Origin of the sequence: Pseudomonas sp. NPDC087358 (assembly GCF_044900785.1) — a bacterium.
Lineage (GTDB): Bacteria > Pseudomonadota > Gammaproteobacteria > Pseudomonadales > Pseudomonadaceae > Aquipseudomonas.
This window is the reverse complement of sequence record NZ_JBJDOA010000003.1, coordinates 351,593-409,263: the sequence shown is the minus strand read 5'-3', so window position 1 is coordinate 409,263 and position 57,671 is coordinate 351,593. Positions and strand designations below refer to the sequence as shown.

49 protein-coding genes and 1 pseudogene (2 of these 50 running past the window's edge) are annotated in these 57,671 nt (G+C 62.1%); 20 read left to right on the top strand and 30 right to left on the bottom strand.

Translation table 11 applies throughout. From position 1 onward, the window contains the following. The 4 genes from ACI2KS_RS08615 to ACI2KS_RS08600 form a co-directional block, all read left to right on the top strand. Positions 1–709, top strand: the 3' portion of a protein-coding gene (locus tag ACI2KS_RS08615; protein WP_404619071.1) for an amidohydrolase family protein. The gene continues 215 nt to the left of window position 1, outside the view; only the last 709 of its 924 coding nucleotides appear in the window; the start codon falls outside the window, past its left edge; it ends in the stop codon at positions 707–709. A gap of 66 nt (positions 710–775) precedes the next feature. Further along, complete coding sequence (locus ACI2KS_RS08610; protein WP_404619069.1) at positions 776–2,110, top strand: MFS transporter; 1,335 nt, start codon at positions 776–778, stop codon at positions 2,108–2,110. Positions 2,111–2,317: 207 nt separating this feature from the next. Further along, a complete protein-coding gene (locus ACI2KS_RS08605; RefSeq protein ID WP_404619067.1) occupies positions 2,318–3,682 on the top strand; it encodes an iron-containing redox enzyme family protein in 1,365 nt (454 codons plus the stop codon). Beyond that, complete coding sequence (locus ACI2KS_RS08600; protein WP_404619065.1) at positions 3,679–4,665, top strand: methyltransferase; 987 nt, start codon at positions 3,679–3,681, stop codon at positions 4,663–4,665. Before ACI2KS_RS08605 ends, ACI2KS_RS08600 begins: the two co-directional genes overlap by 4 nt. Positions 4,666–5,070: 405 nt before the next feature. On the opposite strand, the gene ACI2KS_RS08595 is transcribed toward ACI2KS_RS08600, so the two are convergent. Further along, positions 5,071–5,964 carry a manganese catalase family protein gene (locus ACI2KS_RS08595; RefSeq protein ID WP_404619063.1) on the bottom strand — a complete coding sequence of 298 codons (894 nt, stop codon included), beginning with the start codon at positions 5,962–5,964 and terminating at the stop codon, positions 5,071–5,073. Between the two features lie 385 nt (positions 5,965–6,349). Here ACI2KS_RS08595 and ACI2KS_RS08590 point away from each other — a divergent pair, with 385 nt between their 5' ends. After that, a complete protein-coding gene (locus ACI2KS_RS08590; protein ID WP_404619061.1) occupies positions 6,350–6,565 on the top strand; it encodes a hypothetical protein in 216 nt (71 codons plus the stop codon). A 78-nt stretch (positions 6,566–6,643) separates the two neighbouring features. On the opposite strand, the gene ACI2KS_RS08585 is transcribed toward ACI2KS_RS08590, so the two are convergent. Then, positions 6,644–9,007: a DNA polymerase II gene (locus ACI2KS_RS08585; protein WP_404619059.1), complete on the bottom strand. Its 2,364-nt coding sequence runs from the start codon at positions 9,005–9,007 to the stop codon at positions 6,644–6,646. Between the two features lie 186 nt (positions 9,008–9,193). Between ACI2KS_RS08585 and ACI2KS_RS08580 the strand changes: the two genes are divergently transcribed. Beyond that, the gene (locus ACI2KS_RS08580) at positions 9,194–10,432 is read left to right on the top strand and encodes a M20/M25/M40 family metallo-hydrolase (RefSeq protein WP_404619057.1); all 1,239 of its coding nucleotides are present in this window, start codon (positions 9,194–9,196) and stop codon (positions 10,430–10,432) included. Between the two features lie 81 nt (positions 10,433–10,513). Here ACI2KS_RS08580 and ACI2KS_RS08575 read toward each other — a convergent pair whose 3' ends face one another. Then, positions 10,514–11,713, bottom strand: coding sequence for an aspartate aminotransferase family protein (locus ACI2KS_RS08575; RefSeq protein WP_404619055.1), 1,200 nt, complete (start codon positions 11,711–11,713; stop codon positions 10,514–10,516). A gap of 98 nt (positions 11,714–11,811) precedes the next feature. Here ACI2KS_RS08575 and ACI2KS_RS08570 point away from each other — a divergent pair, with 98 nt between their 5' ends. From ACI2KS_RS08570 to ACI2KS_RS08560, 3 genes are all read left to right on the top strand, one after another. Further along, positions 11,812–12,714: a LysR family transcriptional regulator gene (locus ACI2KS_RS08570; RefSeq protein ID WP_404619053.1), complete on the top strand. Its 903-nt coding sequence runs from the start codon at positions 11,812–11,814 to the stop codon at positions 12,712–12,714. 192 nt (positions 12,715–12,906) lie between these two features. After that, a complete protein-coding gene (locus ACI2KS_RS08565; protein WP_404619052.1) occupies positions 12,907–13,923 on the top strand; it encodes a zinc-dependent alcohol dehydrogenase family protein in 1,017 nt (338 codons plus the stop codon). Between the two features lie 315 nt (positions 13,924–14,238). Next, positions 14,239–15,162 (top strand): hypothetical protein, encoded by a 924-nt coding sequence (locus ACI2KS_RS08560; protein WP_404619050.1) that lies wholly within the window; start codon positions 14,239–14,241, stop codon positions 15,160–15,162. On the opposite strand, the gene ACI2KS_RS08555 is transcribed toward ACI2KS_RS08560, so the two are convergent. The 3 genes from ACI2KS_RS08555 to ACI2KS_RS08545 form a co-directional block, all read right to left on the bottom strand. Next, the gene (locus ACI2KS_RS08555; RefSeq protein ID WP_404619048.1) at positions 15,163–15,480 is read right to left on the bottom strand and encodes a class I SAM-dependent methyltransferase; all 318 of its coding nucleotides are present in this window, start codon (positions 15,478–15,480) and stop codon (positions 15,163–15,165) included. 310 nt (positions 15,481–15,790) lie between these two features. Continuing rightward, positions 15,791–16,228 carry a DoxX family protein gene (locus ACI2KS_RS08550; protein WP_404619046.1) on the bottom strand — a complete coding sequence of 146 codons (438 nt, stop codon included), beginning with the start codon at positions 16,226–16,228 and terminating at the stop codon, positions 15,791–15,793. Positions 16,229–16,326: 98 nt separating this feature from the next. Continuing rightward, on the bottom strand, positions 16,327–17,748 hold the full coding sequence (locus ACI2KS_RS08545) for a transglycosylase SLT domain-containing protein (protein WP_404619044.1): 1,422 nt from the start codon (positions 17,746–17,748) through the stop codon (positions 16,327–16,329). Between the two features lie 184 nt (positions 17,749–17,932). Here ACI2KS_RS08545 and ACI2KS_RS08540 point away from each other — a divergent pair, with 184 nt between their 5' ends. The 3 genes from ACI2KS_RS08540 (at position 17,933) to ACI2KS_RS08530 (ending at position 20,864) form a co-directional block, all read left to right on the top strand. Then, a complete protein-coding gene (locus ACI2KS_RS08540; protein ID WP_404619042.1) occupies positions 17,933–18,754 on the top strand; it encodes a TatD family hydrolase in 822 nt (273 codons plus the stop codon). Positions 18,755–18,984: 230 nt separating this feature from the next. Then, complete coding sequence (locus tag ACI2KS_RS08535) at positions 18,985–20,469, top strand: methyl-accepting chemotaxis protein (RefSeq protein ID WP_404619040.1); 1,485 nt, start codon at positions 18,985–18,987, stop codon at positions 20,467–20,469. A 173-nt stretch (positions 20,470–20,642) separates the two neighbouring features. Then, positions 20,643–20,864: a hypothetical protein gene (locus tag ACI2KS_RS08530; protein WP_404619038.1), complete on the top strand. Its 222-nt coding sequence runs from the start codon at positions 20,643–20,645 to the stop codon at positions 20,862–20,864. A 65-nt stretch (positions 20,865–20,929) separates the two neighbouring features. On the opposite strand, the gene ACI2KS_RS08525 is transcribed toward ACI2KS_RS08530, so the two are convergent. The 6 genes from ACI2KS_RS08525 to ACI2KS_RS08500 all read right to left on the bottom strand — a co-directional run bounded on the left by ACI2KS_RS08525 (position 20,930) and on the right by ACI2KS_RS08500 (position 27,050). After that, positions 20,930–21,724 (bottom strand): acyl-CoA thioesterase, encoded by a 795-nt coding sequence (locus ACI2KS_RS08525; protein WP_404619036.1) that lies wholly within the window; start codon positions 21,722–21,724, stop codon positions 20,930–20,932. Between the two features lie 109 nt (positions 21,725–21,833). Next, the gene (locus tag ACI2KS_RS08520; RefSeq protein ID WP_404619494.1) at positions 21,834–22,604 is read right to left on the bottom strand and encodes a CHAD domain-containing protein; all 771 of its coding nucleotides are present in this window, start codon (positions 22,602–22,604) and stop codon (positions 21,834–21,836) included. Between the two features lie 27 nt (positions 22,605–22,631). Further along, complete coding sequence (locus tag ACI2KS_RS08515; protein ID WP_404619035.1) at positions 22,632–24,632, bottom strand: DUF3488 and DUF4129 domain-containing transglutaminase family protein; 2,001 nt, start codon at positions 24,630–24,632, stop codon at positions 22,632–22,634. A gap of 13 nt (positions 24,633–24,645) precedes the next feature. After that, positions 24,646–25,602, bottom strand: a complete 957-nt coding sequence (locus ACI2KS_RS08510) for a DUF58 domain-containing protein (protein ID WP_404619033.1) — start codon at positions 25,600–25,602, stop codon at positions 24,646–24,648. Further along, complete coding sequence (locus ACI2KS_RS08505; RefSeq protein WP_404619031.1) at positions 25,599–26,516, bottom strand: AAA family ATPase; 918 nt, start codon at positions 26,514–26,516, stop codon at positions 25,599–25,601. The genes ACI2KS_RS08510 and ACI2KS_RS08505 overlap by 4 nt, the downstream gene beginning before the upstream one ends. A gap of 255 nt (positions 26,517–26,771) precedes the next feature. Further along, the gene (locus ACI2KS_RS08500; RefSeq protein WP_404619029.1) at positions 26,772–27,050 is read right to left on the bottom strand and encodes a hypothetical protein; all 279 of its coding nucleotides are present in this window, start codon (positions 27,048–27,050) and stop codon (positions 26,772–26,774) included. A 176-nt stretch (positions 27,051–27,226) separates the two neighbouring features. Here ACI2KS_RS08500 and ACI2KS_RS08495 point away from each other — a divergent pair, with 176 nt between their 5' ends. Then, positions 27,227–28,285, top strand: a complete 1,059-nt coding sequence (locus ACI2KS_RS08495; protein WP_404619027.1) for a patatin-like phospholipase family protein — start codon at positions 27,227–27,229, stop codon at positions 28,283–28,285. 288 nt (positions 28,286–28,573) lie between these two features. Here ACI2KS_RS08495 and ACI2KS_RS08490 read toward each other — a convergent pair whose 3' ends face one another. The 6 genes from ACI2KS_RS08490 to kdpF all read right to left on the bottom strand — a co-directional run bounded on the left by ACI2KS_RS08490 (position 28,574) and on the right by kdpF (position 36,718). After that, a complete protein-coding gene (locus ACI2KS_RS08490; protein WP_404619025.1) occupies positions 28,574–29,263 on the bottom strand; it encodes a response regulator in 690 nt (229 codons plus the stop codon). Between the two features lie 61 nt (positions 29,264–29,324). Further along, positions 29,325–31,982 (bottom strand): DUF4118 domain-containing protein, encoded by a 2,658-nt coding sequence (locus ACI2KS_RS08485; RefSeq protein ID WP_404619023.1) that lies wholly within the window; start codon positions 31,980–31,982, stop codon positions 29,325–29,327. A gap of 211 nt (positions 31,983–32,193) precedes the next feature. Next, positions 32,194–32,760, bottom strand: a complete 567-nt coding sequence (gene kdpC, locus ACI2KS_RS08480; RefSeq protein WP_404619021.1) for a potassium-transporting ATPase subunit KdpC — start codon at positions 32,758–32,760, stop codon at positions 32,194–32,196. A 69-nt stretch (positions 32,761–32,829) separates the two neighbouring features. Next, positions 32,830–34,911, bottom strand: coding sequence for a potassium-transporting ATPase subunit KdpB (gene kdpB, locus ACI2KS_RS08475; RefSeq protein ID WP_404619019.1), 2,082 nt, complete (start codon positions 34,909–34,911; stop codon positions 32,830–32,832). An 11-nt stretch (positions 34,912–34,922) separates the two neighbouring features. Continuing rightward, positions 34,923–36,617 carry a potassium-transporting ATPase subunit KdpA gene (kdpA, locus tag ACI2KS_RS08470; protein WP_404619017.1) on the bottom strand — a complete coding sequence of 565 codons (1,695 nt, stop codon included), beginning with the start codon at positions 36,615–36,617 and terminating at the stop codon, positions 34,923–34,925. Positions 36,618–36,622: 5 nt separating this feature from the next. After that, complete coding sequence (kdpF, locus tag ACI2KS_RS08465) at positions 36,623–36,718, bottom strand: K(+)-transporting ATPase subunit F (protein ID WP_037009437.1); 96 nt, start codon at positions 36,716–36,718, stop codon at positions 36,623–36,625. A gap of 2,143 nt (positions 36,719–38,861) precedes the next feature. Between kdpF and ACI2KS_RS08460 the strand changes: the two genes are divergently transcribed. The 3 genes from ACI2KS_RS08460 (at position 38,862) to xopAW (ending at position 41,806) form a co-directional block, all read left to right on the top strand. Next, positions 38,862–39,614: a response regulator gene (locus tag ACI2KS_RS08460; protein WP_404619015.1), complete on the top strand. Its 753-nt coding sequence runs from the start codon at positions 38,862–38,864 to the stop codon at positions 39,612–39,614. Beyond that, positions 39,611–40,699, top strand: coding sequence for a sensor histidine kinase (locus ACI2KS_RS08455; protein WP_404619013.1), 1,089 nt, complete (start codon positions 39,611–39,613; stop codon positions 40,697–40,699). Before ACI2KS_RS08460 ends, ACI2KS_RS08455 begins: the two co-directional genes overlap by 4 nt. Positions 40,700–40,906: 207 nt before the next feature. After that, complete coding sequence (xopAW, locus tag ACI2KS_RS08450) at positions 40,907–41,806, top strand: XopAW family type III secretion system calcium-binding effector (protein ID WP_404619011.1); 900 nt, start codon at positions 40,907–40,909, stop codon at positions 41,804–41,806. Between the two features lie 55 nt (positions 41,807–41,861). Here the strand turns inward: xopAW and ACI2KS_RS08445 are convergent, their stop codons facing one another. From ACI2KS_RS08445 to ACI2KS_RS08410, 8 genes are all read right to left on the bottom strand, one after another. After that, positions 41,862–42,914 carry an AI-2E family transporter gene (locus tag ACI2KS_RS08445; RefSeq protein WP_404619009.1) on the bottom strand — a complete coding sequence of 351 codons (1,053 nt, stop codon included), beginning with the start codon at positions 42,912–42,914 and terminating at the stop codon, positions 41,862–41,864. 96 nt (positions 42,915–43,010) lie between these two features. Next, entirely contained in the window at positions 43,011–43,829 is an 819-nt protein-coding gene (locus ACI2KS_RS08440) for a DUF4892 domain-containing protein (protein ID WP_404619007.1), read from the bottom strand. 150 nt (positions 43,830–43,979) lie between these two features. Beyond that, positions 43,980–44,834 carry an alpha/beta fold hydrolase gene (locus tag ACI2KS_RS08435; protein WP_404619005.1) on the bottom strand — a complete coding sequence of 285 codons (855 nt, stop codon included), beginning with the start codon at positions 44,832–44,834 and terminating at the stop codon, positions 43,980–43,982. Next, positions 44,831–45,664, bottom strand: coding sequence for an alpha/beta fold hydrolase (locus tag ACI2KS_RS08430; RefSeq protein ID WP_404619003.1), 834 nt, complete (start codon positions 45,662–45,664; stop codon positions 44,831–44,833). The genes ACI2KS_RS08435 and ACI2KS_RS08430 overlap by 4 nt, the downstream gene beginning before the upstream one ends. 124 nt (positions 45,665–45,788) lie before the next feature. Then, on the bottom strand, positions 45,789–46,232 hold the full coding sequence (locus ACI2KS_RS08425) for a hotdog fold thioesterase (RefSeq protein WP_404619001.1): 444 nt from the start codon (positions 46,230–46,232) through the stop codon (positions 45,789–45,791). A 187-nt stretch (positions 46,233–46,419) separates the two neighbouring features. Further along, on the bottom strand, positions 46,420–46,878 hold the full coding sequence (sixA, locus tag ACI2KS_RS08420) for a phosphohistidine phosphatase SixA (RefSeq protein WP_404618999.1): 459 nt from the start codon (positions 46,876–46,878) through the stop codon (positions 46,420–46,422). Beyond that, a complete protein-coding gene (locus tag ACI2KS_RS08415; RefSeq protein ID WP_404618997.1) occupies positions 46,875–47,219 on the bottom strand; it encodes a DUF4389 domain-containing protein in 345 nt (114 codons plus the stop codon). Before ACI2KS_RS08415 ends, sixA begins: the two co-directional genes overlap by 4 nt. A 40-nt stretch (positions 47,220–47,259) precedes the next feature. Then, positions 47,260–48,285: an NAD(P)H-dependent glycerol-3-phosphate dehydrogenase gene (locus ACI2KS_RS08410; protein ID WP_404618995.1), complete on the bottom strand. Its 1,026-nt coding sequence runs from the start codon at positions 48,283–48,285 to the stop codon at positions 47,260–47,262. A 292-nt stretch (positions 48,286–48,577) separates the two neighbouring features. Here ACI2KS_RS08410 and ACI2KS_RS08405 point away from each other — a divergent pair, with 292 nt between their 5' ends. From ACI2KS_RS08405 to fabB, 3 genes are all read left to right on the top strand, one after another. Next, the gene (locus tag ACI2KS_RS08405) at positions 48,578–50,503 is read left to right on the top strand and encodes a response regulator (protein WP_404618993.1); all 1,926 of its coding nucleotides are present in this window, start codon (positions 48,578–48,580) and stop codon (positions 50,501–50,503) included. 212 nt (positions 50,504–50,715) lie between these two features. Beyond that, a complete protein-coding gene (gene fabA / locus ACI2KS_RS08400; protein ID WP_404618992.1) occupies positions 50,716–51,231 on the top strand; it encodes a 3-hydroxyacyl-[acyl-carrier-protein] dehydratase FabA in 516 nt (171 codons plus the stop codon). 10 nt (positions 51,232–51,241) lie between these two features. Beyond that, positions 51,242–52,462 carry a beta-ketoacyl-ACP synthase I gene (fabB, locus tag ACI2KS_RS08395; RefSeq protein WP_404618990.1) on the top strand — a complete coding sequence of 407 codons (1,221 nt, stop codon included), beginning with the start codon at positions 51,242–51,244 and terminating at the stop codon, positions 52,460–52,462. A 171-nt stretch (positions 52,463–52,633) separates the two neighbouring features. On the opposite strand, the gene ACI2KS_RS08390 is transcribed toward fabB, so the two are convergent. Next, positions 52,634–53,416 carry a methyl-accepting chemotaxis protein gene (locus tag ACI2KS_RS08390; protein ID WP_404619492.1) on the bottom strand — a complete coding sequence of 261 codons (783 nt, stop codon included), beginning with the start codon at positions 53,414–53,416 and terminating at the stop codon, positions 52,634–52,636. Positions 53,417–53,491: 75 nt separating this feature from the next. Continuing rightward, a pseudogene (locus ACI2KS_RS08385) lies at positions 53,492–54,244 on the bottom strand (MCP four helix bundle domain-containing protein); the annotation flags it as partial. Positions 54,245–54,462: 218 nt separating this feature from the next. Here ACI2KS_RS08385 and ACI2KS_RS08380 point away from each other — a divergent pair. Beyond that, complete coding sequence (locus ACI2KS_RS08380) at positions 54,463–55,335, top strand: pirin family protein (protein ID WP_404618989.1); 873 nt, start codon at positions 54,463–54,465, stop codon at positions 55,333–55,335. 123 nt (positions 55,336–55,458) lie between these two features. Here ACI2KS_RS08380 and ACI2KS_RS08375 read toward each other — a convergent pair whose 3' ends face one another. Next, positions 55,459–56,184: a dienelactone hydrolase family protein gene (locus ACI2KS_RS08375; RefSeq protein ID WP_404618988.1), complete on the bottom strand. Its 726-nt coding sequence runs from the start codon at positions 56,182–56,184 to the stop codon at positions 55,459–55,461. A 78-nt stretch (positions 56,185–56,262) separates the two neighbouring features. After that, positions 56,263–57,671: the 3' portion of a molecular chaperone HtpG gene (htpG, locus tag ACI2KS_RS08370; protein ID WP_404618987.1), read on the bottom strand. Its footprint extends 496 nt past the window's final position; the window shows 1,409 of its 1,905 coding nt (coding positions 497–1,905); its start codon lies off the right edge, out of view — the gene reads right to left on this strand; its stop codon occupies positions 56,263–56,265.

The window sequence follows — 57,671 nt, the reverse complement described above, 5'->3', positions numbered from 1 at the left end:
CGAAGCCGAGCGCGCACGCACCGAGCAGGTCGAGGAAACCCACTGGTTGCACCAGCTTCAGCAGCGCAGCGGATTGCCCACGGTCTTTGTTCCTCACGCAAGCTTCACCCAGCCTGACCTCATCGAGGTACTGAGCGCCCACACAGCGTTCGCCCAGGTGCGCGGCATCCGCTCCAAGCCCGTTACTGCCAGCGCGCCGGGTCTGTCGGTGCGTGGTCAAGCGGGGTCGATGCAGGACCCTGCCTGGCTCGAAGGCCTGGCGCAGCTGGAAAACTTCGGGCTGTCGTGGGATCTGCGAGTGCCTTTCTGGCATCTGGAGGAGGCGGCCGAGGTCGCCAGGCAATTTCCCGGCATCCCGATCATCCTCAATCACACCGGCCTGCCGCTGGATCGCTCACCGGCGGGGCTGGCCGTGTGGCGCAAGGGCATGCAAGCGCTGGCGGACGCGCCCAACGTCTACGTCAAGTTGTCCGAGCTGGGGCTTCGCGGCGGATATTGGGATCCGGTTTCCAATCGGCAGGTGCTGCGCGAGGCGCTGGCGATCTTTGGCAGTGATCGCGCCGTGTTTGCCAGCAACCTTCCGGTTTGTCGGTTGAGCGCCAGCTTCCAGAGCATCGTTGCGGCGGTACTGGAGGCGCTGTGCGACTTCGATCAGCAGGCCATCGACAACGTCTTTGCGCATAACGCACGCAGGTTCTATCGAATGTGACGCTCGCGGCAATGGCCTGCTTCAAGGCAACCCACGCTCAATAACTCCAATAAAAAAGGTCCAGACATGAACACCACGCAAAGTGCCTCGCCTACGGCGGGGACGGTGGCAGGTGCTGCCAGTTTCGATGACACACTGTTCCGCAAGATCGCCTGGCGGCTATTGCCGATTCTGATGCTGGGGTATCTGGCGGCGTCCATCGACCGGGTCAACATCGGTTTCGCCAAACTGCACATGGCGCAGGAGCTGGGCTTCAGCGATGCGATCTACGGCTTTGGCGCGGGGGTGTTTTTCCTCGGCTATTTCCTTTTCGAAGTGCCCAGCAGCGTGATTCTGCACCGCGTCGGCGCGCGCCTGTGGATCGCCCGGATCATGGCCACCTGGGGCATCATTTCGGCCTTGACCATGTTCGTCAGCTCGCCCTGGCAGTTTTATCTGGTGCGTTTTGCCCTGGGCGTGGCCGAGGCTGGCTTCATTCCCGGTGTCATCTATTACCTGACCTTGTGGTTCCCGTCCCAGCGCCGTGGTCGCATCATGGGGGTCTTCTACATCGCATTGGCACTGGCCGGGTTCATCGGCGGGCCTATCTCCGGCTTGATTCTGCAAACCATGCAGGGTGTCGGGGGCCTGGCAGCGTGGAAGTGGCTGTTCATCATCGAGGCCATTCCCACCGTATTGATCGCGATACTGGTGCTGACCAAGCTCGACAACAACGTGCAGTCGGCCAAGTGGCTGGCGCCGGAAGAACGCCAGCATGTGAAAAGCCTGATCGATGCCGAGTCGCAGCAAAAGAGCCATATGCCGCTGCGCGTGCTGTTCGGCAACCGTCTGGTTCAGGTCATGAGCCTGATCTTCTTCTGCGACATTTTCGCCATGTACGGCCTGGGCTTCTGGATGCCGACGCTGATCAACAACATGGGTGTGCACAACGATCTGAGCATTGGTCTGATGTCGGCGTTGCCCAGTCTGTTTGCAGTGATCAGCATGATCCTGGTCAGCCGTCACTCTGACCGCACCGGCGAACGGCGTCTGCACCTGATCCTGCTTTACGCACTTGGCGCACTGGGCCTGGGCCTGTCGATCGTCTGGCAGCACGACCCGGTGCTCGGCATTCTGGCGCTGTGCATCGCCAACATGGGCATCCTGGCCATTCCCGCGCTGTTCTGGAACCTGCCGACTGCCATCCTCGGCGGTGCCGCTGCGGCGGCCGGCATTGCGCTGATCAACTCGTTCGCCAACCTGGCAGGCTTTCTGGGGCCTTACCTGGTGGGCTACGTCAAACAGTTCAGTGGCAACACCGAAGCCGCGGTCTGGCTGATGGTCATTGTGCTGATCGCCGGCGGCCTGCTGATCCTGACGGTGCCGGCGAAGCTGGTAAACAAGGCGCCGACCACCGACTGACCAACGATGACCGTGGACTGTGCCGGGCAGTCCACGGTTACCCTGCATCAGCCTGACCGGCGTTTTTGCGCACCCCGGTCACGCATGCCTGTCTGACGCGCCACATGGCCAGTTATGTGTCGGCCATCGTCTGCCTTTCAAATCTTTTGAATCATCTTGCAAGGGCTGTCTCTGACGTACATATCAAGAAAAGTCAGCAGGCCCACCATGACATCCTTGCAGCGTATTGCCCGCCCCTGTGCCCCGGCGCCCTCATCACCAGACACCGCCTTCGCGCTTTACCAGGCGCTGTCCCACACGCCAGATCCGGCGACGCGAGAAGCGGCCCGGCAGTTTTTGCAGCAACAGTTGGAGACGGCAAGCAGCCTGTCCTCGAACCTGCCGGCGGACCCTGGCGAGCTTGGTCAATGGGTGACTGACAACTGCCGAGCGGTGACTGAACAGTACCGCCAATACCTTGAACACCGGCGCGCGGGCGGGCAACGAAAATTCTTCGGCAACAAGGCCCATGCCTTGTATTTCCTGCAACAGGTGGCGCCGAGCAAGCTGGTGGACGGGGCCTGGTTGTACGGCGCCGTCAGGCACGCCGACGACTGGCGCTACCATGGTCTGGTGCGCACTTACCTTGAAGAACTGGGCGACGGCGAGCCTGCGCTGAACCACGTAGTGCTGTATCGCAACCTGCTTGCCGAACATGACTGCGCACCCCTGCAAGCCCTCGATGACGTGCTCTATGTGCAAGGGGCCATCCAGCTTGCCCTGGGTCATCTGTCCGATGAGTTCCTGCCCGAAGTGCTCGGCTACAACCTTGGCTACGAGCAACTGCCGCTGCACCTGTTGATCAGTGCGTTCGAGCTCAATGAACTGGGGATCGATCCCTACTACTTCACCCTGCACGTCACCATCGACAACGCCAGCTCCGGGCACGCGCACAAGGCCGTCGCAGCGGTCCTCGACCTGCTGCCCGATGACCACAGCCAGGCAGAGTTCCTGCAGCGACTGCGCGCAGGCTACCTGCTCAATGATCTGGGCAAGAATTCCACTGCAGTGATCGCATCGTTCGATCTTGAGCAAGAGGTTGTGGCGATGCTCGAGGCCAAAAGCACGTTCGGACAGCACATGCATTCGGACTACTGCCGGCTGGAGGGACGCACTATCAACGAGTGGCTTGGCGCTGCGGGCCAGAGCAGACAACTGCTGGGCGCGCTGGAAAAGCGCGGCTGGATCAAACGCAATCAAGACCCGCGAGACAGCCGTTTCTGGCAGCTTATCGATGGGCCCGGTGCGGTGATGTTCGGCGTGTTCAGCGGCTTTGAGATGCAGTTGCTCAGGGACTGGATAGCCGGCGACTGGCAGCCGGATGAAGCGAATCGGCGAGGCAATCCATTTCGTCCAAACGTTCGTCGGCACGCCGCTCACGTCGCGCCCACCGAGCAATCAGCGCCGGAGGTTTCACTGACTCGCGAGGAGTTGATCGCGATGATTGCCCCACACTCTCATTCAACGCCGCAAGGCCTGGCCGCCACCCGAGCCTATGCCCAACAACTCTCCCGGGGATGTCTGACACGATGAATACACTTACTTCGATCGACCCGACCGGCAATGACGCGCCCGCCACCGACGAGGGCCATGATCTGGCGCTGTTGCGCCTGGGTCAGCACCTCAAGGCCCAGAACTATCGTTTCGTGACCGTGACGCCGCTGACTCATCAACGGGTCAATCAGCGAGAGGAAAATCGCAAGGCGCGAAGCCTGAGGGATGTGTTCGGCTGGAGCCGCCCCTTTGAGGGGGATTTGCTTGCCCAGGAGCAGCTGGAGGCGTTGTTGGACAGCGGTATCCTGCGCGCCCACGCCGGCCTGTGGGCCAGTGAGGTGCGCTGGTCGAGCCTGGAAGATCTGCTGCTGGTGCATTCGGGGTTTCCCACCGTCGCCCATGATTCGGTGTTTTTCGGCCCCGACAGCTATCGCTTTGCCCAGGCGATAGAAGAGCATCTGCAAACCTCCCTGCATACCATCCGCACGGCGGTCGACGTGGGCTGTGGCAGCGGCGTGGGTGCCATTCTGATTGCCAGGGCCAGACGCGATGCGCAGGTACTGGCGGTCGACATCAACCCTACGGCGTTAAGGTTTACCGCCGTCAACGCCGCATTGGCCGCGACCGAAAATGTCAGCGCTTATCACAGCGACATCCTTGCTGGTACGACCGGAGAGTTTGATCTGATCGTCGCCAATCCGCCGTACATGCAGGACACCCAACAGCGCGCCTACCGTCATGGCGGCGAGCAGTTAGGGTCACAGCTTTCGGTGCGCATCCTGGCGCAGAGCATCGAGCGGCTGACGCCCGGCGGCAGCCTGGTGCTGTACACCGGCGCGCCTTCGGTGGAGGGTGTGGACCTGTTTCTAGAGCAGGCCAAGCCCCTGGTCGACACGCCTGACTTCGCCTGGTCTTACCGCGAAATGGACCCGGATGTGTTCGGCGAAGAGCTCGAGACCCCCACCTACCGCGACGCCGAACGCATTGCTGCCGTGGTCTTGACCGTGACCAGGGTTGGCTGATCGGTCATCGCCGCCTGACACGATCAAAAGCGCTTGGTGCAGCGGATGTACCCATCCTGCCCGGCGGCAGAATCAGAAGCGCTCGGCGCACAAAAAAGCCCGTGCAGTGCACGGGCCAAGGACGCCCCGCGAGCGCTCAGGCTCGACCACGAACCCTGAGCAGCCCGCGTTTGAAGCGCTGCACCAGTAATGCCGTGTGCAAGCCCCGAGAAAGTTGTGCCGCTTGCGTTTCGAAGCGGGTCGCGCAGCGGCTGAATTCGCCGCCCAACTGCTCTGCAGCACTATCACCAGACGCCTGTCGTTCATCGAATGAACCCGCCATGGCTCAGCCCTCTGAATTTGGATTGGGAAATTCGGTCGCGACAGCAGCGCTGCGACCGAGGTTTTCGCTGCACGGTGCCGGTCTCACTTGAGATCGGGCGCGTCCCCCTGCGCCAGGCCCGACCCCAGGTCGGCGCCTGTCATCGGGTCCGACGTCAGATCGGACTTGGTCCGCTCCTTCATCATGGTCAGCGTCACCGAATCCTCTTCACTCAGGGTCACCGAGGCGGTTCCGTCGCCGCCGTCCACTGCCGGATGGGGATTCTCGACGTACTCGAACTCCTCATCGCTGTTCCACGGCCCGCGCACATTAGGCTCGCCATTGGACATGCTGAAGTAAGTGCGGCTGAATTCCGGCATGCCCGGCAACTTGCCTTGTGGGAAGTTGGGCTGAATCGAATGCAGCGCTTTTTCAAACGACAATTGATGCGCGATCTCGCGAGTCATCAGAAAGCCCAGCGCATCCTTGATTCCAGGGTCGGCCGTCACGTTCATCAGGCGCTCATACACGATCTTGGCCCGGGCCTCCGCAGCGATATTGGAACGAAAATCCGCGGTCGGCTCGCCGATGGTATCGATGTATGCCGCCGTCCACGGCACGCCGGCGGAATTGCACAGTGGCGCGCCGCCGCCGTACAGCAGGCTGGTGATATGCGAATCATTGCCGGCACCGTTGATATCCCGATACAGCTCACCCTCCTGCTGCACGCCCTCGGCCATTTTGCCCTTGGCGCCCTTGTTCAGCATGACGATGATCGAGCCGATGATTTCCAGATGGCTCAACTCTTCAGTCGCGATATCTAGCAGCAGATCCTTGCGACCGGGATCTTCCTCGGCCAACGCCTGGGTGAAGTACCGCGTGGCAGCGGCCAGTTCACCCTGGGCACCGCCGAACTGTTCCAGTAACAAGTTGGCCAGCCCTGGATCAGGTTGCGCCACGCGGACGGTGTATTGAAGTCGTTTGTTATGAAGAAACATGGTGAATCTCCCAATCAGACTTTTACTGTTTTCAGGGCGAACGGAATGAACGCTAAGTACGCGTCGATTACACAGATTCGCCATGTCGAGCTATGTCGCTCATAAGGTCTGACGCACCCGCAGCAGGCGAATTCGAACTCATCTGCAAACGGGCGATGGGAGGTGTCGAGTACGCAAGTTGAAGTAAATGCGCTGTATCGGATCAACGGTTTATAAACAATGAAATCCATTCGCCTGGGCAGTTGGATAGGCTGTGACCTACTTGTAAATACCCCCGGACGCGAACATTGACCGGTTGACCGACTCACCGCTGTCCGTGCCAACGCTTGCAGCTGCGCTGAATGGCCGCCTGCTACGCTTGGCTGTCTGACCGAGAGGAATCGCCATGACCCCCGACACGCTCCCTTCCTTGCTGTACCGGCTCAACCAGAATACCCACGCGGTCGCGAGCGCGATCGAGGAAATCGCGCGCTGGATAGATCAACAGGATCCGGGCGCCATGTCGGATGTGCTGACCCGTCATCTGCAAGTGCTGGCGGACAACAGCGAGGTCATTGCCGATTCGCTGGCCGAACTGTCGGTAAAGGATGCGAAATACTGACCTGCGCAGGCGGCTCGATGGCTGCGCCACCCTGCTGGTCGCCATGGGGTTTGAACCCTTGGTGTGCTGCTGTGAGCCTTAAAACAAACCCATCTGCCCGCCGATCAAGGTCGCAAAATCATCCTCCACGAACGGCAGGATGGCATCGGCGATCGGTTGCAGCTGGCGGGTGATGTAGTGGTCGTAGTCGATGGGCGCACTGCGCACTTCCAGCGGCTCTGGGCCAACCACGCTGATCACGTAGCTGATCCAGCCGCGGTTCTGGTATTGCAGCGGCCTGCCCTGACTGCGGTTGTATTCATCGGCCAGCCTTGCTGCGCGCACGTGAGGCGGGACGTTGCGTTCGTAGTCGTGCAGCGGACGGCGCAGGCGTTTGCGGTAGATCAGCTGGTCGTCCAGTTCACCGGCCAGGGTGCGGCGCACGTAGTCGCGTACGAAATCCTGATACGGGCGGCGGTTGAAGATGCGCAGGTAGAGTTCCTGCTGGAATGTCCGGGCCAGCGGTGACCAGTCGGTGCGCACCACCTCCAGGCCCTTGTAGACCATCTCGTCTTCGCCGTTGGCGCGAGTCACCAGCCCGGCATAACGCTTTTTGCTGCCCTCTTCGGCGCCACGGATGGTCGGCATGAGGAAGCGCTTGAAATGCACTTCGAACTGCAGCTCCAGCGCGCTTTCAAGCCCGAACTCGTTGTGCAGATGCTCCCGCCACCAGTCGTTGACGCCCTTGACCAGCGCGTTGCCTATCTCTGCCGCCTGTTGCTGATCGTGGGGCTGCTTGAGCCAGACGAAGGTAGAGTCGGTGTCGCCGTAGATCACCTCGTACCCCTGGGCTTCGATGAGCGTGCGGGTCTGGCGCATGATCTGATGGCCGCGCAGGGTGATCGACGATGCCAGGCGGGTATCGAAGAAGCGACAGCCGCTGGAGCCGAGCACGCCGTAAAACGCGTTCATGATGATTTTCAGCGCCTGGGACAGCGGCGCGTTGCGCTCACGCTTGGCCGCTTCGCGACCTTCTGCGACTCGGGAAACAATGGCGGGCAGGCAATGCCGCGTGCGGGAAAAACGCGCGCCGCGAAAGCCCTCCACCGACTGGCTGTCATCGGGGTGTGCCAGGCCTTCGATCAAGCCCACCGGGTCGATCAGAAAGCTGCGAATGATCGAGGGGTACAGGCTCTTGTAGTCGAGCACCAGCACCGACTCGTACAGACCGGGCCGCGAATCCATGACGAAGCCGCCCGGGCTCGCCTCCGGCATGCGCTCCCCAAGGTTTGGCGCAACGAAGCCCTGGCGGTGCATCAACGGCATGTACAGGTGCTCGAACGCGGCCACCGAACCCCCGCTGCGATCAGCGGGCAAGCCGGTCACCGTGGCGCGTTCGAGCAGGAAGGTCAGCAGCTCGGTTTTCTCGAAGATCCGCGTGACCAGCTCGCAGTCCTTGAGGTTGTAACGCGCGAGCGCCGGCTTGTCCTCGGCGAACATGCGGTTGATTTCGTCCATGCGCTGGTACGGGTTGTTGATGGCCTTGCCTTCGCCCAGCAGGGTCTGCGCGACGTTTTCCAGGCTGAACGAGGGAAAGCTCCAGGTCGCCGAGCGCAGCGCTTCGATGCCATCGATGATCAGACGCCCGGCCGCCGAGGCGAAGAAGTGACTGTTGCGCGACCCGTGCTCGCGCCAGCCCATCATCTGCCCGTCACGGCCCAGCAGCAGCGGCACGTTGAGGCGCCGGGAATGCTCATGCAAAACCCGCAGGTCGAACTGCACGACGTTCCAGCCGATGATCGCGTCAGGGTCGTGCAGCGCCAGCCAGCCGTTGAGCTTTTCCAGCAACCCCTGACGGCTGTCGCAGTACTCGAACTTGAAGTCCACCTGCGACGCATCGCCATTGGCCGGCCCGAGCATGTACACCTGGCGCTCGCCGCAACCTTCCAGGGCAATGGAATACAGCTCGCCACGCTCGGTGGTTTCGATGTCCAGCGAGACCAGTTTCAAACGTGGCCGGTAGTCTGGCGCCGGCTTGAGCTGCGCATCCAGCAACAGCCCGCTGGCATCCGGCGTGCCGCTGAACTGCACAGGAGCTGTGATGAAACGCTCCATCAGGTAGCGCTCGGGCGGGCGCACGTCGGCCTCATAGACATCGACGCTGGCCGCGCGCAGGTCCTTTTCCAGGTTCATCAGCTGCCGATGCTGACGGGTATACAAGCCCAGGACCGGGCGATGGCGAAAGTCGCACAGGGCCAGCGGCTTGAGCTCGACCTGCTTTTCCTTGCGCAACACCGTCTCGGCACGTTCACGATGCTGCGCGGGAATGAACGCGACCGAGGGCTGATACGGCAACCGCACGCAACGCGGACCGTGGTCTGTCGCCAGCCAGAATTCGACTTGCGTGCCTGCGTCCGTATCGCGCCAATGCCGAGTCAGGACAAAGCCCTGCTGTAATTCCACCGCGGTAACCTCGAAAACCGTCTTTCAAGGTTGCGAGTCTACGGTGATTGACGGCGCAAAGCGCGTGATCAACGGCGCTGGCGGATGCTCGAGTCGCCATGCCCAGGTGCCAATGGCGGATGCGCGGGAACAATGTGCGCCGGTTGGGTATCAGAACTTCACTCGCACACCTCTGAGGGATCCAGCATGCTCGTTCGACGTACTTCTCTGGCGACCGCCGTCGCCGCCTCCCTGTTCTGCTCCCTGGCCCTGGCTGCCGAACTGCCTCCCGAACAATTACTGAAGAACGCTCAGGCCGAACAGAAGGCGTATCTGGCCACTGTCAAGCAACTGGTGGACATCGACACCGGCACCGGTCTGGCGCCGGGCCTGAAGACCGTCAGCGCGGTGCTGGTCGACCGCCTCAAGGCGCTGGGCGCCACCGTTGAAACAACCCCGGCCACGCCCTCGGCGGGCGACAACATCGTCGGCACGATCAAGGGCAGCGGCAGCAAGACGTTTTTGCTGATGATTCACTACGACACGGTGTTCGGCGCGGGCACTGCCGCCAAGCGACCGTTCCGGGTCGATGCCGAGCATGCCTATGGGCCGGGGGTCGCCGATGCCAAAGGCGGTGTGGCCATGGTCCTGCATTCGCTCAAGCTGCTGCAGGATCAGAAGTTCAAGGACTTCGCCACCATCACCGTGCTGTTCAATCCGGATGAAGAAACCGGCTCGGCCGGCTCGAAGAACATCATCGCCGAGCTTGCCCGCAAGCACGACTACGTTTTCTCCTACGAGCCTCCGGATAAAGACGCGGTCACGGTGGCCACCAACGGCATCAATGGCGTATTCGTCGATGTGAAGGGCAAGTCATCCCACGCAGGGTCCGCCCCGGAAGCGGGGCGCAATGCGGCCATGGAGCTGGCCCACCAACTGGTTCAGCTCAAGGATCTGGGAGATCAGGCCAAAGGCACCACGGTCAACTGGACCTTGATCAAGGGCGGCGAAAAACGCAACATCATCCCCGCCAGCGCCGCTGCCGAGGGTGACATGCGCTATTCGGATCTCAGCGAATCGGATCGGGTGCTGGCCGATGGGCAACGCATCGTGCAAGGCAAGCTGATCGATGGCACCGAGGTCAGCTTTCGCCTGGACAAGGGCCGTCCACCCTTGGTGAAGAACCCGGCCACCGAGGACCTGGCCAAGACTGCGCAGACGCTGTACAGCAAGATCGGTCGCAACATCGAGCCGATCGCCATGCGTTTCGGCACCGACGCCGGCTACGCCTACGTGCCTGACAGCCAGAAACCTGCCGTGCTGGAGACCATGGGCGTGGTCGGCGCCGGGTTGCATGCCGACGATGAGTACATGGACCTGTCGAGCATCGCGCCGAGGCTGTACCTGACGGTGGCGATGATCATGCAGTTGTCCGGGGTGAAGTGATCCTGCGATCACCGCGACTGTAGCAATACGGCTTGCCGGCGGTGGCACGCTCCCTATCGCTGCCGCCGGCAAGCCGGGCTATTACAGCACTACAGGCAATCGCGGACTTTCTTGTCCCAGTACCCCGACAATCGCGCCCACGATCTGCTGCACATCCGCCTCATCAATGATCAGCGGCGGCAGCAGGCGGATGGTCTGGCCGCGCGTCACATTGATCAGCACACCATGCTCCTGTGCTGCGCGCAGACACAGATCGCGGACCGGACGCTTCAGCTCGATGCCGACCATCAACCCCAGGCCGCGAATCTGCGCGACGTCAGGATGCCCGTGCAAGGCCTGGCGTAACTGTGCGAGCAGTCGTTCGCCCTGCCCTGCGGCGTTGTTGAGCAAACCTTGCTGGTGGACGATATCCAGCACCGTGCAAGCGACCCGACAGGCCAGCGGATTGCCGCCGAAGGTGCTGCCATGACTGCCGGGGGTGAACAGCCTGGCGACCGACGCCGAGGCCAGGCACGCCCCGATGGGAATGCCGTTGCCCAGTGCCTTGGCCAGGGTCATGACGTCCGGGACAATGCCCTCGTGCTGAAATGCGAACCAGCGCCCCGTGCGACCCACGCCGGTCTGGATCTCGTCGACCATCATCAGCCAGCCGTTGTTGCTGCAATGGGCACGTAGTGCCTTCAGGTAACCCGGCGGCGGCAGGATGACCCCGCCCTCCCCCTGAACCGGCTCCAGCAGCACCGCAACGATGCGTTCGCCGTAGAGCCGCCCCGCCCGTTTGATCGCGTCCATATCGCCAAAGGCGACTTTGACGAACTCCCCTGACATCGGTTGGTAACCCAGGCGCACCGCGCCGTTATCACTGGCAGACAGGGTGCCGAGGGTGCGGCCGTGGAAGGCGTTTTCCATGACCAGCACCAGCGGCTGCTCGATGCCCTTGGCCCACCCATGCAAGCGTGCCAGCTTGAGCGCGGTCTCATTGGCCTCGGCACCGGAATTATTGAAGAACACCTGTTCCAGCCCCGACAGCCCCGTGAGCTTGCCGGCCAGTCGCTGCTGCCAGTCGATGCGGTAATGGTTGGAGGTGTGCAGCAGCAGCCCCGCCTGCTCGCTGATCGCCGAGACAATCGATGGGTGGCTGTGGCCGACGTTGGTGACCGCGACGCCCGCGACGGCATCCAGGTATTGGCGACCGGTATCGTCCCAAAGCTGAGCGCCCAGCCCTCTGACAAAGCTCAGCGGCAGCGGTTTGTAGGTGTTCATCAGGCAGGCGGCGGTCATGTCCATTGCTCCATCACGGGGGGTGAGGACAGTATCGTTGACCCGTTTTGCTGTATAAAGACCGACTTCCTTGAGTGACCTTAAAGCAGGGGTTGATAATGGACGTCTTTCAAGCGATGAGCGTTTTCGTCCACGTGGTGGAAAGCGGCAGCATGACGGCGGCGGCACGCCAGTGCGAAATGTCGACGACGATGGTCGGCAACCACCTCAAGGCATTGGAGCAACGCTTGGGCGTCAGCCTGCTGCAACGCACCACGCGGCGTCAGAATCTCACCGAGTTCGGCCTGCAATATTACCGGCGTTGCGTTGAGGTATTGGCCATGGTCAACGATTCGCAGCGCCTGGCCGAGCAAGCCCAGACCCAGCCCAGCGGCACGTTGAGAATCACCGCCCCGCCGGCCTTCGGCGCCGAGCGGTTGTCGCCCATGCTCAGCGATTTCACCCAGCGCTACCCTGAGATCAAGGTCGAAGTGGTGCTCAGCAATCAGCTGATGGACTTGATCGAGCATGGTTTCGATGCGGCCATCCGCCTGGGTGTACCTGAGTCATCCGGGCTGATCGCACGCCCCCTGCGCGACTACACGCTGACCATCTGCGCCTCGCAGGACTATCTGCAGCGCCGAGGCACGCCGCAGAGCGCCGAAGATCTGCGCGAGCACAATTGCCTGGCGTTTGCCTATCCGGCCGGGGACGACTGGCGAGCCGCCGACAAACTGTGGAAGCTCACCGGCCCGCAAGGGGTGATGGAGATCGCGGTGTCGGGCTCGATGATCGTCAACAGCTCGCCAGCCCTGCGCCAGGCAGCGATTGCCGGGATGGGCATCGCCATGTTGCCGGACGTGCTGATCCGCGACGATTTGCTGAACGGCAAGCTGCTGCCGCTGCTGCAGGACTACCAACCCCCCAGCCGGCCGATGTGGCTGATGTACCCGCAGGACCGCTACCGCTTGCCCAAGGTCAGACACTTTGTGGAGTCGGCTTTGGCGGCGTGGGGCACGTGAGCCGGCCAGCGCGTGGCTTGCGGGCATCAGCCTCTGCGAGGCAGTCGAACGATCAAGCACAGCGCGGCTCTCGAAGTTCCATCCAGCCCAATTGATAACAGGCATGTCGGGTATCGACACAGAGAAATAGTGTGCAAAGCCCGGCGTCGATAGAGTCATTGCACCCCCTGATCAAATGAGTTGAGGTTGGAAATGTCACGCGCCATCAAATTTCATCGCTTCGGCAAAGCCGATGTGCTCAGTTGCGAGGAGCAGCCTGACCGGTCACCCGGTCCACAGGAAGTGCTGGTTCGTGCCCAGGCCATCGGCATCAGCTGGGACGATGTGTTGTGGCGCCAGAACCTGGGCAACAGCAACGTGCAGTTGCCAGCCGGTATCGGCAGTGAGATGGCCGGGATCGTCGAGGCCGTGGGCGCCGGCGTGACCGACTTGCAGGTGGGCGACAAGGTCGCCAGCTTCAAGGCCATGAGTGCCAACGACTATCCGGTGTGTGGCGACCATGTGCTGGTGCCGCGCAATGCCTTGACCCGCTATCCAGACATATTGACGCCCGTCGAGGCCAGCGTTCACTACACCCCCATGCTGCTGGCGTATTTCGCATTCGTTGACCTGGCCAAGGTGCAGCCCGGGCAGACCGTGCTGATCACCGACGCGGCCTACAGCCCAGGCATCGCTTTCGTGCAACTGGGCAAGGCCCTGGGCCTGCGCGTCATTGCCGCGACCCAGCATGCCCAGGACCGCGACTACCTGTTGGCCAACGGTGCTGAACGGGTGATCGTCACCGACGAAGACGACATCTGCCTGCGCATCGACACGCTGACCAAGGGACAAGGTATCGAAGCGGTATTCGACGGCTTTGGCGGCATGCAGATGTCGATGCTCGGCGACGTGCTGGCACCGCGTGGCAGCCTGGTGCTCTACGGTCTGCGTGGTGGCAACCAGACCCCGTTTCCGGCACTGCAGGCGTTCAAGAAAAACATGCGCTTTTTCGTCCACTGCCTGGAGAACTTCACCGGCAAGCCGGAGCTGGATATCGCGCAGGATGGCCCGGCCATGCAGCGCGCGCTCGCGACGATCAACGAGTTGACCGCGCAGAGTCTGCTGAAGATGGATATCCACCGTACCTGGCCTTTCGAACAGTTCGGCAAGGCGCATCATCACCTGGACGACGAACCGGTACGCGGCCGCGTGGTACTGATGGTGCGCTAAGCGCCGAGGGACCGCCGTTGGCGTCACGCTGTTCGCCCGCGCCTCGTGGGCATTGGTTGATCGATATGTCATTGGCGTTTGCCTGAAGCCATTTGTAAGCGCCCGCAACAATCCCCCGCCTGTTTCCACGCTCCACGGCCCAGCTGTCGGGCATCCATCCGTCATCGCCCAACATCGGGAAACAGTTGCGCCGTGGCGCCACGATTGACCCATGCCAAGGCAGCGGGCAATTTCTGTCAGCGGGTTATCGGGGCAGCAGGACGCCCCGCCCGCCTCACTTTCGAGGCATCTCAAACACCGTCAAGGAATGACAAAATGACTGCATATCACGACATTCATCGCCCCCCTGTGCATCTGGACTGGATGGGCCGCACCGCCGACATCGAACATCTTCGTATCGACGAGCTGATCCTCCCCGGCACCCACAATTCGGGCAGCGACAAACAGTCACCCAATCTGGGACTGCCTCAGGAACTGGCCCAGGACGTCTCGCCGCTTGAACAGCTGCGAAATGGCATCAGGGTGCTGGACCTGCGCGTGGCGCTCTACGACAGCTATCCCGAAGGCAGTCCGGAGCGTTTTCAGCTGTACCACTTCACCTCGTCGGGGCGAACCGTTGCGGTCGATATCGTCGAGTGCCTGCGCAAGTTCTACGCAGAACTGGAAAGCAAAGGCGCGACGGCCCGCGAAATCGTCATCCTCGATTTCCATCAGTTCCACGGCTTCGACCCGCAAAGCCACGCGCAACTGCAGGCGCTATTGCTCAATGAACTGGGCCAGCGGGTGCTGTCGTATGAGCTGCGTCACCTGACCCTGGAACAGCTATGGAACCAGCATCCCGGCAGGAACGTGGTCATCGCCTACAACCACAGCAGCGCTGACGATGAACTGTGGGATGGCGTCTCGCAGCGGTGGCCGGGGGAAAACCTGTTCAACACCAACGTACTCAAGACCTTCGTCGACAAGGTGGCGCAAGAGCGCAAACCCGACCACGACCTGCATGCCGTCCAGTGCGCCAAATATTCGCTGCCATTCCATGCGCCGACTGACTTGAGCGCAAAGATCGATGAGTGGTTCGAATCGGTTGACCAGGACAGCTATATCCAGAACTTCTACATCATCAATACGGACTGGTCGCTTCGCAGCGCAATCGTCGACAACTGCCAGCACGCCAATCAGATTCGCGGCGCTCGCAAGCTGACCCACCCGCATCAACACCTGCAACCGAAACGGCGCTGATCAACACCGAGTGATCAGACCCTGCCGTGCAATGCGCGTCAGGTGCCCGATGACCGCTTCGGCGTGTTCGGCGGCCGGCGCCTGCACCACCGCCAGGTCAAACTGGTCGTTGGCGAAGCGTTCCAGGGATTGGTTGACGTCGATGAACTGGATCAGAAACGCGTGGGGGCCGTTCTGTCGACGAGGCCAGCCATCCAGATAACGCAGCAGCGTCGGCTGATGGGAACCACCGAGGAGGATTTTCGGATTGCGACGGTTGAACTGACTGGCGATGGGCGCCAGGCGAACGAGGGGGCGCGGATGGGTGGTACTGCTCATAGTGTGGTTTCTCTGCCTCAGTGTTCCGCTGGGCAGCGGTGAGAGGCAACACCGAACCAGCGCTTTAGCGGTATTTGGATGGCGTGTTTCACGGCATCCGGCGCCCCGCAAGTAGCTGTTTAAATCGGCGCATGAGCGGCATCCTAGAGAAGCCGCGTGGGGATTGTCAATCAGTGCACAGCGCGTTTTTCGCAAATACCCTGTAGCAGAACGGCCTGCCGGCGATGACGTTCTTGAGATCGTCGCCGCCGGCAAGCCGTTCTGCCATAGAGGTTTGTTTCAGGTCCAGCGCAAGCGTCAGGCCGCCTGATTATTTACTGGCGATCACTCGGTCCAGGGACATGCGGCCGGCACCTTCGAACAGCACCGCAGACGCTGCAGCGATCAGCGCCAGGCCGAATTCGTAACCGTTGTTGGCCATGAACAGCCCGTTGTGGATGTGCACGGAGAGGATCGCCACTACCAGCATCACGATCACCACCAGCGCCGCAGGCCGTGCCAGCAACCCCAGGAACAGGGCCAGGCCACCGAAGAATTCGGCGCTGCCCGACATCAGTGCCATCAGGTAACCCGGGTTCAGGCCCAGACTGGCCATGTATTGACCGGTGCCTTCCAGGCCATAACCGCCAAACATGCCGAACAGCTTCTGACTGCCGTGGGCCATGAGGATGATGCCGACCAAAACCCGCAGGATGGTAATGCCGTAACCGGCGCGGGTGGTGAACAACGATTTGATGTGAGCGTTCATGGCGTTTAATTCCATTTGGGTAAGAAGTGGCGCCATCATAATCGGATTAACAAATATTAAAATCGCAAAATACGCGTCAAAAATATCGAATTAATAGATTAGTCTCGGAACGCGACTTTCCGTTGCGACGGGCTTTCCAGCGAACCGCGCTCCTGGTCATAGGCCAGGTAGTACTTGTTCACGCTGTTGACGTAGCTGACCACGCCCATACCGACCTGCTCCATCGCCACCCGCTCGACCTGGAAGAACCATTGATTGGGATTCAAACCCTGGCGCCTGGCCTCGGTGCGCATGGCCTGGACGCGCTCGGGTCCAAGGTTGTAGGCCGCCAGGGTGAACGCCATGCGCTCACGCTCATTGATTTTCGGGCTGGCAAAGAACTTGCGGCGGATCATCGCCAGGTACTTGCTCGCGGCCTGTACATTGCCATCGACGTCATGGATGTTGCCGACGCCGACCCGTTGCGCCGCCGACGGGGTAATTTGCAACAGCCCTGTAGCACCGCTGCCACCTTTTGCCCCTGGGTCCAGAGCCGACTCCTTGAACGCCAGCGCCGCCAGGTCGAGCCAGTCGATCTTCTGCGCGTCAGCATGACGTTGCAGGGTCGGGCGCAGTTTCTCCAGGCGTTGGCGATCATCACGGGCCAGCGGGTAGTGCACGCGGTACAGGTCCTTGTAGGCTTTCTGGAACGCGACATCCTGATTGGCGGGCGGCTGGTAGGTTTCAAGGAAACGATCGACCGTGGCATGCAGCATCACGGCGTCGGTACGCACAAACCAGTTCATGTCGCCCGGCTCGCTCAATTGAAGCGATCGATCCAGGCGCAGCTTGGGCATGACCTTGGCCCAACGCTCGGCAATCGGCTGCTCGACCACGGTCAGGTGATAAATGCCGGCCTGGACCATCTCCAGAACGTCCTCCACCGCAAGACTGGGATCAACCCATTCGATCTTCACCGGGGGCAGTTTGCGCAACGCCAGTTTCTGATTGAGTTGCACGATCGCTTCATTCGCAACGCTGCCATTGGCCAGCATCAGGGTGCGACCGGACAACTGCTCGGCATGTTTGAAACCGCGCTCGCCGCGAACGCCGACCACCACCAGCGGCACATGCCCCATGACAGGTTGCGTGGCATCGACATAATGAGCAGCACTGGCATCGAGCAGTTCGCCCGGGGCAACCATGTCGCCTTCGCCGCGTTGCAGCGCGGCCAGCAGTTGGTCCTTGGCTTTGGGAATCAGTTTAAGGCTGACTTTCTGACCGTCGCGGGCATGGCCGTTGAGGTATTGTTCGAACGCTTGCAGACGACGGTATTCAACGCCGATGGGCTCGCCCTGCACTTCGCCGGAACTGTTGCGACTCTGATTGACCAGCACCCGCAGGACTTTGCTGCTGCGAATGGCGGCAAGGTCGCGAACCTGGGTCTTCTTGATGACCACCGGCGGTCCGGCGGGACGCGCCGAGGCATGGGTGGGGATGAGCAACAGGCACAGCAACGAGATCAGAGAAGCTCGGATCATTGACGCTCCGGGAAAATGCCGAAAAAACGGGCTTGAAGTCCGTGTGGGCAGTCGTACGCGCCGCAGACTGGATCTGCAGCGCCACCTCACAGGGATCTAATAATTCTAAGCAGTTGAACCTGCTTGTTTTTTATCGCTTCAATCGCTCTGGTATTCTTCTCGGCCTCCGGCCTGAGGTAGCACCATGCAGTTAATCGACATCGGCGTCAATCTTACCAACGCAAGCTTCGCCGCAAAGGAGCGTGAGGTTGTGGACCGCGCGCATACCGCTGGCGTGGCTCAGTTGATCCTCACCGGTACCAGTGTTCAGGGAAGCGAGCAGGCCTTGCAGATGTGTCGTCAGCTGGATGAAAGTGGCCAGCGATTGTTCAGCACTGCGGGGGTTCACCCCCACTCGGCGAGCGATTGGACACTGGAGACCGAGAAACAGTTGCAGGCCCTGCTAAAAGAAAATTCGGTCTGCGCCGTGGGCGAATGCGGGCTGGATTTCAACCGCGATTTCTCACCGCGCCCGCAGCAGGAGAAGGTGCTGGAAGCGCATCTTGCGCTAGCGGTGACCTTGCAACTTCCGGTGTTTCTGCACGAACGCGACGCCGATGAGCGACTCCTGGCCATCCTGCGCGACTACCGCTATCACCTGCCCGGTGCCGTGGTGCATTGTTTCACGGGCGAGAAACGAGCGTTGTTCAACTACTTGGACATGGATCTGCACATCGGCATAACGGGCTGGATCTGCGACGAACGGCGCGGCACCCACTTGCACCCGCTGATGCGCGAAATCCCCCGCGGGCGCTTGATGCTGGAAAGCGACGCACCGTATCTGCTGCCGCGCAGCCTGCGACCAAAACCCAAGAACGGCCGTAATGAGCCGGCATATCTGCCCGAAGTATTACGCGAAGTAGCCCTGCATCGCGGCGAAAGCGCGGCCGAGGTCGCCGCCCACACCACCGCCTGCGCCCGCGCATTCTTCTCAATGCCCGTGCTGGCCGATTCCGCTGAAGGCTGACTTCTGTCTTTCTCCGCATCGCTGTTCGCTCGCCAGCGGCAGCGATTTCACGGGCGCCACCGCCGGCGAGCCGGACTGCTACAGCGGGTCGGGGCTGGAGATTGCTTGAATGCCCGTGAAAACCCGTCACTGCCTGTTTGGACTTGACCCAGATCAACGCCTGGCGCGAGCAGAATGCACACACTAGTGGCACCTTGCCTTGTCACGTGCAATCACAGAAGAGCTTCCTCATGGGCCGCTGGTTGAGCAACATCTCGCTGAAATACAAATTCTGGGCGGTAAATGCCGTCGCGTTTATCACCACTGCGCTGCTGGTGCTTTTTGCCTTGCAGTTGGAGCAGCAATCACGCGCCGACGATGCCAAGGCGCAAGCCATGGCCCAGGCGCAATTGCTGGGCTCCTGGCCTCCCGGGCAGCCGGTTGCGGACGCCGCTGACCGGTTGATCTTCCGCCCAGGCCAGACACCTGTGTTCAACCATCGGCCTCTGCCCGAGCTGACTCAGGCCGCAGACTGGATCGATCTCCCAGGCCTGCTGACGGCCGATGAACACCTTGTGATCGGCGCACGATTGCTCAGCCATGGCGATCAGCGCATTGCGCTGCTGGCCATCGCGCCAAGCCTTGCGCAGGTGTTGGCTGAACGTTTCCCGCGCTACGCCGCGGCGGTTCTGGTGCTGATGCTGGTGATGCTCAGCGCCTCCCAGCTGCTCATTCGCTTCCTGCTGACTCACCTCAACACCCTCAAGGACGTGATGCTGCACGTTGAAAGAAGCGGTGATCTGTCAGCCCGGGTGCCGCTGGCCGGTGAGGACGAAGTCGGGCAGATGGCCAAGGCATTCAACGCCATGCAGGCCGGCTACCAGCGTATCGTCGGCACCGTCGCGCAGTCCGCAGCGCGGCTGGATCAGGGCGCGGTGCAGCTGGCCGCAGGCATGAGCGATGTGCGTCGCGGCATGTTGGGACAGCAAAGTGAAACCGACCAGGTCGCCACCGCGATCAATGAAATGACAGCCACGGTCTATCACATTGCCCAGCATGCCAACGCCACCCGCGATCAGTCGCAGAGCGCCGATGCACTGGCGGGCAGCGGCAAGGCGGTGGTGAATCGGGTACAAAGCTCGATCGCCGGGCTCTCCAGCGGGGTGCAGCAGACCGCAGGGATGATCCAGCGCCTGGCCGAGGACAGCCAGAAGATCAATGCCGTGGTTGGGGTCATTCACAGCATCGCCGAGCAGACCAATCTGCTGGCGCTGAACGCCGCCATCGAGGCGGCTCGAGCCGGGGAAATGGGCCGTGGTTTTGCCGTGGTGGCCGATGAGGTGCGTAATCTGGCCAAGCGCGTGCAGACCTCCACCGACGAAATCACCACCATGGTCGCGGCCTTGCAGGCCGGCACTCGGGACGCAGTGGATTTCATGCAGCAAAGCTCGTACAAGGCCGACGACTGCGTGCAGCAAGCGCGCGAGGCCGGCGAGGCGCTGAACGCGATCACCGAAGCGGTGGCACAGATGCGCGAAAGCAACACGCAGATCGCCGTTGCCGCTGGGCAGCAAAGCCAGGTCGCCGAAGAGATGAACCGCGCGGTGGTCAGCATTCGCGACGTTACCGAGCGCACGGTGCGCCAGACGGTGGATTCGGCCAGTACCAGCGATGAACTGGCAATGTTGGCTGGGCAGCTCAATACAGCAATTGGCCAGCTGAAGCTGCGGGGATAGCCGCTATTGGCGTGAAGCGTCTGCCCATCGTGGGGGATTTTTCAGCCTCGATTGCTTTCGCTAATGCCGCCTATGACACCGATAGCAAAGCTCGATTCGCCCTTGGGCATGGCCAGGCCTATCCTCAACCCATCGAAAACAGTTCTTATTCAAGTTTTGCGAAGGTGACCATCATGCCCAAGTTCATTACCAACCTGCACCTGGACCAGTACTTCACGTCGGCCAGCACCCACGGCCTGTCGTCAACCCTGGTTCTGTCCTCCCTGGCATTTCCGCTGTCAATCGTTTCGGGCCTGTTGCTGCTCGACGGCGCGCTGAGTGCCAGCATCACCTCGGCTGGCATTGGTGTACTGGGTCTTGTCGCCGCGCAAGCCATCAAAACCCGAGGCCAATAAAGCCTCGGGTCATGCCACGCAGCTGATTCGCTGCGCCAGGTGACAAGCGCCTCACCATGCAGCCTCTAACCAAACACCGTCACTGTCTGACGGCTGATGGCCACCAGCTCCCCTCCGGGCGTCCATAGATTGGCCGCGACATGGCCGTAGCCATCGCGAGCGTGTTCGATCACCGCCCGATACTGCGTCCATTCATGGGTCGTCAGTTCAGGCAACGGCTGTACGAATTCGATGGTCCACGTCAGCGAACTGCCAGGCGCCGGTTTATTCAGGTGCGGCAATACCGCAGGCGGCCAGGTATCCACCAGCGCCAGCAGATGTGCTTCGGTCAGTTTCTCCTTCTGTACATCCCGCAGTCGCGCATAGCCGCCAATCGCAGGCGAAGGCGTGTTGGTGTACGGCAGGCCGCCCAACGCCCAACGCATGTCGATGAACCGCAGGTACTCAGGCATCACGCCGGCAATGAACGGGAACGGCGTCAGCTCAGCCACCGGCTTGAAAACCGGCGCAGGTTCGGCCTGCACCGCGATCATCGAATCGCGTGGCGCACCGAAACTGCCCTGGATCAGCGTCACCGTCTCCCCGTTCTGCACGGCCCGGCCCAGCACCTGACAGACCGCCTTGCCCTCACGCAGGATCTCCACTTCAAAGGAAATCGGCACATCGATCGCAGGCGGCCCGACAAAGCAGATCGCCAGTGAACGCACTGGCCGGTCTGCCGGGACTTTCGCGCGCATGGCCTCAAATTGCAGCGCCGCCATCAAGCCGCCAAAGCATGAGCGTCCTTGAGACCAGGCCGCAGGAATGGTTACGGCCTGCGGGTTGTCGCGTACTGCGTCGAGCAAGTCGGAAAAGGTCATGCGCACTCCATGGGGCCGATCGCCAGGCGGATATGGGAAACGCTGGATGTTAGCGAGGGGCGCGCCGCAGGACAGGGCTCATAACTGCCATTCCTGCGCCTTATCGGGATCAATGCGCAGGCGCGTCGCCAAAGCAGGCCTGAAACAGCCGGTCCAAGGCTTTATCGGACTTTTGCTCGGCGCGCAAAATGCCCAGCTGCCAGCCGGCGACACAGGGCGCCAGGTCTGACTGCGCCTGCGCCTGCGCCAGCCATTGCAGATGGTCGTGCCAATCGCCCAAGGCTCCCTGCGCCGACTTCAGGCGTTTTTGCATGTCTTGAGGTTGATGACTGATCTCGGGATAGGCCTCGGCGGCGTACCGCACGCGCTTGATCAGCAGGCGCAGGCGATGACGGTCATGCGCCGGATCGGCCATGGCCTGGCGCAATTGCTTCCATTGCTTGTCCATGCGCTTCTCGATGCGCCGCCGCAACTTGCGCAGCAGGCCGTGACGTTGTTGCGCACGCAGAAACGACGGCAGCTGATCCAGCACGCCGAACAAACGGTTGAGCTCGGTAGAGGAAGCAACCTTGGGGCAGGCCGACGCCAGGTATCGGGTACGTTTGTCTGCCGCCTGATCCAGCCCCTGGCTCTCCAGATAGGCCGCCAGCACCTGCATGTCGCGCAACGGCGTAGTCAGATCACCGACGCCTTTGGCCGCCTCCTCGACCTGATCCATCCCCGGCAGACCGCGCAGGGGCCGCAGGACACTGCGCAGGCGCCGGACCGTGGTCCGCAGGTCGTGCAACGCCTCGCTGTCGGTGGACGCTGTCAGCCGCGCATGGCAGCCCAGCAACTTGACGTTGAGACTGATGATCTCGGCGATCAGGTGATCGACCATGGACATGTGACACTCCTTTTTCAATCGTTACGGCTGCTTGTCCTTCACCGCTGACAAGCGCCATGGCAGGCTGCGACGAAGCGACTTCAAACGCCGGCGCAGGTGCCCGACAGACCCTGAAACGCCGGCGTAACGCTGAGCCTCGAACTCGCGCGCGAAGGCTTCGATGGCCTCGGCCTGTGCCGGAAAACGCTGTGCGGCACGCAGGGCAAATGCCTGCGCCCCTTCACCCTGATGACGTCTGAGACCATGCCGGGCCAGCAGGCGTTCGAAACCATTGAACAAACGCAGCTGCGAATCGCTTTCGCGCCGCCAGGGTTTGAACAGCCACAGCGCCAGCAGGCCGAGAATGACCAACGCGCCGCCAGCAAACACTGGCGCCTGAAAACCGGAAAACCAGCGACCCAATACCTGCAGTTGCTGCTGGCCCTGGTAGCCAAGGACCCAGCGCTGCCAGCCGTAGTTGAGGTTATCCCAGTTCATTCGGATCGAATTGAGCCAGGCCAGGTGGCGGTAGCGCAGAGCGGACATGGGCGAGTCGGCGAGAAAATTCTCGTCGGGCGCCAGCGCCTGCTCAAGCCCTTGTTCGATACGCGCCGGGGCCACCGCCGCAGTGGGGTCGACACTGCGCCAGCCCACGCCCGGCTGCCAGTATTCGACCCAGGCATGAGCATCGAACTGACGCACGCTGATGTAATGACCGTCCGGATTCAACTCGCCGCCCTGGTACCCGGCCACGACTCTGGCAGGAATACCGGCAGCCCGCAGGACAAAGGTCATGGCGCCGGCGTAATGCGCACAGAAGCCTGCCCGGCTGGCGAAGAGAAAGTCATCGACGCTGTTGGGGCCCAGCGCTGGCGGCTTGAGCGTGTACTGGAAAGGCTGCCCGATGAAGAAAGAGAGCATGGCGTCGACCAACGCATCGGGTCTGGAATACCGACGATGCAGCTCCGCCGCCCATTCCCGTGCTTGCGGATTGCCTTTGCCAGGCAGCTGCAAATCCTGCGCGCGCCCGCCCTCGCTGAGCACGGTTTCACGCACCGCGTCAGGCCAGGAGTTGACGCTGTACAGCACCGATTGCTCGATGGGGCGCCGGCGCTGCCAGCGGAAATCGCTCATCTGCCGGGCCCCGTCAAGATCGGTTTCACCCATATCCAGAGTCATCAGCCAGGGCTTGCCGCTCGGTTCCATGACAATGCTGTAGCTCAGGCGCTCGCCCTGCTTGCGCCAGTCCGGCGGGTCAGGCACCTGCGCCCTTGATGATTGCGACCAGCGCCTGCCGTCGAACTGCTCCAGCGTCAGGCCGCGCCAGTACTGCTGATTGCGCGGCGGGATCGGGCCCTCGAAGCTTGCCCGAAACACCAGCGCCGCAGACTTGCTCAACTCGGCAATGTCCCCCGGCGCCATGCTGTCCGATAACCCGGTCAACGCCTTGTTGCTCGGCTGCGGCAATGACCACAGCGGGTCGAGGCGCGGAAAAAACAGAAACAACAGCAGCATCAATGGCACGGCCTGCAACAGCAACTTGGCCGACAGCCTCAAGGTGCCGGCGGGCTTGCCGGACAGGCCCGACTGCTGCAGGCCGATCAGCGCCGCCAGCAACGTCGCGATGGGCAGCAGGGTAAACAGCCCCCACAACAGCGCGTCCTCGAACAGATAGCCGACGGCGACGCAGAAGAAGCCCAGGAAGATCAACACCAGCGCATCGCGGCGGGTCTGCATCTCCAGCATCTTCAGGATGAAGGCGGCGATCAGCAGCGCCGCGCCCGCATCCAGCCCCACCAGACTGCCCCGGGCGAGGAAGATCCCGCCCGCCGTGCCCACCAGCAGGCCCGACTTGATCCAGGTGCCGGGCATGCGTACGCGCATGCGAAAGATCTGGATCCGCCAGAAGGTACAGACCAGCCACAAAACGATCAGCGAAACCGGGACGTGCAAGGCGAAGGGCACGATAACCAGGGCCTGAGCGATCAGCAGCCAATTGAGGCTGACCCGCGGTATCGGTTGCGCCAGATTGGCCGACGTCATGACGACCTCAAGCTCATGCCCGCACTCCGTACAACGCCAACTGCCGCAGGCAGGCTTCGCGATGCGCGTCGCCAGTGTCGACTGCCGAAAGAAACCCCGGCAGACGCAGGGCAAACGGTTGCTGGCGCTGGGACAGCTCCAGTACCCAGTAACACAAACGCGACAGCCGCTCCTCGATGTCGCCCCCCAGCGCCATGAAATCCAGACACAGATCATGCCCGCTGAGGTCGGTGAATTCCTTGACCATCAGCCCCTGCCCTCTGGACCAGGCTTTCCAGTGCATGCGCCGCAACGAGTCACCGGGTTGCCACAGGCGCAAGCCCTGATAATCGTCGACGCCCTGCCCCCGCGTTGCCTGGCCGTCGTCCTCGGCATGAGGCTGCACGCCCTGCAACAGCGGCATGCTGCCAGGCACCGGCCGTGGGTAGATCAGCACCGTCTGCTCCAGATCCAGCCAGCTCCAGGCGCGGAAGATGCCCAGCGGGAACACGCTCTCGACCCGCAGACGCGGCGCCCGCAGCCACCCCCGGTTGACGGCCGGCAACGTTAGCGCCAGTTCTACCAGACGCTCGGGATCGACGTCCGTGGTTTCCAGTTGTTCGCTGTCCCAGCCCAATGCGATGGCCTGATGGCCGCTTGCGGTGCTCTCCAGACGCAGACGCAATTGCACCGGCTCGCCGACGAACACCGAGCGCGCATTGCCGGCGCTGAGGATCAGGCCGCTGAAGTTGCGGTACGTATGGAGAATGGCGAGGATGCCGACCGACAGCATGAGAAAGGTCAGGCCGTACGCCAGGCTGTTTTGATAGTTGATCGACACCAGCAGCAGCAGAAACAGCACGAGTGCATAAGTGCCGCCGACGCGGGTCGGCAGTATGAAGATTCGACGGTGATCCAGCTCGATCCGTGACGCGGGGGGAATGCGACGCCCCACCCAACGCTGCCAGACCGGTTTGAACTGTTCGATCAAAGCACCGGCACCTCACGCAACAACCATTGAACCAACGCCCCGCCACCGTGCCCGGTCGGGTCGCTGCGCTCGCGCAGACGATGGCCGATCACCGCAGGCAGGATTGCCTGGACGTCCTCAGGTATGACGTAGTCGCGGCCAACCAGCAAGGCCCAGGCGCGCGCCGCCGACAGGATCGCAAGGCTGGCTCTTGGCGACAGGCCATAGGCGAACTGCGGCTGACTGCGAGTGGCGTCCACCAGGCGCAACACATAATCCACCAGCGCATCGCTGGCCCGCACGGCGCGCGCCTCTTGCTGCAGCGCGGCCAGCTGGCTGTGGTCGATCAGCGGCTCGATACGCGGCAATAATTCACGGCGTGATTCGCCCAGCAGCAGCGCCTTCTCCGCAGAGCGCGCCGGATATCCCAACGACAGCCGCATCAGAAAACGATCCAGCTGCGACTCGGGCAAGGCAAAGGTGCCGCCCTGACTGAACGGATTCTGTGTGGCGATGACGAAAAACGGATCAGGCAGCAGGCGGGTTGCACCTTCGATGGTGACCTGCCCCTCTTCCATGGCCTCGAGCAGAGCGCTCTGGCTTTTTGGCGTGGCGCGGTTGATTTCGTCGGCCAGCACCAGTTCGGCGAAAATCGGCCCGGGATGAAAGGTGAACTGCCCGGTCTCTCGATCAAACACCGAGGTGCCCAGAATGTCCCCTGGCAACAGATCGGAGGTGAACTGAATCCGCTGAAAGCTCAACCCCAGTACCCGCGCAAGGGTATGGCTGAGCGTGGTCTTGCCCATGCCGGGCAAGTCTTCGATCAGCAGATGGCCGCCGCCCAACAGACAGGTCATGGCCAGACGCACCTGCGGTTCCTTGCCCAGCACCACTTCGTTGATCGCGTTTAGACACGCATCGAGTTTTCTGCCCATTGGAAAGCCTCCCCAGGCGACTGCTCATGGCTAATAGGACTGCAGGAAATGCCAGAGGTGCAGCCACTTTAAGGTCAGCGTAGGCCTTTTCGCCAGAGCGAATCGCGGGATCGAGGAGGATTTGTTGCGCAGGTGAGTGCAGCGAAGGCTGCGTAGCAGTCCGGCCGGGCGGCGGTCCGTTTGCCGGCGGTAACGTTCGTTGAATCGCTACCGCCGGCAGCCGGGTTGCTACAGGTCTGTGTCAAAGCAGGTTTTTCAACGCCCGGCGCGGGATTCGCGGATATAGAAACGGGCTTTGTCGGCTTTCTCGGAACAGCCTTCAAACGCTTCGAATTGCTGCTGGGTCTTGGCGCCGGTCAGCAGGGAAAGGGCTTTGGAGTAACTGACCGTGCCGGCAAAACCTTCGGCCTTGGCCAGGTCCAGCTCATGCCAGGCGGCGTCCAGATTGGTGGCGCAGCTGTCGCGGTAGGCGGTTTTACCGGCGCAGCCTGTAAGAACCAGGGCAAGCAAAGGCAGGCAGATCCAGGCTTTCATTCAGTGTTACCTCACAATGGAAATCGACGATGCGGCTTTGACGGTGCGGCGATGTAAAAGTGCCATGCCCGGACGTCGCAGAGTATCCGTTTTATGTCGCAAGGGTTATACAAACTCCAGATGATTAAAGGCAGCCTTGCGCGTAGGGTAAAACCATTGCAACGGGGAGCCTGTAGATGAAAAAAAGAATAGCGCTGGTGTTGGGTTCAGGGGGCGCCCGGGGGTATGCGCATATCGGCGTGATCGAAGAGCTGGAGCGGCGCGGTTATGACATTGCCTGCATCGCCGGCTGTTCGATGGGGGCGGTGGTGGGCGGAATTTACGCAGCGGGCAAATTGCCGCAATACCGGGCCTGGATCGAGAGCCTGGATTACCTGGACGTGCTGCGCCTGGTGGACGTGAGTTTTCGTTTGGGGGCGATTCGCGGGGAGAAAGTCTTCGGGCAGATCCGCGAGATCGTCGGCGAGGTGAATATCGAGGACTTGCGCATCCCCTACACCGCGGTGGCCACCGACCTGACCAACCAGCAGGAGATCTGGTTTCAGGAGGGTGATCTGCATGCCGCGATGCGCGCCTCGGCGGCGATCCCCAGCCTGTTCACGCCAGTCATTCAAGGCAATCGCATGCTGGTCGATGGCGGGCTTCTCAATCCGTTGCCGATCGTGCCGGTGGTGTCCAGCCATTGCGATTTGATCGTGGCGGTCAACCTCAACTCGACCAACCAGACGCATTACCAGCTGCCGGTAATCGAACGTCCACCGGCGGTGAAAAAACGCTTCGACAGTCTGATCAGCTCCATCGGTTCGCACCTGCCCTTTCGGCGCAAGCTGGATGTGGCAGGTGATGATGTCTTGCGTCTGGAGCAAGACAGCCTCAAGGCGACCGCCGCGACGATTCCCAACCCATGGCTGGGCAATGGCGTCGAATCGGCCGACCCACAAGGCCAGCAACCGGCCGCAGCGCCGCAGGCTGCAGGTGCGCCGAAGTCCGCCAGTGGTTCGATCATTGTCGATAACGTCGGCCCCGCCTCGTTGCTGGACCTGATCAACCAGAGTTTCGAGGTCATGCAGACGTCGTTGGCGCAGTACAAGATTGCCGGTTACCCGCCGGATATCCTGATCAACGTGCCCAAGCGCGTCTGCCGGTTTTTCGAGTTCTACAAGGCGCCGGAGCTGATCGCCCTGGGTCGGGAAATTGCCCGCGATACGCTGGATCGGTATGAGCGCGAGCATTGAGCAAGCGTTCCAGCATTCACCCTCCAGACACTGGAGCACAAGTTAGCTGCAGATCGCTGTCTGCTTGTGATTCTGGCCGAAGGCCGTGGGAGCCATGCTTGCAGGCGATCTGCCGGGCACCGGCAGTAGAACAGGGCGACTCGGCGCCACTGGAAAATTTGGTTTGCAGCCTCTACTGCCGGTGCCCGGCAGATCGCTGGCAAGCCGAGCTCCCACGCCCTGCGGGCAGAAACCAAGACCACGGCGCGGTCATCTCACCGATTCACCGCCTGTTGATAAGCAGGCGGATCATCCCTCCACCAACCGATACCCTACCCCGGCCTCGGTCACGATAAACCGCGGAGCCGCCGGGTCATCGGCCAGCTTCTGGCGCAGGTGGCCGACGACGATGCGCAGGTAATGGGTATCTTCTACATGGGTCGGGCCCCAGATGTCCTTGAGCAGCTGCTGCTGGGTAATCACCCGCCCCGGATAGCGCGCCAGCTGCGCCAGCACCGCGTACTCCTTGCGGGTCAGGGCCACTTCGAGGCCGTCCAGCAGCACCCGTCGATAGGCCAGGTCCACCGTCAGCGGGCCGATCACCAACGCTGATGCCGCCTGACCGCTGTCCGGTGCCTGGCGCAACAGCGCACGAATGCGTGCCAGGAACTCCTGGATGCCAAACGGTTTGGTCACATAGTCGTTGGCCCCGGAGTCGAGCGCCTGCACCTTCTCCCCCTCGCTGGCACGTACCGACAACACCAGCACCGGCACCGCCGACCATTCCCGGAACTGACTCAAGACGTCCTGGCCGTCCATGTCCGGCAGGCCGAGGTCGAGCACCAGCAGGTCCGGCTTGTTCAATGCCGCCTGGCTAAGGCCCTCGGCGCCAGTGCCGGCTTCCAGTACTTTGTAGCCCTGGGAGACGAGACTGATGCGCAGAAACTTGCGGATCTGCGGCTCATCATCGATCACCAGAATGGTCGCCGCCTGGCTCATGGGAGTCCTGTCATGGCAAAGAATCTTCGATAGCAAAACGTCAGCGTAACCCACCGGCCTGTCACAGCGCCTGCTCCATTTCGATCTCAGGCTGGGCCTGCAACGGCAGGTGCAGACTGATGCACGTACCCCGGCCATCAATGCCATCGGTGACCGTGATGCGTCCGCCGTGGGCGCCGACCATGCCCTGACAGATCGCCAGGCCAAGCCCGGTGCCCTGCCCGCCGCGATCACCCCGTGCGGCGGTGTAGAACATGTCGAAAATCTTCGCCCGCTCGGCTTCGGGAATGCCGGGGCCTTCATCGCTGACGGCGAAAACCAGCTGATCGGCTTCGACCCGAACCGCCACTTGCAGGCGACCGTGGACCGGCGAGAAGCGTGCGGCATTTTCCACCACATTGATCAGCGCCTGCTCGATCAGCGCAGCGTGCACGTACAACAATGGCAGCTCGGCTGGCAGCTCGGTACTGACCTGCAACGGCGCCAGCACAGCACGCAGACGGCCCAGGGTACTGCCGACAATGTCGCCGGGCGAGACCCAGTCGCGCGCCAGCTTCAGTGCACCATGCCCCAGCCGCGTCATGTCCAGCAGGTTCTGAATGTAGCGGTCCAGACGCTCGGCCTCATCGCGGGTGCCCTCCAGCAGCTCGCGGCGGTCCTCCAGCGCGATCGCCTCGCCCAGCGCCAGCAGACTGTCGATACTGCCGCGCATGGCGGTCAGGGGGGTGCGCAGGTCGTGGGAGACCGAAGCCAGCAGCGCGCTGCGCAATTGCTCGGTTTCGCCGTGCAGACGGGCGGCTTCCAGGTCCTCGGCCAGCCGCGCCCGGGCCAGCGCTTGCGCCAGCGGTTGACTCAAGGCCATCAGCAGACGTCGACGCTGAGGGCTGAAACTCTGACCCTCTCGCGGCCTGACGCCGAGCAACGCCAGCGGCGCATCGTCGACCCACAACGGCAGCCACCACCAACTGCCCGAAGGCAGCGTACCGGTGCCCTTGCCGGCCGGCTGACCCTGCTGCCAGGCCCAGTCGGCCGCCGCCCGTTCGAACTCGGAGAATTCCAGTGCAGCGCCGACTTCCACCTTCCAGCCTTGCTCCCCGTCGTTATCCAGAACGCACACCTGCAGCTCGCTCCAGCCCGCCAGATGGTGGTCGGCGGCGCTGAGCACCGCCTGACGATCGGTGGCCGCGGTCAGGCGCCTGGACAGATCGAGCAATTCGCTGGTTTCTTCCTGGGTGTCGCGCAGGGCCTGCAATTGCCGACGCTGGCGAGCGGCAAGATTGCCGGTAAGCGCTGCCATCATCAGGAAGAACAACAGGGTCAGCACGTCTTCCTCGCGCTGGATGCTCAGGGAGAAATTCGGCGGAATGAACAGAAAGTCATAGGCCAGAAACGACAGCACCGAGCAGACCATCGCCGGCCACACGCTGCTGCGCACGGCCACCAGCAATACGGCGGCGAGGAACACCAGGGAGATGTTCGGCAGCGCCAGCACGCTGGACACCGCCCACGCCAGGGCGCTGGCACCGACGGTCGCCAGCAGCGCCAGCAGATAGTCGAACCAGGCCCACCTTCGCGGCGTGGTGGAACGCGGTTGGTCGGCGCGTGCTTCGCTGTCGAGCACATTGATTTCCAGGCCATGAACGTTGCGCAACAGCCGCGCCGCCAGCCCGCCGCCGAATAAACGGCGGCGCAAAGAAGGCCGCGACTGCCCCACCAGCACCAGGCTGGCGCGGCGTTCGCTGGCATGCTGAATCAGCGTTCTGGCCACCTCAGGCGCTCGCAGCACCACCACTTCGCCGCCCAGTCGCTCGGCCAGTTGCTGAGCGTTCTGCAGGCGCGTACGTGCCAGTTCATCGAAAAAACGGCCGTTGTCGACGTGCACCAGACTCCACGGCAGGTGCCTGCGTTGCGCCACCCGACTGGCATGGCGCACCAGTCGCTCGGCCTGGGCGTCACCGTCGATGCCGACCAGCAGGCGACCGCGCACGGCCGGCGCGGCCTGGCCCAGCTGCCGATAGCCCAGCGCCAGATCGTTATCCACCTGGGCTGCGGCGGTCTGCATCGCCAGCTCGCGCAGCGCCGTGAGGTTGGTCTGGGTAAAGAAGGCATCGATGGCCGCCCTCGCCTGCTCCGGTACGTACACCTTGCCGTCGCACAGGCGTTCCAGCAGCTCGCGCGGCGGCAGGTCGATCAGCACCAGTTCGAACGCCTCCTGCAAGACCCAGTCGGGCAGGGTCTCGCGCACCTGCACGCCGGTGATGCCGCGCACCTGATCGTTGAGGCTTTCCAGATGCTGGACGTTGACCGTGGTGTAGACGTCGATCCCCGCCGACAGCAACTCCTGAATATCCTGCCAGCGCTTGGCGTGACGACTGCCGGGCGCGTTGCTGTGAGCGAGCTCGTCGACCAGCACCAGTTTCGGTCTGGCCAGCAGCAGCCCGTCCAGATCCATCTCTTCGAGCATCACCCCACGGTATTCGGTGCGCAGCATGGGCTGTTGCGGCAAACCGCCGAGCAAGGCTTCGGTTTCCGCGCGGCCATGCGTCTCCACCACCCCGGCGAGCAGCGATACGCCTTGGCGCATCCGGGCGTGGGCTGCCTGGAGCATGGCGTAGGTCTTGCCCACGCCGGGAGCGGCGCCCAGAAACACCTTCAACCGCCCTCGGTCGTCACGGGGCAGGTTGACCAGCAAGGCGTCGGCGCGGCTGTGTGTGTTCACGATGGTTGTCCTGAAAATTGATGACTGTTTGTGCCTGCATCGGTCCGCCGCAGCAAAAAACTCAGTGCCAGCACCAGAACCTGTAGGGGTGAGCATGCTCGCGGTGGCCGGCACATCGACAGGACCTCCCGCGCGGCAGATAGCGTATCGCGAGCACGCTCACTCCTACAGACAGCGGTCTCAGTCGGGGCAATCGCAAGCTCGCGTCAGGTCAATTCACCGACTTGCCAGACGGTAACCGATCCAGGCTCTGATTCAACGCCAGCACGTTCACCACCGGCGCCCCGATCAGCGGGCTGTAAGTGTTGGCCAGGACCAGACGTTGCACGGTCTCGCGCGGCAGATTACGCGCTGCGGCGATGCGTGCCACCTGATATTGAGCCGCAGCCGGTGACAGGTGCGGGTCCAGGCCGCTGGCGGAGGTGGTCAGCAGGTTCAGCGGTACAGGTCCCTGATCATCGACCTGCTCTTTGCCAGCCTCCTCGCCGATCCGCGTCGCCAGCGCCGGGTTGCTGGGCGACAAGTTGCTCGCGCCGCTGGCGACGGTGGCGTAGGCAGCGGCGGACGGACGTGGATGAAACCACTGCTCGCCGGTAAAATTCTGCGCGATCAACTCCGATCCGCGGACCTTTTCCTGATCGTCATACACCAGGCTGCCGTTGGCCTGGTCCGGGAAGGCGACCTGCGCGACCGCCGTTACCACCAGCGGATAAGCCACCCCGGTGATCAGGGTCATCAGCACGATCAGGCTCACGGCGGGACGCAATAGAGTGGACATCATTCGATCCTCAATCAATTCAGAGGCTGCGAAGCGCGTGCCATTGGGCGGCGCGGATCGCAGCAAGGGTTACACCAGGTGCAACGCGGTCAGTAGCAGGTCGATTGCCTTGATGCCGAGAAACGGCACGACAATCCCGCCCAGGCCGTAGATCAGCAGATTGCGTCGCAGCAGGTGCGCGGCACTGGCGGCTTGTACCCGCACGCCACGAAGGGCCAGCGGAATCAACACGACGATGATCAAGGCGTTGAAGACAATCGCCGAGAGAATGGCGCTCTGCGGGCTGGCCAGGTGCATGATGTTGAGCACGCCCAGTTGCGGATAGATCGCTGCAAACAGGGCCGGCAGAATCGCAAAGTATTTGGCCACATCGTTGGCAATCGAGAAGGTGGTCAGGGCTCCTCGGGTGACCAGCAATTGCTTGCCGATCTGCACCACATCCAGCAGCTTGGTCGGGTCGCTGTCCAGATCGACCATGTTGGCCGCTTCCCGCGCCGCTTGGGTGCCGTCGTTCATCGCCATGCCCACGTCAGCCTGCGCCAGGGCCGGCGCATCGTTGGCGCCGTCACCACACATGGCCACCAGACGCCCGTCGTTCTGTTCCTGGCGAATGCGCTCCAGTTTTTTCTCCGGGGTGGCTTCGGCGAGCACATCGTCGACCCCGGCTTCGGCAGCAATGGCCGCCGCGGTCAACGGGTTGTCACCGGTGACCATGACCGTGCGAATGCCCAGCTTGCGCAGCTCCTCGAAGCGTTCACGAATCCCCGGCTTGACCACATCCTTGAGATGAATCGCGCCCAACAGCGTGCCGTCGACGGACACCAGCAACGGCGTGCCGCCGGTCTTGGCGATCTTGTCGATTTCCCGCGACAGGCTCGGCGGCAGGTCGCTGCGGTCGCGGCCAAGGAATGCCAGCAGCGAATCCACCGCGCCCTTGCGGTAAACATGGCCGTCATGGTCCACACCGGACAGGCGGGTCTGGGCACTGAACGGCACCGCTGTCAGCTGGCTCGGGGCCGGCTCGGTCATCGGATGCAGTGCGCGCAGGTATTCGACGATGGATTTGCCTTCGGCAGTGTCATCGGCCAGTGAAGCCAGCAAGGTGCCCTCGCTCAACGCCTTGCCGCTGATGCCGGGTGCGGCATACACCGCCGCGCAACGGCGATTGCCGAAGGTGATAGTCCCGGTCTTGTCCAGCAGCAGCACATGCACATCGCCTGCCGCTTCCACCGCGCGACCGGATTTGGCGATGACGTTCAGGCGTACCAGTCGATCCATCCCGGCGATACCGATGGCCGACAGCAGCCCACCGATAGTGGTCGGAATCAGGGTCACCAGCAGCGCCACCAGAAACACCAGCGGCAGGTTACCGCCGGCAAAATGGGCGAACGGCTGCAAGGTCACGACCACCAAGAGGAAGATCAGAGTCAGGCCGATCAGCAGAATATCCAGCGCGACTTCGTTGGGAGTCTTCTGCCGTTTGGCGCCTTCGACCAGGGCGATCATGCGGTCCAGGGTCGATTCCCCCGGGTTGGCACTGATGCGCACCAGCAGCCAGTCGGACACCAGTCGGGTATTGCCGGTGACCGCCGAGCGATCGCCGCCGGATTCGCGAATCACCGGCGCGGACTCGCCGGTGATGGCCGCTTCGTTGACCGCTGCGATGCCTTCGATGACCTCACCGTCGCCTGGGATCAACTCCCCGGCTTCGACCCGCACCACATCGCCTCTGCGCAGGGTGCTGGCGTTGACCATCAGAAAACCGCCGCTGGCGTTCACCTGTCGCGCCTTCAAACCTTCAGTGCCGGCCTTGAGGCTGTCAGCCCGAGCTTTGCCGCGCCCTTCGGCCAGGGCCTCGGCGAAGTTGGCGAAGAGCACGGTGAACCACAGCCAGACGGCAATCTGCACGGCGACCAGGGTCGGCACCGCCGGGTCCGGAATCAGGCACAGGACCGTGGTCAGGATAGCGGTCAGTTCCACCACCAGCATCACCGGTGCGCGTTGCAGCTGGCGTGGGTCAAGCTTGACGAAGGCCTGAACCAGCGCCGGGCGCCACAAGGCGGCCAAGCCGGTCCGGGGCTGCCGGGCAAGCGTCGGCTGTTCCTGGGTTTTCGCCGCAGGGTGCTTTGTTACAGGTGCATGCATGTTCATGATTCAGGTCCTCAGAAGCCCAGGCTCAAGTGTTCGGCAATCGGGCCCAACGCCAGGGTCGGGAGGAACGTCAGGCCGCCCACCAGCAAGATGGTCACGGTCAGCAGGGTGACGAACAGCGGGCCATGGGTGGGGAAGCTGTCCAGGCCTTGTGGCGTGGTTTTTTTCGCTGCCAGGCTGCCCGCCAACGCCAGCACCGGCAGGATGTAGCCGAAGCGACCAATGAACATCGACAGGCTGAGCATCAGGTTGTGAAACAGCGTGTTGGCACTGAAACCGCCGAACGCCGAGCCGTTGTTGGCGGTGGCCGAGGTGTAGCTGTAGAGCAGCTGGCTGAAGCCGTGTGGGCCGGGATTGCTGACCGCACCGGCAGGGCCGGGCAGCGACGCCGCCAGAGCGCCGAACACCAGCACGCCCACCGGCATCACGATCAGCGTCGCCACCAGCAGTTTGACTTCCCGGGCTTGCAGCTTCTTGCCCAGGTATTCGGGGGTGCGACCAATCATCAGACCGGCGAGGAACACCGCGATCAGCACGTTGAGCAACATGCCGTAGAGCCCCGCGCCGACCCCGCCGAAAATCACCTCACCGACCATCATGTTGGCCAGCGCGACCATGCCGGTCAGCGGGTTGAGGCTGTCATGCATGCCGTTGACCGAGCCGTTGGACGCAGCCGTGGTGGTTGTGGCCCATAGCACTGTTGCCGTGGTGCCGAAGCGGGTTTCCTTGCCTTCCATCGGCGCGGTCTGTTCGACTGACGCAATGTTCAGCGCCGGGTTGGGCTGGTATTCAGCCCACAGCGCGGTGGCGCCACCCACCAGGAACAGCACCAGCATGCAGGCGATAATGGCGCGGCTCTGGCGCATGTCCTTGACGTAATGACCGAACGTGAACACCAGTGCGACTGGAATCAGGATGATCGAGACCAGCTCGAACAGGTTGCTCCAGGCCGTCGGGTTCTCGAACGGATGTGCCGAGTTGACGCCGAAGAAGCCGCCACCGTTGGTGCCCAATTGCTTGATCGCGATCTGGCTGGCGGCCGGACCCAGGGGAAGGGTCTGATCGACGCCTTGCAAGGAGACGGCATCCACGTAGTGGGCGAAGGTCTGAGGTACACCCTGCCAGACCAGAAACAACGCCAGGACGATGCACAGTGGCAACAACCCGTAGAGCGTGGCGCGGGTCATGTCGGCCCAGAAGTTACCCAGATGCTGCGTCGAGCGCCGACTGATGCCTCGGCAGAAGGCAACCAGCACGGCGATACCGGTGGCGGCGCTGACGAAGTTCTGCACGGTCAGACCTGCCATCTGGCTCAGGTAGCTCAACGACGCCTCGCCGCTGTAACTCTGCCAGTTGGTATTGGTGACGAAACTCATCGCGGTGTTGAACGCCAACGACCACTCCATCCCCGGCAAGCCTTGCGGGTTGAGCGGCAAGGCACCCTGAAACAGCAGGATCGCGAACAGCGCGATGAAGCCGGCCAGGTTGAACGCCAGCAGGGCCAGGGTGTAGGTCTTCCAGTTTTGCTCGACCTTGGGATCGACACCGCCCAGGCGGTAGCAGATACGTTCAACCGGGCCCATTACCGGGGTCAGGAACGTGCGCTCGCCTTCCATGACGCGGTAGTAGAAGCGGCCCAACCAGGGCGCGGGCAACAGCACCAGCGCGAAAAAGGCCAGAATCAGCAGATAGTCGTAGCTGTGCATGGCCGTCACTCCTCGACCCGACCAGCGCGCAGCAGCGCGACCAGCAAGTACACGAACAACCCTGCGGCCAACAGCAGAGACACCCCATCCAGAACGCTCATGAAAAACTCTCCGTCATACGGCGATTGCCGTGTGCAGCCATTGTCGTGAGGCGGGGTGTAAAGGAACGAGATCGGAGGGCTGTACCGGCCATAAAGAAAATGTAAAAAGTGCCGGTTTGGTGGGGGGCGCTGGGTGTAAAGAATGGGGTAATGGTGGGGCGCTGGGGTTTGTGCTCATCTGCATTTTTTTGCGGTGGCCTAGGTTCTGCCTGAGGCAGAGGGTTTCGCCTTCGGCGAGTTACTTGAAAAGACCCCAAGTAACCAAGGGTCCTGACTCCCTGTGCGGCCCCTCCTGCGTCGGGGTTCCCTCGCGCCGGCATTGCTCCGGGGGCACGCCGCCATCCGCCATCCATGGCGGGGGGCGGCTAGCGCGACATCCATGTCGCGCTGCCCCCTACGCAATACCTGCGCTCGGCCTTCCAAAGTCGCAATTTGTGGCGTTCACCCCATCTCGGCATGTCACGAAATCGCAATTTTTTGGCATTTGATCGTTCCCACGCTCCGCGTGGTAACGCAGTAATCGACGCTCCGCGTCAATGGACGCAGAGCGTCCCCCCCGGCATCCCCACGCGGAGCGTGGGGACGATCAGACAGCCATGCATGCTTTTGAGGCCCTGTGCACGCCTGCTTTTGCTTTTGATCGTTCCCACGCTCCGCGTGGTAACGCAGTAATCGACGCTCCGCGTCAATGGGCGCAGAGCGTCCCCGCGGCATTCCCGAATAGTGGGTTTATGGTGAGGGCGCTGGGTTCTCTGCGCGTATCCGATATGTCGGCTGGCTCGCCTAGAATTTGTCCTAACGGCCAAACTGTTTCGCCTTCGGCGAGTTACTTGAAAAGACCCCAAGTAACCAAGGGTCCTGGCTCCCTGTACGGCCCCTCCTGCGTCGGGGTTCCCTCGCGCAGGCATTGCTCCGGGGGCACGCCGCCATCCGCCATCCATGGCGGGGGGCGGCTAGCGCGACATCCATGTCGCGCTGCCCCCTACGCAATACCTGCGCTCGGCCTTCCAAAGTCGCACTTTGTGGCGTTCACCCCATCTCGGCATGTCACGAAATCGAAATTTTTTGGCATTTGATCGTTCCCACGCTCCGCGTGGTAACGCAGTAATCGACGCTCCGCGTCAATGGACGCAGAGCGTCCCACCGGCATCCCCACGCGGAGCGTGGGGACAATCAGACAGCCATGCGTGCCTTAGACGCCGTGTGCACGCCCGCCTTTGCTTTTGCTTTTGCTTTTGCTTTTGCCTTCGCTTTCGCTTTTGCTTTCGCCTTTCTAACGCGACAGTCCAGACACCACACATCGCGACTTGGGTGCAGGCTGAAGGCAGGCGGCGCGTAGTGGGTCGAGCGGCATGGATGCCGCGAGAGCGCCGTCAGGACATGGATGTCCGTTCGGCGCGGGCCCACGGAGCGTCGCCGGAGTGAGGGAACTCCGACGAAGGAGGAGCCCAACCAGGAGCAAAGGCCCTTGGTGACTTGGGGCTTTTCCAAGTCACTCGCCGAAGGCGAAACGCTTTCTGCCCTCAGGCAGAACCAAAAACCCGCGCCAAACCCCGCTGCCGATATACCGCATTCCCACGCGGAGCGTGGGAACGATCAGACAGCCATGCATGCTTTTGAGGCCCTGTGCACGCCTGCTTTTTCTTTTGCTTTTGTTTTTGCCTTTCTATCGCGACAGTCCAGACACCACACATCGCGACTTGGGTGCAGGCTGAACGCAGGCGGCGCGTAGTGGGTCGAGCGGCATGGATGCCGCGAGAGCGCCGTCAGGACATGGATGTCCGTTCGGCGCGGGCCCACGGAGCGACGCCTGCGTGAAGGTACTCCGACGAAGGAGGAGCCCAACCAGGCGCAAAGGCCCCTGGTGACTTGGGGCTTTTTCAAGTCACTCGCCGAAGGCGAAACCCTTCTGCCCTCAGGCAGAACCAAAAACCGCGCAAACTCCCAATGCCGATTCCCCCCCATTACGATGCCAGGCCTCCCACCCAACCTCGTCCACCACTTGTACATTTCCTGATACATTCAGGACAATCCACCGACACCTGCCCCGGTCACCCTTCCGCCCCGCTCGCCAGCGAAGTAGCATGGCAGCGTCGTTACTCATTCGCGGCCCACACCGGCGGCATCACATGGCGGCAGCAACATGCAAACAACCCCTGACAGCAACACCGCCAACGCACAGGCCGAAGAGCGGCGCTGGAACACCCGCGCGCTGATCGTCGATGACGACGTGCCGATCCGTGAACTGCTGTGCGATTACCTGGCGCGATTCAACATCCAAAGCACCGGCGTCACCGATGGCAATGCCATGCGTCAGGCGCTGGCCGAAGAGACCTTCGACGTGGTGGTGCTGGACCTGATGTTGCCTGGCGAAGACGGCCTGTCACTGTGCCGCTGGCTGCGCAGCTCGTCAGATATCCCGATCCTGATGCTGACCGCCCGCTGTGAGCCCACCGACCGCATCATCGGCCTGGAACTGGGCGCCGACGATTACATGGCCAAGCCGTTCGAGCCGCGCGAACTGGTGGCGCGTATCCAGACCATCCTGCGCCGGGTCCGCGACGACCGCACCGAAGAGCGCACCACCCTGCGCTTCGACAACTGGCGCCTGAACAGCGTGCTGCGTCAGCTGACAGCACCCGACGGCCTTGTGGTGCCGCTGTCCAACGCCGAATTCCGCCTGTTGCGGGTATTTCTCGAACGCCCACGTCGGGTGCTCAACCGCGAACAACTGCTCGACGCCGCGCGCGGGCGCTCCATCGAAGCCTTCGACCGCAGCATCGATCTGCTGGTCTCGCGCCTGCGGCAGAAACTGGGTGACGATCCCAAGTCCCCGCAACTGATCAAGACCGTACGCGGCGAAGGGTACATGTTCGACGCCAAGGACATTGGTTGATCCGCTCAGCCGACACTCTGTTCGCCCGACTGTTCGGTGGCGCGCTGCTGGCGATCGTCCTGGCGCATCTGCTGGCGTTCGCCTGGTTTCATTATTACGGCCCGAAAATGCCGCCCCCGCCAACGCAAGAGGCGCGCTGGGAGGCCGCTCAACCGCCTGCTGACAAAGACGGCACGCTGTCGGCCCTTGCCATGGATGCACTGCGCCCGCCGCCTCCCCCGCCCGGACGCCCGCCAATGCTGGGGATTCCACTGATTCCGCTGCTGTTTCAGTTGTTCAGCCTGGTCATCGCCGCCTGGTTCGGTGCAAGGGCATTGAGCCGACCGATCCAGCGCTTGAGCGAAGCCGCCGAGCGCCTGAGCGAAAACCTCGACAGCCCGCCGCTGGCCGCCAATGGCCCGCGGGAAGCGCGCCAGGCCGCGCTGACCTTCAACCTCATGCAGGAACGCATTCGCGATCAGGTGCAACAGCGCGGTCGCATGCTTGCCGCCGTTTCGCACGACCTGCGCACCCCGCTGGCGCGCCTGAAACTGCGTGTCGAACAGATCGAAGAGCCCAAGCTGCATGCGCAGATGAGCCAGGATCTGAATGACATGATCGGCATGCTTGACGCTACCCTCACCTACCTCAACGAACAGCGCACCAGTGAGGTGCTGCAGTATTTCGACGTGCAGGCGCTGATCGAGTCATTGACCGAAAACGCCCAGGACAACGGCGACGACGTGCAGGCCAGTGGCACGTGCAAGCCGCTCAAGTCGCAACCGATGGCGCTGCGCTCCTGCCTGAACAACCTGATCGACAATGCCTTGCGTTACGCCGGACACGCCAGGGTGCAGATCGAAGACGCCAGTGACCGGCTTCAGGTCCGGGTGATCGATCATGGTCCGGGCATTGCGCAAAATCTGCGCGAAGCGGTGTTCGAACCGTTTTACCGCATCGAAGGTTCTCGCAATCGCAACTCCGGCGGCGTGGGCATCGGCATGACCATCGCCCGCGAGGCGGCGCGGCGCATGGGTGGCGATCTGCGCCTGGAAGAGACGCCGGGCGGTGGGCTGACGGCAGTGATGGATTTGCCGCGCAACTGACCCTCTGCCCCGTAGCCCCCGGCTTGCCGGCGGTCACACCCTCACCATCACCCCCGCCGGAAAGCTGAGCTGTGACGCAGGGATCACCCTGCCCCTGCGCGTAAGCCCGCCGTTACAAACCCCACATACCCACGACACGCGCACCCTCGACGCTGCATAAGCCGGAGCACCGGCCCGGTTTTATTCATCTGATGGGGAGTCAGTCCGATGGTTACAGGCATCAGCGGCAGCAGCAGTTATTCCAGTTACAGCACTTCAACCAGCGCCACCAGCGCCACCAGCGCCACCAGCAACAGCAAGAAATTCGCCGACGAGTTGCTGAAGAAACTCGACAGCAACGGCGACGGCAGCATTGACAAGGATGAGCTGAGTTCAGCGCTGTCGTCCGATTCAAAAGATGGCATCACGGTGAGCCTGAGCAAGGCATTCACTGATCTGGACAGTGACGACGATGACAGCCTGAGTGCCGATGAACTGGCGGCACTGACGCCGCCCCCGCCGCCACCGATGCAGATGGACGCCGGCTCGGCGGCCGATGACGCCCAGGATCTGCTCAGTGCGCTGGACACCGATGGCGACGGCAGCGTCAGCAGCGATGAGATGACTGCGGCGTTGAGCACCTCGGACAGCAGCGCCGACAGCAGTCAGGTCTTCGACGCGCTGGACACCAATCAGGATGGCACCGTCAGCCTGGAAGAACTGACCGCCAGCCTGCAGACCCAACAGCCGCCGCCACCGCCTCCGGCACAGGACGCAACTGACCTGTTCAGCAGCCTGGACAGCGACGGCGATGGCAGCATCACCGCCAGCGAACTGACCAGCGCCCTGCAGGGCAGCAGTTCGAGCACCAGCAGCACCAGCAGCACCAGCTCGACCAGCAGCACCGACGCGATCAACTCGCTGTTCAGCGCGCTGGATGCCGACAGCAGCGGCGGCGTCAGCACCGACGAGCTCAGTGCCGCGCTCAAGCCTGACAGCAGCAGTCAGCAGCAGAACACTACGGCTCAGGCCAGCCAGGCCCTGAACCGCATGGTCGCGGCACTGAGCGATCGCTATAACCTCAACAGCAGTTCGACCACAGGCAAGTATCTGAGCACTTCGGCCTAAAACAAAAACGCCGCTGAAGCCTGGCTCAGCGGCGGTTTTGACCCTTGCGCAATCGCTATCCGGGCAACTTGCGATTGCGGCTGTCGGCGACCCAATCCAGCAGCAGGCTGTAGGCCACCGCCAGCAGGGTCGGACCGATGAAAAGCCCGATGAAGCCGAACGCCAGCAGACCACCGAACACCCCCAGCAGAACGATGACCAACGGCAGGTTGCCGCCACGGCTGATCAGGTAAGGCTTGAGTACGTTATCGACGCCACTGACGATGAACGTCCCCCACAGGCCGAGGAAAATCGCCATCCCGTATTCGCCCTTCCACGCCAGCCACGCCGTGGCCGGAATCCAGATCAGTGGCGGCCCCATGGGCACCAGGCTCAACAGGAAAGTACCAATCCCCAGCACCAGCGCACCCGGCACCCCGGCGATCAGGAAACCGATCAATGCCAATACGGCCTGCGCCGCCGCCGTGCCGATCACGCCGTTGACGACCCGCTGCACGGTGCCGGCCACCAGATCGACGTAATACTGGGCGCGGTCGCCAATCAGGCGCTCCAGCAGGCTGAGCACGAATGCCGCCAGCCGCGGGCCATCACGATAGAAGAAGAATACGAAAACGATACTCAGGGTCAGTTCGAGGATGCCGCCGCCTATCTGCGCACTGCGCGCCAGCAGCCAGTTGCCGACCTGCCCCAGATACGGCTTGAGACTGGCCAGCAGCGCCGCGCCCTGCTGGTCGATGGTGGTCCAGTAACCCACCAGCCGTTCGCCGATCAACGGAATGCTCACAAGCCAGGTGGGCGGGTCCGGCAGGCCGTCGACCTGCACATCCTTGACGAAGGCCGTGGCGTCACGCACGTGGTCGGCCAGGTTGAAACCCAGCCATACCAGCGGCGCGGCGACCAGCAGCATCCAGCCCAGCGTCAGGATCGCTGCAGCCAATGACTCGCGGCCGTTGAGGGCACGCGTGAGCAGACGCATCAACGGCCAGCTGGCAAACGCCAGCACCGCGCCCCAGAACAGCGCCGACCAGAACGGCGCCATTACCCAGAGACAGGCACCGAGCAGCGCCAGCAGCAGAATCTGCACCAACAGGCGATCGTTATTGAGCATGGGTCAGTCCGCAGAAAAGAGTTCGAATGCCTTGGGCACGACGTTGTGCGTCGGCGCCCGTCCGGCCCGGTTGACGCTCCACTAACAGAACGCGCCTCAACGGATCAGTTCGATGTCCAGCCCCTGGGTTTGCTTGCTGCCGGACTCCAGTCGCGCCGCACGAACTCCCTTGTTGACCAGCGCCTCTCGCCAGGCCTGGGCCTGGGCGCCGGACAGGCTGACGCGAAGGGTGCTGTCGAGATTCAACCCGCGCGACAGCAGGGTGATCCAAGGTTCGGCGGGCGCGCCGTCGAGCATTTGCAGTTCAAGCTCGCCGGTACTCTTGAGCTCGCGCAGCAGCGTGGCCGATGTCGGCAGCAATTCACCCAACGGTGCACCGGCCTGCAGCTGTTCGACATGCAGGTAAGCACGGCGATTACCACGGGTGATGCTGTACATGGCGACCAGGGTGTCGTTGTCTGGCGCGGCAAGGCGCAACAACAGATAGGCTTGCCCGTTGTCAGCGCCGTACAACCTGGAGTTGCCGAATACCTCGTTGGCCCACAGGCTGCTTTCGCCACAATCGCGCGCCTGGCACCAGAACAACAACTGAGCGCCCTGCTTTTGCAGCGCCTGGCGTGCGGCAGTGAACGCTTCATCGGCGGAGCGTTCGGGCTGCAACTGATAGGTCACCGAGGTGGCGTTACCCCGGGCCGAGACCTGGCCATCGAAACGCAACTGGCCACTGATCTTGCGGATCGAGCCCATCGGGTAGATGCGTTCGACTTCGGCGGCTGGCCGGTAATCGACGATTTCCGCGTCAGCCGGGCGCGGCAGTCTGGCCAGATCCTGACTGCCGGCGATGTCATCCGCCTGGCTGATGCCAGCGTATCCGGTCAGGCATAGCAACAGCGCGAGGGCACGTGGGAACCGCATAGGTGCGCTCATCGGGTGAAAATCGGTGGGCAAACAAATGCCGCAGCAGTGTGCGGCATAAGCGAAGGGCTGTTCGTGTGGCTTGAGCGGTGGTCCATCATGCAGTCTCCTGTTTCAACCCGCCCAGCCTCGACAGTTGCGCAGCGCAAGTCAAGGAACGGCGAAGAAGCGATTGAAACAGTCTGCAACAGAGCTCGCGCCGGCCTCGTCGTTCAGATGCAGATGATGACCGCCGGGCAGTACCGTGACCTCGAACGGCAGCGTCGCCAGCAACTCCTTGTTCTGCGCCAGCATGCCCTGTTCCGCCACGATCAATTGCGCAGGACAGCGGATGGCGTTAACGAAAGACAACGCCTGCGCGCGCGTCAGACGCATCGGCGACGCCAGGGTAAGACGGCTGTCGCTGCGCCAGGTATAACCACCGGGGACCGGCATCAGACCGCGCTGCGCCAGCAGTTCGGCGGCATCGCGACTGACCGCCACCACCCCTTTCATGCGCGCCTGGACGGCACGGTCCATGTCCGGGTAAACCGGTTTGCGTTTACTTGACTGCGTCATTTGCGCTTGCAGCGCCGCGCCCATCCGCTCGGCGGCGGCATCAGCTTCGCCAAGGGGAGGAATCAGACCGTCGATCAAGGCCAGGCGGTTAATACGTTCAGGCACGGCACCGGCGATGATCACCGAAACAATCGCCCCCAATGAATGCCCGAGCAGGGAAAATCTGTCCCATCCCATTTGTTCGGCCACTTGCAACACATCATGGGCATAGTCCGGCAGGCCATAACCGGCGCCCGCAGGGCGATGATCGGAGTGACCATGCCCGGCCATGTCCAGTGCCAGAATGCGCAAGCCACCAAGCCTGGGGGCCAGTCGGGCGAAGCTGTTGGCGTTATCCAGCCACCCGTGCAGGGCGATCACCGGCAAGCCGTCCTGCGGCCCGAACAGATGGGCCGCCAGCTCGATATGCGGCAGGCTCAGACGCACTTCCTCGACCGAACAACTCATGCGCTGACACGCTGACGGCCTGGTGTATCTTCGGCGCTGCCGCTGCGAGCGGCCCAGCGGGAAAACAGGTTCTTGAGCATGCGCGCCGTATCCTCTGGATGTTCCAGCGGAAACATGTGCCCGCCCGGGACTGAAAGATACTCGCCTTCGCGCATGCTTTTTACCGATATCGCGTGATGTCGCCGCACCACGTCGCTGTGTCGCCCGCGCACCATCGCCAGCGGCACCCGCAGATGCCGCGCCATACCGGGACTGGTGTGCGGCACGCTGCGGTAGATACTGATCTCGGTGGCGGGATCGAAACGCAGTCTGAGCTGCTCGCCGTCGGCCTGCAAACCATGCAGCAGATAGGCTTCGAAGCATTCCGGGTCGAAGCGCCGGAACAGATGCTTGCCTGAGAAATAATGCCGCGCAGCGGCCAGATCGCTGAATACCTCGCGACGCCCCAACGTGCGCCCGGCCGGGGTGATACGGTCGATGAAACCGAAGCGCTTGGCGGCGCGGATCATCCATTGGTCGAAACGCGTCAGCACTGGCGAATCAAGCATGACCACGCCCCGGTACAACTCGGGGTGACGCAAGGCCGCGTGGTAATGCAGCACGCCGCCCAGCGAATGCCCGACACCCCAGACCGGCTCAGGCTGCTCACGCAAATGATGAATCAGCTCGTCGACCAGATTCGGCCAGTTGTCGGTCACCGGAAAACGCGGATCATGGGCGTGTTGTTCCAGGTGGGTGACCTGAAAGTCAGACCCAAGGGCTGCAAACAATTTGCCGTAGGTGGCAGAAGGAAAGCCATTGGCGTGAGCGAAAAACACAGATTGAGTCATGCCGGCACATCCGCAAATCCTGAACAGGCAGCAATTGTGCGCATCGGCTGACCCAAGCGGCAATGACCGGAACTGCCATCGGGGATGACACTCCGGTCATCGCTCGCTTCTCGCCTGTCGCCACTCAACGCCCTGGTGGCTGCTCGCCGTGGGGCACCACCGCGATGGTCAGCCGCGAGATGCAGCTGGCCTTGCCTTCGTCGCTGGTCAGGCGGATGTCCCAGACGTGGGTAGTACGGCCGATATGCACCGGGTGCGCGACCGCCGTGACCCGACCGCTGCGCAAGCCACGCAGGTGGTTGGCGTTGATCTCCAGCCCCACGCAGAAGTACTTGCTGGTGTCGATGATCAGGTAACTGGCCGTGGAGCCCACGGTTTCCGCGAGCACCACCGAGGCGCCGCCGTGTAGCAGTCCGTAGGGCTGATGCGTGCGGTGGTCGACCACCATGCTGGCGGTCAGCGATCGGTCGTCCGCCGCTTCGAAACGAATGTCCAGCACCTCGCCAATGGTGTTCTTCTGCATGGCATTGAGGGCATCGAGGTTGGGGGTTTCACGCCATAGAGTCATGGACTTTCCTTGTTATTGAGGAGGCATTCCTGCATGGAAAATTGTGCTGTTCAGGTTGAACGCTGGCTCATGTAGCAGCACGGCTTGCCGGCGGTAGCGATTTCAGTGCGCCACCGCCGGCAACGGAATGCTGCCCGGCCGGGCGGCTACAAATGCTGGCGACAGCGATTCATTCGGTGAGATCGCGTCACCCCGGGTGTCGCACGCCCATCAGCTCCATCGCGCCGGCCAGCGGAAAATCGGCCTCAAGCTCGGCGAGGCTGGCAGTGTGCATCGGTTCGGCCTGCTGCAGGTTGCCATGCACCGCCAAGCCGATCAACGATCCGACCAGGGGCTGATGACTGACCAGCAGGACGTTGTCCGAGGCGTAGAGATCTAGGTTAGCCAGCGCCTTGCGCGGGTCGCTGTCCGGGGTCAACCAGGGCACCGTCACCACCGAATCGGCGAAGCCCAGCGCCTGACGCACCAGCTCGGCGGTCTGCTGAGCGCGCACGTACGGGCTTGCAATGATCCAGCGCAAGGGGCGGCCCAACAGCATCGCGGCGCTGGCAAGCACTTCCTGGCGACCGTTCGCGGTCAATTCCCGCTCGGCATCCGTGCGAGCCCGAGACTGCGCCTCGCCATGGCGCAGGATCCACACTTTCATAGCTTCGGTTCCTCGTCGCGCACAGGGTGCTCGGCAGCAGGAACGGTGTGCGGTGCCTCACCCTCGGGTGCGCGCGGCGCAGGCCAGTCGGCGAACGGCCAGGGCTTCTGGTCGGTGTGGAAGGTGCCGAACCGGCCGATCTGGGCCAGGAACTGGCTGAGGCTGTCGCCAAATGACATCAGGCTCAGGCTCGGCGCACCATAGAACAGGCGGTAAGCCAGCTGTACCAGCACCACGATGGCCAGCACCAGTTCGGCGACCTGCCAGACCACCACGAACACCACCATCCACAGGATGCGCAGCAGGATCGATTCATGTTGCTTGAGTTTGGACTCGTTCAAGAGCTTCTCCACTGGAGGCGAAAACAAGGGTGCAATGAGATCAGTTGAAACCACTGGTTGAAATGAAGTCGACGTCGGTCTTGGGTTCTGCACGCATCAACAGCTCGATGACCTGCTCCAGCGTGCGCCCCTCGAAGAGAATCGCATGCAACCCTGCGACCAGCGGCATATATACGCCCAATTCCTGCGCCTTGACCTTAAGCACCTTGAGCGTGTTGACCCCTTCGGCGACCTCGCCCAGGCGGGTCACTGCTTCATCCAGGCTAAGCCCCTGGCCCAGGGCAAAACCGACCTGATAGTTGCGGCTTTTGGGCGAGGAGCAGGTCACGATCAGATCACCGACCCCGGCAAGGCCGAGGAAGGTCATCGGGTTGGCGCCCTGACTGACCGCAAACCGCGTCATCTCGGCCAACGCGCGCGTGATCAGCATGCTTTTGGTGTTCTCGCCCATGCCCAGCGCGACGGCCATGCCGGAAATGATCGCATAGACGTTTTTCAGCGCCCCGCCCAACTCCACGCCAAACCGGTCGGCGCTGGCATACACCCGGAAGGTGCGCCCGTGCAGGGCGGTCTGGACCTGCTGGCAGAGGTCCTCGTCTTCACTGGCGACGACGGTGGCGGTCAACGCGTGTTCGGCGATTTCCCGGGCCAGGTTAGGACCTGACAGCACGCCGATGCGCGCGTTGGGGGCAATATCCTGGAGAATTTCGCTCATCAGCTTGAAGGTCTGCGCTTCAATGCCCTTGGTCAGACTCACCAGCAGTTTGCCGGTCAGCAGTTCGACATGCGGCGTCAGCACGCTGCGCAGGGCACTGGACGGAAGCGCCACGAACACCAGCTGGCAGTCGCTCAGGGTGCTCTGCAGATCAGTCACCGGCTCCACCCCTTCGAGCACCTTGATGCCCTTGAGGTAGCGCGGGCTCTCGCGATTGACGCGAATGGCCTGGGCCTGCTCGGGATCACGCATCCATTGCCGGACCCGGTGGCCGTTCTCGGCCAACAGGTTGGCCACGGCCGTCCCGAAGCTGCCGCCACCCAGGACTGCGATCGGTTGCTGTTGGGTCATAACACAATCCATCTTGAGCCATCGAATCTGGCGATGGCAGCATTATACGGAGCGCCGTGCTTGCCACCAGCGGCAAAACACAACGGTAGATGCATCTAGCTCAAGCCCTACTCTTCACGAGGAAATTACCTACAGCTCGGTTAAGATGCGCGCCCAGGTTGAAAATTCCGCAGCGTCGCCGATGAGCTATCGTCAGACGCTTGCCGACAACAGCAGAGCGATGAAAAATCCGTTTTCCTCGGTATCCGGACACGATGGCGAATGAGCGACCCATGACAACGGTAATTGGCCCATGACGCCACAACGTGGCTGGAATATCAGCACCCGGACGCAGATCCTCAGCCTGGGCCCGGCGCTGCTGCTGACCCTGTTGTTGATCAGTTTTTTTACCGTGGTGCGCATTCAGGATCTGCGTCAGGAGCTCAACCATACTGGCCAGTTGATCGCCAACCAGCTGGCTCCAGCGTCGGAATATGGCGTGATCGTCGGCAACAACGAGGTGTTGCAAGGCCTGATGCGGGCCACCATGAACACTCCGCATGTGCGTTTTCTGGAGGTTCAGGACAGCACTGGCAAAGTGCTGGTGCATGTCGAGCAAGCCGCAGAAAACGCCCATCAGCGCCAGATGGAGATTTTCCAGGCGCCTATCCGCCTGCAACAGGTCAAACCCCGGGGCGCCCGGTTCGATGACGCGGACGATAATGCCAACGTGCCCTTTGAAGGTTATCTGGGACGCGTGCTGGTGGGCATGTCCAGTGAGGCCTTCAATCTGCGCGAGCAGGAAATCCTGCTCAAGGCCGGCATCCTCGCCCTGTTCGCCTTGCTGTTCACCTACATCCTGGCCCGGCGATTATCGCTGAGCCTGTCCCAGCCGATCAGCGCCATGAGCGACGCGGTCAAGGCCATTCAGCACGGCGACTATAGCGTGCCGTTGCCGGTGGCCGACGACGCGGAACTGGGCGATCTGGCCAGGCACATCAATAACCTGGCCCAGGGTCTGGAAAAGGCCAGCCGCGAGCAGAAAAAGGCCATGGACGAACTGATCAGGACCCAGGAGGAAGCCGAACGCGCCAACAGCGCCAAATCGGAGTTCCTGGCGATGATGAGCCATGAGCTGCGCACCCCCATGAACGGCGTGTTGGGCATGCTGCAGTTGATGGAAACTACCAGGATGACCGAGGAGCAGGCCGAATATGCTGCGCTGGCCACCGAGTCCACGGAACACCTGCTCAGGGTGATCAACGACATACTCGATTTCTCACGCTTTGAGCGCGATGCCCTGGAGCTTGAGAACATTGCGTTCAACCTGGCAGACCTGATTGCCACCTCGGTCCAGGCCTTTGCCCACAATGCGCAGCAACGCGGGCTGGCGCTGGAGCTTGATCTGCCGCCGGGGCTCGATCTGTTGCGGGTCAAGGGCGATCCGACGCGCATCCGCCAGATTCTGGTCAATTTGATCGGCAATGCCTTGAAGTTCACCGAGTTCGGCAGTGTCCGCGTGGAAACGGCATGGCAACGGCAGGATGCGCAACAGATTATGTTCACCTGCGCGGTGCGTGACAGCGGTATCGGCATTTCGCCGCAGTTGCTGGAGTCGATGTTCGATGCTTTCCAGCAAGCGGACAACTCCATTTCCCGGCGTTATGGCGGCACCGGGCTGGGGCTGCCCATCGCCCGCAACCTGGCGCAACGCATGGGCGGCTCGCTGCATGCGCAGAGCAGCGAGGGCCTGGGGTCGGTGTTCGAGCTGCAGATTCCGCTGTGCCTGGTCCAGCAGGAAGACCCCGCGCCGCAACCGGGTGCGACAGGGGATGCGCCACAAGAGCGTGATGGTTGCGTGCTGCTGGTCGAGGACAACCCGGTCAACCGCACGGTGGTCGAAGCCATGCTGCGCAGCCTGGGGTTGCAGGTCAGCGTGGCGGGCGACGGTGCCCAGGCGGTGAGCATGGCCGGCAAGGAGACGTTCGCTCTGATCCTCATGGACTGCCGCCTGCCGGTGATGGACGGTTATGAAGCGACCCGCAGGATTCGCCAGCTTCCGGGGTTGCAGACACTGCCTATAATTGCCCTGACGGCCAATGCGCGACACGGTGACCGCGACCTGTGCCTGCAGGCGGGCATGAATGATTACCTGGCCAAACCGTTCAAACGCACTGATTTACAGCAGGTTTTACAACGCTGGCTGACCTTTAAGCCATCTGCGACTGGCGATAAATGATAAATTGCGGCAGTCTTGTATGCCGTGATCGAACCGCGCCGACGCGTGGACGGAAAATTTCAGTGCACAGGTGTACATTCATTTCACCCGTGCTGTGACTTTCATTACAACGCAATAGTCTATGAGTAGGCTGCCAGCAGAGGGATTACCCGCTGGTCAGATTGGGTAAGTACTTGTCACACCCTGCCGCACAGGATTATCGAGGAGCTCGCATGACCAAACAAAACGCCTTTACCCGGGAAGATCTGCTGCGCTGCAGCCGCGGCGAGCTGTTCGGCCAAGGTAACGCACAACTGCCCGCCCCTAACATGCTGATGATCGACCGCATCACCCACATCAGCGAAGAAGGCGGCAAGTACGGCAAAGGTGAATTGGTCGCCGAACTGGATATCAGTCCGGACCTGTGGTTCTTCGGCTGTCACTTCGAAGGCGATCCGGTGATGCCGGGCTGCCTGGGCCTCGATGCCATGTGGCAACTGGTCGGCTTTTTCCTGGGCTGGCAAGGTCTGCCGGGCCGGGGCCGTGCGCTGGGTTCGGGCGAAGTGAAATTCTTCGGCCAGGTCTTGCCTACCGCCAAAAAGGTCACTTACAACATCCAAATCAAGCGCGTCCTCAAAGGCAAGCTGAACCTGGCCATTGCCGACGGTTCGGTGACCGTGGACGGTCGCGAAATCTACACCGCCGAAGGCCTTCGGGTCGGCGTGTTCACCTCCACTGACAATTTCTAAGGGTATTCGCATGCGCCGCGTCGTTATCACTGGTCTGGGCATTGTTTCCTGCTTGGGCAATGACAAAGACACCGTTTCCGCCAACCTGCGTGCAAGCCGCCCTGGCATCCGTTTCAATCCGGAATATGCCGAAATGGGTCTGCGCAGCCAGGTTTCCGGCTCCATCGACCTCAATCTCGAAGAGCTGATCGATCGCAAGATCTATCGCTTTGTCGGTCATGCTGCGGCCTACGCCTATCTGGCGATGAAAGATGCCGTCGCCGACTCCGGCCTGACCGAAGAGCAGGTGTCCAACCCGCGCACCGGCCTGGTCGCAGGCTCCGGTGGTGCATCGACCCTGAACCAGATGGAAGCGCTGGACATCCTGCGCGAGAAAGGCGTCAAGCGTGTCGGTCCGTACCGCGTGACCCGCACCATGAGCAGCACTGTCTCGGCTTGCCTGGCGACGCCATTCAAGATCAAAGGCCTGAACTACTCCATCGCGTCTGCCTGCGCCACCAGTGCTCACTGCATCGGTACCGCCATGGAACAGATCCAGATGGGCAAGCAGGACATCGTTTTCGCCGGTGGTGGTGAAGAAGAACACTGGAGCCAGTCGTTCCTGTTCGACGCCATGGGCGCGCTGTCGAGCAAGCGCAACGACACGCCTGAAAAATCTTCGCGCGCCTATGATGCCGACCGTGACGGTTTCGTCATCGCCGGTGGCGGCGGCATGGTCGTGGTCGAAGAGCTGGAACACGCTCTGGCACGCGGCGCGAAAATCTACGCTGAACTGGTGGGCTACGGCGCGACGTCCGATGGCTACGACATGGTCGCACCGAGCGGTGAAGGCGCCATCCGCTGCATGCAGCAGGCGCTTTCCACCGTTGATACGCCGATCGACTACCTGAACACCCACGGCACTTCCACTCCAGTCGGCGACGTCAAGGAAATGGAAGGCGTGCGTGAAGTGTTCGGTAAAAACGCGCCGGCCATCAGCTCCACCAAGAGCCTGTCGGGTCACTCACTGGGCGCCGCAGGCGTTCATGAGGCGATCTACTGCATGCTGATGATGGAAGGCAACTTCATGGCAGGTTCGGCCAACATCGACGAGCTGGACCCGGCCGTCGCTGACATGCCGATCCTGACCAAGACACGCGAAGACGTCACCATCAATACCGTGATGAGCAACAGCTTCGGCTTCGGCGGCACCAACGCCACTCTGGTGATGAAGCGCTGGACCGGCAAGTAACCGAGCGGTCGCAGCACAAGAAAAGGCGCCCTTCGAGGCGCCTTTTTTATTGCTTGGACATCTCGCCTTTGCAGGAGTGAGCTTGTTCGCAATAGCGTCTGTCCAGTCAACGCGGCATTGGACCATGGCAATCACGAGCAAGCTCACGCCTACAGACCGTGGGCTCAAGGACTACACCGAAAACCCCGCCACCATGGCATTCAAGTCCGTTGCCAGGCGCGACAGGTCCTGGCTGGCGGCACTGGTCTGATTGGCGCCGGCCGAGCTCTGCAACGCCAGATCGCGGATGTTGGTGATATTGCGATCAACCTCCCGCGCCACCTGCGCCTGCTCTTCAGAGGCGCTGGCGATGACGATATTGCGCTCGGTAATCAAGGTGATCGCTGCGGCGATCTCGTCCAGCGCCACGCCAGCCGATTGCGCCAGCTCCAGCGTCGAGCGCGCACGGCCGTTGCTGCCTTGCATCGCAGCCACCGCCTGATCGGTACCCTGACGGATATCCCGCACCAGCAGCTCGATCTCCTGAGTCGATGACTCAGTGCGGTGAGCCAGGGCCCTGACCTCATCGGCGACCACGGCGAAACCGCGGCCAGCCTCACCCGCCCGTGCCGCCTCGATGGCCGCGTTGAGCGCCAGCAGGTTGGTCTGCTCGGCCACTGAGCGAATCACATCCAGCACCTTGCTGATGCCATAGACCTTCTGCGCCAGTGTTTCGACCTGATCGCCAGCTTGAGTGACGTCCTGCGCCAAGTGATTGATCGATACGACTGTGTCCTGCACTTGCTGACGCCCGCGTTGCGCAATGCGGTCCGATTCGCCCGACGCCTGCGAAGTCGCCACGGCATTGCGCGCGACCTCTTCTACCGCCGCGGTCATCTGATTCACGGCAGTAGCGGCCTGATCGATTTCCAGGCTCTGTTGATGCAGGCCTCGCGTGGAGTCTTCAGTCACCATGCTCAGTTCCTCCGACGCCGAGGCCAACTGACTGGATGAGTCGGAAATCCGCAGAATCGTGCGCCGCAGACTCAGCTGCATGGCCTTGAGCGCCTCCAGCAGACGGGCAGGCTCGTCGCGCCCCTTGATGACGATATCGGCGGTCAGATCACCGGCGGCTATCACCTGGGCAATGCCCAGGGCTTGTGCCAACGGCTGGACGATGCTGCGGGTCAAACCCCAGGCCAGCAGTAGAGTGATCACCGCCGTGAGCAGCATCATCCCCACCACCCAGCTCCAGGCGCTGCCAAAGACCTTCTGCGCCTGATCGGTTGCGTCGCTGGCGCCTCGCTTGTTCAATGCCGTCAGCTCGTTGAGCGACTGAGTCATGCGGTCGGCGTACTGATTCATCTCCCCGTTAATGACCTGCAGCGCGTCCTCGAGCTGATTGTGTCGGGATAATTCCATGACCCGGGTTTGCCGCTGAAAGTAGGCCTGCTTGGCCGTGACGAAGGTCTCGTACAAGGAGCGCTCTTCAGGCACCTCGATCAGTGAGCCGTAGTGTTTCTCGGCGGTTTGCAGCCCCTCCCTGAGCCCGTCGAGCTTGGCGTAGTTTTCCTGCAAGGCGCCTGGGTCACGGTTGAGCATCAGGCGCAAGGTCAGGGTCCTGATTCGCATGAGGTCCTGCCCCAGCGTGCCGAGCTCCATGACGCTGGGCAGCCACTTGCTCTCCACCAGGTCCGACTGCTTGCGCATGCTGGACATCTGCAACAGAGCAAAGGCCCCCAGACCGAACACCAGCAAGGCCAGCACGCCGAAACCGAGTCCGGCCCGGGGTGCGATATTCATGTTTCTGACGGTCATAGCGGGTCCCTTCCCAAAAAAATCCTGCTTCAAAATGCAGCTGGTTGTCGCCACAGGTATCGGCTGAGTCATGTGGATTCTGTAGGACGGTTCCTCGATTGATGCACCGAACCCGTCATCTGAACGGAACAGGCAGCACAGACGATCCAGACGCAGGGGTCTATGATCGATATTCTGTCGCCAAGTCCATCGAGAGCCATGACATGCTGACCATCAAACCCCGCGCTGAAGACGTTGAAGGCCAGCCGATTCTGCGTCCCCTGCCCTCAGCCCAATGCCGTAGCGTCGGGCCTTTCGTGTTCTTTGATCACATGCTGGAAACCGCGTACGCAGCCGGTAGCGGCATGGACATCCGCCAACACCCGCACATCGGTCTCTCGACCCTGACGTATCTGTTCGAAGGCCAGATCCAGCACAAGGACAGCCTGGGCAGCGAGCAGCTGGTCATGCCCGGCGAAGTCAGCTGGATGACCGCCGGTAGCGCGATCGCCCACATCGAACGCACCCCGCAGGCGCTGCACGACAGTGGTTCTCGCCTGCACGGCCTGCAGGTCTGGCTGGCATCGCCCAAGGCCCACGAGCAGGGTGAAGGTCATTACAGCCATCACCCCGCTGCTGCCCTGCCTCTGAGTGACAGCATGGGCATCAGCATCCGCATGATTGCCGGCAAAGGCTTTTGCCTTGAGTCACCGGTGCCGGTGCTGTCCCCGACCCTGTACGCCGAAGTGAAGATGCAAACCGCCACCACGCTGCTGGTCCCCGCCGAGCATGAGCAGCGGGCGTTGTACGTGATCGAAGGCGAGGTGCTGCTTGATGGCGAACCCTTGGCGCCGCGCAGTCTGGTGATACTGGAAGCGGGGACCGAGCCGACGCTGTGTGCCGAAAGCGAGTCCCATGTCGTGCTGATCGGTGGGGCGCCGCTGGACGGTCCGCGCAGAATGAACTGGAATTTCGTCGCCAGCGATCCGGCCTTGATCGATAGGGCCAGGGCCAGGTGGGCGGCCGGGGATTGGCCTACGGTGCCGGGGGAAGTGGAAAGGATCGAGTTGCCGGCCAGCAGACGACATCCGTCTTGAGCTCAGCGCGGTCTGTAGCAGCACGGCTTGCCGGCGGCGGCGTCACACCTCTACCGCCGGCAAGCCGCACTGCTACAGGGCAATCATTGATTCAGATCAACGGTCATTGGCGGATGCCGCTGATCAACCTGCGAAAACCTCGTCCAGCAGGTTATGCATGGCGGTGAAGGCGCGCCTGGAGACGATCGGGTTGTACATCTGCACACCCGGGTTATTGGCGTGCGGTTCGGTGAAGGAATGGAATGCGCCACCGTAGCTCAGCAGTTGCCAATCGACGTTGGCTGCGTTCATTTCAGCTTCGAACGCCGGCAATTGTTCCTTGGGCACCAACGGATCGGATGCGCCGTGCAGCACCAAGACCTTGCCCTTGATGTTGTTGGCGTCGGCGGGGCTGGTGGTATCCAGCGTACCGTGGAACGATACCGCCGCTTTCAGCGCTGCGCCGGTACGCGCCAGCTCCAATGCACAGCAACCGCCGAAGCAGAAACCAAACGCCGCCAGGCTCGCTTTGTCCACCGCCGCCAGGGTTTGCCCGGTCAGTTGCTCCAGGGCCGCGGTCATGCGCTTGTTCAGCAAGCCACGATCGTTCTTCAACGGCATCATCGCAGCCGCCGCTTCATCACCGTTGCTGGGCCGCACGTTCTGGCCGTACAAGTCAGCCAGCAGTACCACATAGCCCTTTGCAGCCACATCCCTGGCAATCTGTTCGGCGTCTTCACTGATGCCCATCCAGTTGGGTGCCATGACCAGCCCCGGCGCGGCCTTGGCGCCTTCGTTGAACACCAGTCGGCTCTCGTAGCTCTGACCGTCGATCTGATACACCACGGACTGCACAGTAAAGTTGCTCATTGCTGACTCCTGCTGTTGAGAATGATGAGGGATCAAATGACAAAACCCGCCGCAGCGGGTTTTGTCTTCACACCAATGTTAAACCGAGAGCTCTACCAACAACTTGTTCAAACGGCGCACGTAAGCGGCCGGATCCTTCAAGCTGTCGCCGGCTGCCAGCGCCGCCTGGTCGAACAGGATGTGCGACAGATCGCCGAAACGCTCTTCGCTCTGCTCGTTATCCAGCTTGTCGATCAAGGGATGGGCAGGGTTGAATTCGAAGATCGGCTTGGAGTCCGGGACCTTCTGACCGCTGGCTTCCAGAATCTGACGCATCTGCAGACCCAGATCCTGCTCACCGATGGCCAGAATCGCTGGTGAATCGGTCAGACGGTGGGAAACACGCACTTCGCTGACGGCATCGCCCAGCGCGGTTTTCAGCCGTTCGATCAAACCTTCCTTGTCCTTGGCGACTTCTTCCTGGGCTTTCTTGTCCTCTTCGGAATCAAGTTTGCCCAGATCCAGATCGCCACGGGCCACATCAACGAAGCCCTTGGCGTCGAAGTCGCTGAGGTAGCTCATCAGCCACTCGTCGATGCGGTCGGTCAGCAGCAGCACTTCGATGCCTTTCTTGCGGAAGACTTCCAGGTGCGGGCTGTTCTTGACCTGCGCGTAGCTTTCGCCGGTCAGGTAGTAGATCTTGTCCTGACCTTCCTTGGCGCGCGCCAGGTATTGGGTCAGCGAAACGCTCTGCTCGCCACCGTCTTCAACGGTCGAGGCGAAGCGCAACAGACCGGCGATCTTCTCCTTGTTGGCGAAGTCTTCGGCCGGACCTTCCTTGAGGACCTGGCCAAAGTTCTTCCAGAAGCCTTTGTATTCTTCCGGCTGGTTCTTCGCCAGTTTCTCCAGCATGTCCAACACGCGCTTGGTCAGCGCAGACTTCATCGAGTCGATGATCGGATCTTTCTGCAGGATTTCACGCGATACGTTCAGCGACAGGTCGTTGGAGTCGACTACGCCTTTGACGAAACGCAAGTACAACGGCAGGAACGACTCGGCCTGATCCATGACAAACACACGCTGCACATACAGCTTCAAGCCACGCGGGGCTTCACGCTGATACAGGTCGAACGGGGCACGGGCCGGGACGTACAACAGCGAGCTGTATTCCAGCTTGCCTTCGACCTTGTTATGGCTCCAGCTCAGCGGGTTTTCGAAATCATGAGCGATGTGCTTGTAGAACTCTTGATACTCGGCGTCCGTGACCTCGGTGCGAGGACGGGTCCACAGGGCGCTGGCGCGGTTGACGGTTTCCCATTCCTGCACCGGCGCCGGCTCGCCCTCGACCGCGACCTGCTCTTTAGGCAGCTCGATCGGCAAGGCAATGTGATCGGAGTACTTCTTGATGATGTTGCGCAGGCGGTAGCCATCGGCGAACTCATCTTCGTCCTTCTTCAGATGCAGGACGATGCGGGTGCCGCGATCAGGCTTGTCCAGCGTGGCAACTT

Excerpts from the sequence above, each read along its gene's own strand:
- ACI2KS_RS08520 (WP_404619494.1), bottom strand. The coding sequence starts at position 22,604 with ATGGTCGATCACCTGATCGCCGAGATCATCAGTCTCAACGTCAAGTTG.
- kdpA (WP_404619017.1), bottom strand. The coding sequence starts at position 36,617 with ATGCACAGCTACGACTATCTGCTGATTCTGGCCTTTTTCGCGCTGGTG.
- ACI2KS_RS08505 (WP_404619031.1), bottom strand. The coding sequence starts at position 26,516 with ATGGGCAGAAAACTCGATGCGTGTCTAAACGCGATCAACGAAGTGGTG.
- kdpF (WP_037009437.1), bottom strand. The coding sequence starts at position 36,718 with ATGAGCGTTCTGGATGGGGTGTCTCTGCTGTTGGCCGCAGGGTTGTTC.
- ACI2KS_RS08445 (WP_404619009.1), bottom strand. The coding sequence starts at position 42,914 with ATGCTCAATAACGATCGCCTGTTGGTGCAGATTCTGCTGCTGGCGCTG.
- ACI2KS_RS08550 (WP_404619046.1), bottom strand. The coding sequence starts at position 16,228 with ATGAACGCTCACATCAAATCGTTGTTCACCACCCGCGCCGGTTACGGC.
- ACI2KS_RS08425 (WP_404619001.1), bottom strand. The coding sequence starts at position 46,232 with ATGACTCTATGGCGTGAAACCCCCAACCTCGATGCCCTCAATGCCATG.
- ACI2KS_RS08440 (WP_404619007.1), bottom strand. The coding sequence starts at position 43,829 with ATGCGGTTCCCACGTGCCCTCGCGCTGTTGCTATGCCTGACCGGATAC.
- ACI2KS_RS08600 (WP_404619065.1), top strand. The coding sequence starts at position 3,679 with ATGAATACACTTACTTCGATCGACCCGACCGGCAATGACGCGCCCGCC.
- ACI2KS_RS08540 (WP_404619042.1), top strand. The coding sequence starts at position 17,933 with ATGCAGTTAATCGACATCGGCGTCAATCTTACCAACGCAAGCTTCGCC.
- ACI2KS_RS08565 (WP_404619052.1), top strand. The coding sequence starts at position 12,907 with ATGTCACGCGCCATCAAATTTCATCGCTTCGGCAAAGCCGATGTGCTC.
- ACI2KS_RS08515 (WP_404619035.1), bottom strand. The coding sequence starts at position 24,632 with ATGACGTCGGCCAATCTGGCGCAACCGATACCGCGGGTCAGCCTCAAT.
- ACI2KS_RS08575 (WP_404619055.1), bottom strand. The coding sequence starts at position 11,713 with ATGACCGCCGCCTGCCTGATGAACACCTACAAACCGCTGCCGCTGAGC.
- ACI2KS_RS08410 (WP_404618995.1), bottom strand. The coding sequence starts at position 48,285 with ATGACCCAACAGCAACCGATCGCAGTCCTGGGTGGCGGCAGCTTCGGG.
- kdpC (WP_404619021.1), bottom strand. The coding sequence starts at position 32,760 with ATGTCCACTCTATTGCGTCCCGCCGTGAGCCTGATCGTGCTGATGACC.
- ACI2KS_RS08530 (WP_404619038.1), top strand. The coding sequence starts at position 20,643 with ATGCCCAAGTTCATTACCAACCTGCACCTGGACCAGTACTTCACGTCG.
- ACI2KS_RS08560 (WP_404619050.1), top strand. The coding sequence starts at position 14,239 with ATGACTGCATATCACGACATTCATCGCCCCCCTGTGCATCTGGACTGG.
- ACI2KS_RS08490 (WP_404619025.1), bottom strand. The coding sequence starts at position 29,263 with ATGAGCCAGGCGGCGACCATTCTGGTGATCGATGATGAGCCGCAGATC.
- ACI2KS_RS08430 (WP_404619003.1), bottom strand. The coding sequence starts at position 45,664 with ATGACTCAATCTGTGTTTTTCGCTCACGCCAATGGCTTTCCTTCTGCC.
- ACI2KS_RS08570 (WP_404619053.1), top strand. The coding sequence starts at position 11,812 with ATGGACGTCTTTCAAGCGATGAGCGTTTTCGTCCACGTGGTGGAAAGC.
- ACI2KS_RS08580 (WP_404619057.1), top strand. The coding sequence starts at position 9,194 with ATGCTCGTTCGACGTACTTCTCTGGCGACCGCCGTCGCCGCCTCCCTG.
- ACI2KS_RS08535 (WP_404619040.1), top strand. The coding sequence starts at position 18,985 with ATGGGCCGCTGGTTGAGCAACATCTCGCTGAAATACAAATTCTGGGCG.
- ACI2KS_RS08375 (WP_404618988.1), bottom strand. The coding sequence starts at position 56,184 with ATGAGCAACTTTACTGTGCAGTCCGTGGTGTATCAGATCGACGGTCAG.
- ACI2KS_RS08610 (WP_404619069.1), top strand. The coding sequence starts at position 776 with ATGAACACCACGCAAAGTGCCTCGCCTACGGCGGGGACGGTGGCAGGT.
- ACI2KS_RS08555 (WP_404619048.1), bottom strand. The coding sequence starts at position 15,480 with ATGAGCAGTACCACCCATCCGCGCCCCCTCGTTCGCCTGGCGCCCATC.
- ACI2KS_RS08545 (WP_404619044.1), bottom strand. The coding sequence starts at position 17,748 with ATGATCCGAGCTTCTCTGATCTCGTTGCTGTGCCTGTTGCTCATCCCC.
- ACI2KS_RS08390 (WP_404619492.1), bottom strand. The coding sequence starts at position 53,416 with ATGGTGACTGAAGACTCCACGCGAGGCCTGCATCAACAGAGCCTGGAA.
- ACI2KS_RS08500 (WP_404619029.1), bottom strand. The coding sequence starts at position 27,050 with ATGAAAGCCTGGATCTGCCTGCCTTTGCTTGCCCTGGTTCTTACAGGC.
- xopAW (WP_404619011.1), top strand. The coding sequence starts at position 40,907 with ATGGTTACAGGCATCAGCGGCAGCAGCAGTTATTCCAGTTACAGCACT.
- ACI2KS_RS08605 (WP_404619067.1), top strand. The coding sequence starts at position 2,318 with ATGACATCCTTGCAGCGTATTGCCCGCCCCTGTGCCCCGGCGCCCTCA.
- ACI2KS_RS08380 (WP_404618989.1), top strand. The coding sequence starts at position 54,463 with ATGCTGACCATCAAACCCCGCGCTGAAGACGTTGAAGGCCAGCCGATT.
- ACI2KS_RS08595 (WP_404619063.1), bottom strand. The coding sequence starts at position 5,964 with ATGTTTCTTCATAACAAACGACTTCAATACACCGTCCGCGTGGCGCAA.
- fabA (WP_404618992.1), top strand. The coding sequence starts at position 50,716 with ATGACCAAACAAAACGCCTTTACCCGGGAAGATCTGCTGCGCTGCAGC.
- sixA (WP_404618999.1), bottom strand. The coding sequence starts at position 46,878 with ATGAAAGTGTGGATCCTGCGCCATGGCGAGGCGCAGTCTCGGGCTCGC.
- ACI2KS_RS08590 (WP_404619061.1), top strand. The coding sequence starts at position 6,350 with ATGACCCCCGACACGCTCCCTTCCTTGCTGTACCGGCTCAACCAGAAT.
- ACI2KS_RS08525 (WP_404619036.1), bottom strand. The coding sequence starts at position 21,724 with ATGACCTTTTCCGACTTGCTCGACGCAGTACGCGACAACCCGCAGGCC.
- ACI2KS_RS08405 (WP_404618993.1), top strand. The coding sequence starts at position 48,578 with ATGACGCCACAACGTGGCTGGAATATCAGCACCCGGACGCAGATCCTC.
- ACI2KS_RS08495 (WP_404619027.1), top strand. The coding sequence starts at position 27,227 with ATGAAAAAAAGAATAGCGCTGGTGTTGGGTTCAGGGGGCGCCCGGGGG.
- ACI2KS_RS08460 (WP_404619015.1), top strand. The coding sequence starts at position 38,862 with ATGCAAACAACCCCTGACAGCAACACCGCCAACGCACAGGCCGAAGAG.
- fabB (WP_404618990.1), top strand. The coding sequence starts at position 51,242 with ATGCGCCGCGTCGTTATCACTGGTCTGGGCATTGTTTCCTGCTTGGGC.
- ACI2KS_RS08435 (WP_404619005.1), bottom strand. The coding sequence starts at position 44,834 with ATGAGTTGTTCGGTCGAGGAAGTGCGTCTGAGCCTGCCGCATATCGAG.
- kdpB (WP_404619019.1), bottom strand. The coding sequence starts at position 34,911 with ATGAACATGCATGCACCTGTAACAAAGCACCCTGCGGCGAAAACCCAG.